Raw genomic sequence first — 55,785 nt, forward strand, 5'->3', positions numbered from 1 at the left:
GGACACCATCGCCTTTGGCGGTGGGGTCAGAAAGGTGTGTTTGCTGGCCGGTTACCCTGCTCAGGCCAAGCGCCGCACCCGCGTGGAAACAATTGTACGGTCCGGTCGCAATGGAAGCGGCCCAGAAATCGGATTCGCAGCCCGGGAGCTCATCAGAGCCACCTATCTTCGTCCTCTGCGTGATGCCGAAGCTGAGTTGAAACCGGGACGCATGTCTCGACTCTCACAGATTTTGGCTGCGCATACGCAAATGGATGGCCAGGACGAGAATGATTTCGACGCGATGGATCCGTCCTGTGTTCCAGAGAGCCTGGTGGGATTGATGGCTCAGGCGCAGCATCACATTGGTGAGCACTCAGTCGTCAAGGCTGTTCAAAAAGATATCAACGAAAACTATCTTGGTCGTATGAGTTTCGCCGGCGATGAGCTTGCCGCCGAAATCCGTCTGGCAAGTGACTTGGCCCTGACGCCGATTCTGGAACGGTTTGAACTCGCCTTGCTGCCTCCGGGCGATCCAACGTCTGTCGGGCGGCATCGCCGTGGGCTGGGCTACAACAACGCTCTGTTCATGGCCACCGAGTTGGTTCTACTGCGCGATGGCGAAGAGCTTGCCTTGTTGTTGGTCGAGGAGCCGGAAGCTCACCTGCATCCGCAGTTGCAATCGCGGGTCATGGATCTGCTGGAGCAACACGCCAACAGCAGCGAAAGGCCTGTTCAGGTCATCATGACCACGCATAGCCCGTCGCTTGCGGCTGGATCAGCAATCGATGAAATGATCCTGGTCCATAGAGCTAAGACCTTCCCACTGAGAGTGGGCGAAACCCGCTTGGGTAAATCAGATTATCAATTCCTGCGTAGATTCGTTGATGCGACCAAAGCCAATCTCTTTTTCTCTCGAGGGGTAGCTATCGTCGAAGGGCCCGCGGAGGCTTTATTGCTGCCTGCGATTGCCGCCGCCGCAGGTTTGTCATTTTCCAAGTTTGGAGTTTCTGTGGTCAACGTTGGCAGTGTTGGTCTCTATCACTATGCTCGGATTTTTCAGCGCGCTGTTCCCAGCGAGGAAATACCGATTCCGGTCGCCTGTATTACGGACCGGGACATCGTTCCTGATCTTGCCACCTATGTGGCCAAACCAGCGACCGGTAAGAGATTTGAAGCTGATTATACTGAGGCGGAGGCTAAAGCCCTGGTCGCTCGCAAGGTCGCGCGCGTTGAAACACCCACCAGTTCCAATGTGAAAGTCTTTGTAGCTGACCATTGGACTTTGGAGTATGACCTCGCGCATTCGGGCTTAGCTGAAATGATGCACTGCGCGATTGCACTTGCAGTCAAGGCCAAAAGCCGCGATGAGCGGCTCAACGAGGAGGATGAAGCGGATACGCTAGCGACCGCTGTAGCGGCATGGCCGGCGATCAAAGCGACTGCGGCTTCTGATGAGGCACTGGCAGTACAGATCTACCAGCCGCTGCAAGAAAAAAAGGCATCTAAGGCAATAGCTGCTGAGTACGCTGCGGGACTGCTACTCACCGGACGATTTGGTACGGGGATGGTGATCCTGCAAAGCCTCCCAAGTTACTTGCGTGCAGCGCTTGAGCATCTAACCTCGGGACCCATAGTGGCAGAGCCTGCTGCTGAAGGCGCTTCCGTATGACATTATTTTCGATTGATGAGGCTGATCTTCACCAATTAGAAACCTGGTGTCCAGAGTTAGACTTTGCGGATGAGGAGAGACGGGCGGTTCTGCTTGAACTCGCGAGTAGAGACGTGCAGGCCGCGCCTGGAAGTGGAAAAACCACTCTCTTAGCAGCCAAACTACTACTGTTGTCGCAGAAGTGGACGCATCCCCACCAGGGTATTTGTGTCCTGAGTCATACGAACGTTGCTCGTGACGAAATCGTGAACAGACTCAGTCAGTCGGTATTAGGGGCACGACTCCTTAGTTATCCACATTTTTTTGGTACGATTCACGCTTTCGTTAATCACTTTTTAGCACTGCCCTACCTGCGGAGCAATGACATTGCGATTGAGAGTGTCGACAATGATTTATTTGCAATTAAAGCTAGTTCACTGCTTCAGGGTGACCGCTCGTTCAGCACCTTAAAAGCTTGGGTAAATAGAAATCCCAATCAAGGGCAGGGTGCCGTAGCTACGCTTCATTATAAAGGATCATTGTTGGAGTTAGGGTGGGAGTCTGGGAGTTCTCTTCCAAGTCCTGGTACTGCTTCGTATCAACAGGCTGAGAAGCTAAAGGCTCGCCTTACTTTACGTGGCATTTTTCGTCATGATGATATGTTCGCTTTTGCTGCTAAGCTACTAGCCATCCATCCGAGAATTACAAATCGCATTTCTTCGCGATTCCCTTTAGTTCTGATTGATGAAATGCAGGATACTAGCTGGGGGCAAGAAGAGCTTTTAAGCAGTGTTTTTAATGACGAGGTTGTCGTACAGCGATATGGCGATCGTAATCAACGTATTATGACGTCCGTGGAGGGCGGTGATAATTTAACTTTTCCCAATAGTCAATGCCTTTATGTAACCACGACTAAGCGTTTTCCTGATCATATTGCAGCTGCGGTTCGTGCGGTTCAGGAACACGGAGAGGCAGTTACTGCTACGCCTAGTGAAGTGATTTATGGTCCGGTTCTGTTACTATATGAGACTAGTCAGGCGACCAAAGTTATCGAACGGTTCGGCGAGATAGTGCTTGAATTGTTGCCGGATCATATCCTGAATTCAGGTCCTGTTAAGGCTGTATGTACCCGGAAGACGGGTGATGGTGATAAAGCTGCTGGTCGGCACTTAGGTGACTATTGGCCTCCATATTTAGCTTCAGGTGCGGGAAAAAATAGCCAAGATAATCTATATAATATTTTACTTTCACATCCTCGCGGTGCTCCGATGTCGGTCAATCTTGAGGAGCGAGCGCGTAAAGTAAAACGAGTGATGTTTTTAGCTCTACGGCAGTGCGCTTGTGAAATAACCCGTGATTTACGTGACGCATCGGGGCTTATGAAATGTTTAAGCATGGCTGGAGTGGATGTCAAGCCGGTTCGCGAAGTGTGCCGCAACCTTGTTGTTGGTGTGGTGCCCGTAATGGATGACGCTGCGTGGGAAGCTGCTGTCGATTCTATATACAATGTGTTTGTTTTGTTACTTCCCGTTGGGCTCACAAGGGAAGAATTTCGTGCGTTTAAAGTTTTTGAGCGCGCGCCGTTAGAAAACGACGTTGATTGTTCATATAATAGGTGTGTTGTGAGTGTTGGAGGGCGAGTTCTTAGTGTTGATATTGGAACGGTAGCATCGGTCAAAGGAGAGACGCACGCTGCGACCCTGGTACTTGAGTCATATGGAGGCCAATCAAGACGGTTTGATTTGGAAGAGGCGCTTCTCAATCTTGGTGGTGTCCCCATAAAAAAGAATATGTCCAAGCTACTGCGTGGCCAATATCGAAATCTATACGTGGCCATGTCTAGGCCTCGCCACCTGCTTTGTCTAGCCATGAATAAGGAGCGCTCAACAGCCGAAAGTGTAGAAAAACTAAGCAATAGTGGATGGACGGTTATGGAGATATGATGTGGTTTATATATCGTAATCGATTTTGTGTTTAAAGATCTAACGGTTTTCTTACGGTCGTCGAAGCAACAGAGGAGCAATTGCTTTGTTGGGAGATAATCTGTACGACAGTTTAAGGGCTTCTGCAGTGGTTTTCATTAATTAGAAAGTGTTGGTGATGAATGTATATTTTACTTTGATGAGATTAATGGCATTGGGCGGTTTCTGACGTCCCATGAATGTGGTCTAACTCAAATCTCGTACGTTATAGTTGATCTGCTCGGAAAATTTTTTTGTTTGAATAGAATTCATATTGCACAGATACCTGACATCAAGAATTCTATGAACACACATCAGATTCAGAATTTGAAAAGGCTGAGCCGAATTCTGGATAAAGCTAATTTTCAATCTTGGGCGCTGGCGCACTCCGTGCAGAGTGTTAACTCCGGGATGAAATATGAATATATTTTGGATTTTTCCTGATTGTCCATGGGCCGTTGGTGTTAACCGAAGTGCGACCGGTTTTAACTGTTAAAAGTCTGGTTTTATTACAGCAGTGAAGGCTTCTGCGCCTTTGAGCTATGCAGTTTTCAGGGTGAGAAATGGGTTGTCTGGCGGTAAGTCTTCAAATAGCGGAGAAGAGGTGATGAGTAGATACCCCTGAATTTTAGAGTGCTTACGGGGGCCTTTGACTTGGCAGGTCCAAATATTCAGGTCGTCGTCACGCTTTCTGTGGACCTTCAATTTCTCGAATTGCCTCTGCACCCAACGCCATTGCTCACTGCTTTCGTTGGCACCGTTGGTGATACCAGGAAACTCTTGAACATAGCGTTGGAAGATGCCAGGCGTCACCAGAAACATGGCACCGTTCACGGTATGAATTTTGGCCTTGCTGTCATTGATGATCAGCTTGTGGCTTTGGATGCCTTCCTTGACCCAATTCAGGAATGCCTGGCCAGGGCAATCCGAAGGGGGATTTGAGATTTCGAGAGCGCTTTCTGACGGTGCTTCACTGATCCCGGGCTCGACCAATTCGAACATGTCCAGTAACGTTTCGAGGTAATCGGCATCTTCAATCGCCAGTGATTCGGGTTGCGATGTGGTTTGAGTTGATCTTGTACTGACTACCTTGGAGGCCGGCAGTGACACCGGAGCGTCAATCGAGTGGCCATCGGCTGCCATGCTCACCGTTCCACTGAAAGCCTCGGGCCGGTCTTCGTTCCCCCAAATCAGTGCGGGTTGAAGGCGCAGAAAGGTAAAGCTCTGCTGCCAGTCTGCCTGTGCCACAAGCGCAGTCCAGATGGCTTTGCCTTCCGGCGTGGACTCAACCAATCCATGCGATTGGAGTTCATCGAACACCGCGAGGTTGGAGGAGGGAATGCCCTCTATCGCTTGTGACAGCAGGTAGGCTCGTAGCTTGTCTGTGACCGTCTTGCTGACCAGCCAGAGTGCGTCCTGGGTCAGCCATCCCGCGGCACCCGGCTGGTTGAGTTTCAGCTCGTGCTGAACCAGATGACGTAGTCCGCTGATCAAGTGATGTTGCAGCGAATGAATCGGCGCTTGCAGCGCCTTGCTCGGGTTACCACCGATGTTCTGTGCGGTGGAAACACGGTCGGCCTGCATCACCAACTCACCGAGCACGCCGGCACGTTCGTACTGGCCCGCCAGGACATACAGCAGACTGGCCCACAGCGACGGAAATCCACTAAGCCAATCGAAGATCGGACGGTCGAGAATCTGGGTGTAGAGCAAACCTGCAGCGGCGCCGTGCAGGTGATAGTCGCGACCTTTGACATAGCGAAAGCGGTAGGGCTGATCCAGGGGACCGTGCCAAGGATGCCAAATACGGCCATCCCGACGCTCGACCTGCAGGTCCACGGCGATCTTGCCGATGTCATGCAGCAGGGCGCCATAGGCGATGCCAGCCGACCAGGCATCGGTCTGGGCGGCTTGGTCTTCGGGCGCGGCGCCGGTGGGCAGCAGATACGACTGACGCAGTTTCAAACTGCAAGCGACCAGCTCCAGGCCATGGTCGAGCATGCCGCCGAGATACGCATGGTGGTGTGTCTCGCTGGCCGGGAGTTGCTGGACCTGTTCGGCGTAGCGATGGATCGGATTTAAGTAGAGCTGGGTGAATTGGGCGTGGGAGAGGGCGGTGTATTGCCAGATGCGATCGAGTAACTGACGACGGTGCTCCGCGGCTAACAAATTTTGGGCCGACTCGATGGGCAGGTAACCTTCGGCGACGCTCACGGTCGGCGACGGGGGATTCTGCCTTTTGGGGCGAAACAGACTGAGCATCGTGACCTCCGGGAAGTGGTGGGGTCAGTGGCCTTTTAGCCTTTTCGGATAGGGCTCTTACCCTTGAGTTCCCATTCCCCTTCCACCCCTTTCCGGTCCTTTTGCCATGTGTCCCTTTTGTGCGGCAATCGGAATATCGATTTATCCTGGTGCCGGTTTATTGGATGCGCGTGCTGGCGCGAAAAAGGAAAGTGTCGGTACACTGCAGTGCGAATTTTATTGGGTATGCCCATGAACCTCACTGGTGCCACGTTGGTGCTGCTGCTCGCGGCACGTATCCATGGGACCGACGACGCCGTCAGGGCCTCGGCGAAGAGCGTGGTCAAGAAGCTGCCGCGCAGCAAACGCGATCTGATCTACAAGGTGATCGACAGCCGAAGTCCGCTCGATCTGGTGGATTTTCTGGCGCAGAACCTGGATGAGTGATAACTCGACGTTGGCGTCTGGCCGTCTATTTTTTGCGTGAGGCGCCCGCGGCGTGATGCCGTCTGTTTTCTGAAAACAGAAAAAAGGGCTCAACTCACGTTGGGCCCTGTGATGCGATTGCAGCGGTGAGGTAACGATCAAACTCCATCGTCCATGCATCATGAATCATCCATTACCATCTGCTTCAGTTGCTGCTCCAGGTTGAGTACATACTCCGAGGCACTTCGGGCGTGACCACTGGCGCGAAAGATCGCACGTTTGTCAGCCTTGAGCAGGCCGAGCCAGGAGTCGATGTAGCTCTCGTGGCGCAGCTCTCCCTGTATACCGGTGTAGGCGCATAAAAACGCGGCGCCCATTTCGGCGATCAACTCCTCAAATGCGTAGCCTGGCGAGCCGAAAGGACAGGGTGACGTCATGCCTTCGCGCTGCAACCGAGCGTGATGCCCGGTCCAGTGCGTCAGCTCGTGCAGTGCGGTGGCGTAGTACCCACCTTCATCGTTAAATTGCACTTTTGTCGGCAGTTGGATGAGATCCCTGATCGGGTGGTAAAAGGCTTCGTCGGCAGATCGATGAAGTATTTTTGCGCCCGAACTTAACAGCAGATTTTCCGCAGCGCTGTTGGGCTGGAAGGGATCACTCTGTTCCGTCTCGAGCAGGGTTTCATTGAGCATTTCGAGCCCTTCCGTTTGCTCAATGTTGAACAGAAAATGCGTTCTGAGAATGCCGAAGTGAGCGACCTTGGGCTGACCGTTTTCATCGAGTACGGGTTGGCCTGACTCGGTCTGCTCCTCGCGCTCTATCGGCTTGTAGAGCACTGCCAGGGTGCTGTGCTCACCCTTACGGATGTGCCCGCCGGCTTTTTTGGCTTGATTGAAGGTCAGCCAACGATCTTGGGTGAACCCCTGCAACCTGGCCTCGGCCCAGATCAACGGTAAATTAATCCCCGAATAGGGACGCCGCGTGATGGCGTTAATGGGGAAGGGTTGATGATGACCGACGTCAACTGAGCCACTTGAGGACCAGGGTTTGATCCAGGGGGCAATGCCTTGGTCTAACGCATTAACGATCTTGTCAGTCACGTCTTGGTAGATATCGCGCATGGCAATTTCCTCGAGAGAAAAACGGAGGAACGCCTTGCCCGTCGGGGGAGGGTTCCCCGGTTGGGTGATGGGTTGGATTGATGCAGGTCTTGCATGCCGTCCGAGTATGGTGCCGGGTGCCGCCCATTGCGCTTAGCGCTGGTGTTCACCTGCAAGCGCTATCAGCAAGGCGTCCGGCTGACCCGGCTCTTGGAGCAGGCTGAGACTCAATTGCAGCAACGGGTCGTGGCCTACCTGAGCGGTTGGTTGAATGGGGGCTACCTCGAATACCACGTATGGCTTGTGTGGAGAGGCCAGGTGGGCTTCGAGGGCCGTGCGCAGTACGTGGCTCAACCGATCGATCTGCAGCGGCTCAGCGTGATCGGAGTGTTCGAGCAGTACTGCGCGTTGCCACGCGCCAGGGGTGAACACGATAGGCAACCGAATGGTGTTCAGTGTTTCCGGTGTAAGTGAGTCGGACATGGTATGTCTCCGTTGAAAACGCGAAGAAACCTGTCCCATACGGGGAAAGATTTCCCCGTAGCGGGTTGAAGAAAAACAAGAGGATTTGCCTGGCGAGCAGCGCTCGAAAGGCGCTCAAGAGAGCAGTAGGCGTTCATCACCGTAGAAACGGTGACCGTGAGAGCTACCGAACGCTAATCGCACTTGGGGAGAACCGTCACCGAGGTGACATAGTCTTGAAGGTCCTGACTATCTGGGCAGGGTGCTGTCGATAACAGCGATCCGTACCTACTATTTAGCCGGACGATATATATGGGTCAATCACTGTAGAGACGCCGTTTCATGGGGCTTGTCTTCTGGCTTCCAACGAAGTTTTTTTGGCCGGAAAAACTGATAAGCGGTCAGGCACGGGCCGTTTTCAGTAGTAGGCTATTACTCTTGTCTCAACCATGAAAACGCTCAGAAGAGGGCGAGACCATGCCGACTCAGCAGCTTGTTCAGAGTTCACGTGCCCATCGCTGGGCGTACGCCTGTGGTATGTCGATGAAGCGTGGTTACCGTAGGTTGAAAACGTTTGAATCCCGCGTGATCGAGCGTGCGGAGACGGCAGGAATGCCCGCAGGTAAACTTCTTGTTCGCGGGAGTTTTCTGACTACCAAGTTGGCTCTGCTCGGAGTATTTCTTTTTGTTAGCTTCTGGTTGTTTGTGCTGATGTGCACATTCGTTGTATTAGCAGCTATCCCAATTAAAGATTCAGACACTCCAGGTATTGACGATCTCGATGATCCAATGCATAGAGCATCTTGGCCTGAGCGGTACGATAAATGGGGTTCTCTGAAGTAGTCTCTCGGTTACTTTGAGTTCGATTTACCCGAAACAATTTTTGCACCGCTCATCAACTGAGAGGTTCCGTTAGAGCTCGCTGTCTGTGCTGCGTGGGTTCCCCTGCTGAGCATTCCTTCTACGCCTGAACCTACGCTATATCCGGCCCAACTCATGGTGGCTAGAAAAACCATCGGCAGCACGATGAACATCGCCCCCATCACATACTCAATCACCTGCGCCGTGACGGTTCCATCCATAAACCCGGATGTGGGCAGCGATAACAGTACCTGATTGGACGCCGACACTTGGTTGTATAAGGTGTCGAGCATGCTGGAGTCGACCCAGCGGGCCAGTTCCCACCAGAAGCTCAGCATGTGCAGCGTGAACAGCGCGAACGTCACCGTCATGATGGTCTTCAACTGGTAGGTACTGACTAGCAGAATCAGCGGCAAGCTGATGATGACGCCCATGATCAGGAAGGCCTGCACCATCGGCAGCGCTGCGCGTAGCGCATTCATCGCCGGGAAGTTGCTGAAGGAACCGAGGGCCAACCCGGTGTTGGTGGCCAGGTTATTGAGCCCCTGATTGATCGACCCGCCGCGAGCACTGGAGCCATAGTCCTGGTACACCTGTCCGGGCGACATGGACATCGATTGCTGGCGCGGGCTGACCAGTTCGCGCAGGGTGGCATCCTCGATCTCGTTGCTCGAACGGCCAGTCAACCAACCTTTCAGCTGAGTCAGCAGCGAAGGATCGACTTGCTGGATCAGGCGCTCGCGCAAGCCGACATCGCTGTCGATCCACCATTGCTTACAGGTGGGGTAGCCCGCACCATTCTCCAGTCGCGGCAAGGACACATCGCGGTTGTCGTCATACGGCCAACTGACTCGCGGTGTGCGTGAGCGATCCGTATCGTAGTAGCCGGGTGTGTCGAGAAAGTAGCTTGAGCCGATCCAGGACGCGTCGTGACTTTGTGCCTTGTCCAGCTGCGGACGGTTGGTGAATAGCCGAGAACGGGAATAGCCATAGCAATCGCGAGTGAAGTCGGCGACTTCCTGCAGCAGCACCTGACTGTCGATGCGCGAGCTGTCGATCTCCATGCGCATCTGCCGGATATCCGGTGCGCAGGGGATGGACGCGGTGGCCGCCGCGGTTACCCCTTTGCTCAAGGCATGCACCAGAAACCACCAGATCGGCACGTTGGCGGAGCGTTCGCCGATGGTATTGAAGGTCGCCCCCCAGGCGGTTTCCGCGGGCTTCGCCACACTCACGCCGCAGCGCTGGCTCGCCGCATCATCGAACGTCATTGAGGCGAGGCTCAACGGCAAGACCGGCGCGCAGCCGAACAACACGACGATGTAGGCCAGCCACAACCGGTTCTCGATCCGCGGTACCGAGAGCAATCCCTTGTTGCCTTCATCTGCGCCTTGCTGACGGGCCGACAACCATTCTTGCAAAATGATTGCGCCAAAGGGTGCGGCGAACAGCCCGGTGTCGGACAGGACGCTCCAGAGGCCGTTGTTGATGATCCAGGCCAGCAGGGAGAGGTAAAACTCGAGGTAGCTGTTGGTGCTCATGAGCATGGTGACAACCTCACAGTCGGGTGAACTCGACGCAGATGAAGAGTGCGAACCCCATTGCCCCGATGCGTTGTACGCGCAGTCGATCCTGTGGTTGATGGCGGTAGCGCCGAAGCAGGTCCCACCAGAGCGCAAAGAGGGCGCCGTAGAGCAGGGCACGCCACCACCGCAGATAAGGTCGTACGAATTCGAATGCCTGCTGCCAGGCCTCGAAACTACCTAACGCAGCACGGCCGATCCAGGCGACCGACGCGGCGGTCAGGATCATCACCGCGGCAATCCCTAGACCTGAAAGCAGAGTGAATAGCGGTGAGCGTTTCATGGCTCACTTGTGCCTGGCGTCAGCGTCATTGAGTCGACCAGGCTCGGGGTCGCCTTGCTCGACGGTGCGCGAAGCATCGGCACCACCGGCATGTCGATCAAGCACCAGGCTGGCTGTATTGGTGGCGAGCATCTGCCGGACCTGCAGTTCGGTCTGCAGCAGGCGTATTTCGCGCTCCAGAGCATCGATGTTTTTCATCAAGGCGGTCTGGGCAGGCTCGGCGGAGGCGACGTTCGGTTCGTGACTGCCCGCCAGCAGCGTGCGCAGTAATAGCAGTGCCTTGTCGAGCACGCTGGACAGGGCCGTCTCGCTGGCCAGGCGCCGTGCCAAAACATCCTGGTCAGGATCGTCGCGCAGGGCTTCAACCACACCACGGGTCACCGGCAGCATTGAGCTGGAGGCTTTCGCCAAGTTGTCAGGGGTAGACGGCAGAGAGCCAGACAGCAACCCTTGCAGGGCTTTGAGGCGTTCGCTGTAGGCCTCCTGGATCAGCGGCGTCAATCCGCTGCCCGCGGTCGCACGCAGGGTTTCGCAGGTGTCGCAGATTGCGACTTCGCTCTCGCCCAACACGCGAACGGCCCAATCGGATTCCTCTAGGGGCGAGGCCCAGGTCTGGCAAATGGCCCCGCCTAAGCAGTCGCTGCTACTGATCGAGGTGCTGTCATCCACCGACCGGTTATGCAGCAGGTTATAGCCGGCGCGCACCACGTCGGCGGTCACCCGGATGGGCGTCTGCCCGCTACCTCCAGCCTTCTGTCCGCCGACCCAGGACACCCCATTGTTGCCATTATGGGCCTCGGTGTTTTTCACCGCGGCCACCGCATCACCGCCGGTTTGCTCCAGATTGCCCTGCATCTCCTGGTTCTTGGCCAGCGCACCCCAGCCGGCCTGACCGACCTTGTCCGCCATCTTCTCGGCCATGGCCTGGCAGGTCAGTTTGGAACGATCGAAGTCGATACGCCCCTGCATCACCCCGTTACTGAGCAACTCATAGAGGCCAGGGTTGGCGCGCTGAATGATCAACGCCGGCAACGACATCACCGCCTGGGTCGCATTCTGCACGACGCTGCCCATGATCTGCTGGAAACCTTCGGTGGCGCCGTTCAGCTGGTTTTGTAAGGTATTGGTGAGGCTCATGTTTCCGCACATCATGTTCGCTCGCCAGGACCCACCAACACCGAGACCACTGGGTCGGTAGAGCGAACTCGGTGAGCCGACTGCCGAGCCGCCACCGATGGTGTACATCACCCGGTCGTCGAGCACCTCGCCTTGAGTGCCCAGGCGGTAATCGCCCTCGGCGGCGTGGGCATGCGTGGCCATGGCGAGCAGTCCGTAAAACACCAGACTCATCGTGCCCAACCAGGGGCGCGCGAGAAGCCGGTTCATGATGCACCGCCTTCGAAGTCGATGCTGAATAGAAAGGTCTGTCCTTCACGTTTGCAGCAGCTATAGGGGCGCCACAGCGACCAGGCGTAGCCGCCATCCGCGCTTTGTAACGGATCGCCGGGGAAGATGGCGCACGTCGGCTGAACCTGGGGGTAGAGCAATTGCCATTTGTGGGTCGAAGCGTCGTTTTCAACGATCGGACCAGGCGGCCAGTAGCCGTCGCGGGTGGTGGGCGTGAGTGGTAAGTACACATGCGGCTGCCAGTTGCGGGTAATCACATCACCCGCCCGTTGCGCCATGACCGCGGCCGCCTTGAAGTCGTCGGGCTGTACCAGAAAACCCTGCCGCGGATAAACATTGCCCCACATGTTTCCCGAGGCATGACGACCGATTTCACGGATCCCCGGCGTGAGCGACTCGGGGTAGACACTTTCTGGGATGCCATGACGCCAGGCCAGTGAGTCCAGGGTACTCAGGTAGTAGGGCATGAATGCAATTGCACCACTGGCGCAGGCGTAGCCGGATTGAGAAGCCAATTGCGTGGCGACCCAGCCACCGGGGTGGCCGATGCCATCAACGTTTTTGAAGCGGGGCAGGTTGTCGCGGTGGGTGTTCGGGGTGATCAGGTTGCCGCCACCTTCCGCACCGCTGATGGGAGTGGAGAGGATGGCCATCTCGGTCCAGGGGTTGTTGCCGGTGGTGGTGTAGCTCGAGACCACCAGCTCTGGAATGAAATGACGAACCTTGGTTGAGGTTTTGACCTTGCAGCCGAAGGGCGTGCAGAGCAGCCAGAAACAAATACCGACGACCCTGTAGGCGAGGCAATTATGCGAAAGAACAGAGGCGGTGATGCTGCTGGTATCCAGCGCCATGCTTGGGCCGCACGCCAGCAGGATGCTCAGCGCCAAGGGCCGAAGCGTTGGGGGCGTGATTGACGAGCAGGCAGCAGGCATGATCCAGGCTCAATTAGGTAAATAGCCAGGTCAGGTTCGGTTTCGGGCGGGAGACTGTCAGTAGAAAAAATGAAGGTGGGTGTATCGACTTTGTGAGGCGTGAGACTATTATTTGACGTGAAGGAAGCTGCGCAAAATATCGGGTTCCGTAAGTAACTGATCCGTGGTGATTTCGAGAATATTGGCGAGTTTGCACAGGACCAACAGCGACGGATTGCCCGTGCATCGTTCGATCTGACTGACGTAGGTGCGATCCACCTCGGCCATGAGCGCCAGTTGCTCTTGGGTCAGGTTTTTCACGCGTCTCATCCAGCGGATGTTTTCCGACAGATGCAGACGAAGCTGTTCGTAGTCTTGAGTCATGCGCGCAAATTGCGCCTTGAGGGACTCTCAATCCACGGGATATAGTCTACATTGGCATTGATCTAGGCCATTTGATGCTCATGCCTATTATCGAGCGTTCATTTGGTTTCGTTAAGATTTTCGAAGCAGGGCCCAGCGTCTAACAATAAATCAGAAATCCAGGGTGCGTATGAACGAAAACTACCTTTCAATTCCCGCTGCGGATGGTTGTCCAAGTCTTTTGACACCTTGGGGCCGCGAGTTTGCCCCGATGATCGAACGTGGCGTGCAATGCGCTCAGGCTTGGCTTGATACGCCCGGCGAGATTCCACTGTGGTGGGCGTTGGCGCAAACCCGCAAGACCTTTCCAGTCGGTGACTGCCAAGATGCTTTTGAAGCTGGATTCCTGTTGAGGATTCAGCAGCGGCTGAGCAGTGCCCCCCAGCCCAATCAAAGCTGAGAAAAACGACGTTTAAGACGCGTTCATACACATGGCTTGAACGGCTCCCGATGTTCAGCAAGCGTTTCGGCTGCTGACGCCCCAATACCAGTGCTCGGAGAGTTGGTATTGGGTAATCGCTACCAGCGTCTAGTTCACCGCATCTTTCAGCGATTTACCGGCCTTGAAGCTGGGCGTCTTGGCCGCTGCGATCTTGATGGTGGCCCCAGTTTGAGGGTTACGGCCGTCGCGTGCCGCACGTGCTTTTACCGCGAAGGTGCCAAAACCAACCAAGGTGACGTTCTCACCGCTTTGCAACGAAGTGGATATGATGGTTGTGAGGGCTTCCAGTGCGCGCCCGGCAGTGGACTTCGGGAGGTCAGCGGAGCTCGCTATGGCCTCGATCAGATCGTTTTTATTCATGTGTGACTCCTTCCGCTGGCTGGGTGTTGACGAGTAATCTACTCAGATAATTCTTCGATATCCACTACAAAACCGCTCTCCAGCCCTCTACGGATGTAACGCTATTTGGGCTTAAAATCGGGTAGCTATGCCCCGATTCCACGGGCTTGGTCAATGCGCGCAGCTACCCGAAAAGCTGCCTCTAGCTCTGAACACTGGTATTCCTGCATTAAGGTCCAGCGTTCGGCTTTTTCCTCGGGCTCCGTCATCGCCAGAGCGAGATAGAGGCTGGGTGGCACGGCTCGAAACAGCGTTTCGAGTTTCTTCGACAGCACGACCCCCTCGGTGTATTTGCCCGGTTCCTTGCTGGCGGAGAGCAACAAGGCTTTCTGTGCCGGCGTGAGTTTCTTGAAGCGTGCGATTTCTTCGATTTCCGCGGGCGGTATGTTCAAACAAATCCACCATTCGATCATGTTGAGCATGGTCTGCGCGGTCGTGGGGAAGTCGGCAAGGTTTTGCGTCGCCAGCCAGAACCAGGCACCGAGCTTGCGCCACATCTTCGTGCCCTTGACCACGAATGGCGCCAGCAGCGGGTTCTTGGTGATGATATGGCCCTCGTCGGTGACCATGATGATCGGTCGGCCCAGGTACTGGTCGCGCTCGGCAAGGTTGTTCACGGTATTCATCAGGCTGATGTAGCTGATGGACATCTGCGCTTCATAGCCTTCGCGAGCGTAAGTGGCGAGATCGACAATGGTCACATCGCTCTCGGGCCAAGGCGTGCCCTCGCGATCGAACAGTTCACCCTCGAAACCTTGGCAAAACAGGTCGATGGATTCGCCCATTTCCTGGGCGCGCTCACGACGCTTCTCGGGCAGATATTGGTCAGCGGCGACGCGCAGCAAGGCGTCGCGCACGTCGCGGGTCAGTACCTGGCGACCCGCCGCGACACACGTCTGCGCCGCATCGAGAATGCACTCGCGGATCAAGCTGCGATCGGCTCGACTCAGGCGCGCCTCTTCCTTGGCCTCGCCGCCGGTGATCATCAGCCGTGCGGTGATTTCCAGTTCGCCGAGAACATCGCGCTGGTCTTCGCGATTGGTAACCACCTCATCGTCCAGCTCATCGATCGACAGACTCGCCACCTGATCCGGCTGCTCGACCAGGCGCCAGGTATCGGCGAACGGGGCGAGACTGACCGAGGCGCCAGGTTTCAATTGGACCTTGTTGACCGACAGGCCCTGTGTCGCGAAGTAGTCGCCCTGCAAACCGAATGAGTTGCCGGCCTCGACGATAAACAGGCGAGGGCGGTACACGGCCATGACCTGCATCAGCAGGGTGACCAGGGTGGCCGACTTGCCGGCACCGGTGGGACCGAACAACAGCAGATGACCGTTCATGGCCCGGTCCAGACGTGACAACGGATCAAAACTCAACGGCGAGCCGCCACGATTGAACAGGGTGATCCCCGGGTGGCCGGTGCCCGTGCTGCGGCCCCACACGGGAACCAGATTCGCCAGGTGCTGGGCGAACATCAGGCGGGTGTACCAGTTGCGCGTGTCGCAGGCCGGGTTGTACGCCATTGGCAACCAGCGCAGGTAGCTGTTGCAGGCGGCGACCTCGTCGCCTTCACGTACTGGTTGCAGCCCCGCACCCAGCAGCGCGCTGGCCAGGCTGACCGAGCGCTGGTGCAACTGCTGTTCATCGTGACCGCGCACGTAGAACGCCAGGGTGCCGCGGTACAGCTTGTGCTGGCGGCCGATGATCGCGCGAGCCTCTTCGACATCCTGGCGGGTCTGGGTCGAGGCCAGGTTTTCACCGATGGCTTTGCGCGCCAGGCGGTTCAACTGATCCTCAAGTACATCCTGCGGTTTGACCACCAAGGTCAGGCTCATCACCGTGCCTTCAGGCAACTGGTCGAACAGCGCATTGACTGCATCACCCTTATAGGTTTCTCCGGTGAGTTGACCAATCGACGGTGCCCGGCGCAGTTTGTCCACCACCATCACCCGATGGGGCTGATCATCGAAGAACCAGAGTCCGCATTGCACATCCGAGCGCGGTTCGTTGAAGAACAGCCGCTCGGCAAAGTCGTGATCGAAGGGCAGTTCCAGCGACTCGCCATCGCCCGGCTCCGGATAGGCTACGCGGCGGTAGAAATCCTCGGGTGCTTCATCGGTGAGCGTGGGGGCCGGATTGAACCAGGGCAGCAGCCAGGCATACAGACCTCGGCCATCGACTCGCGTCGATTGCACCCCGCAGGCCTGCAACGAAGCCGCAATACGTTCGCAAGCCTGATGCAGGGATTGCACCGGGCTGAGTCCCGTCTCCTCATCGCCAGACTCGAGCCAGCGATAGACCACCAGGCGCACCCGACGGTTATTGCCACGCCAGGGCAGGCGCGTCACCACCTTATCCTCAAACAGACCACCGGGCTTGGCGATGGTCTTCAGATGACGGCGGCTGAGCTCCAAATACGCCTCGGTGAAGACCGTGCCTCGCGCGCTGTCCTGGATATAATCGGTGAGCCGGGTCAGGTAGGGGGTGAAGTCGTTGTCGTCCTGGCAGAAAAACTGCGCCACCCACGGCGCTTGATCCAGCTCGTCAAAGCTATCCTGCAGAGCATCCTCGAGGGCATCGCGGGCTGCCATCAGCCAATCGGGTTCGCGCCCTTCGGTGCCAATGGGCAGCAACTCGAACACCGCCCCCACCGAACGATTGTCATCCAGCAGAAAACACTGCTCGGTGTCGAGGTATTCGACCCAAGGCAGGTGATCGGTGAAGCTGGGATTGTGCGCATACAGTGCGGCTTCATCGGTCAAGGTGGCACGAGGGCGCAATGGGTTGCGCCAGGCTGTCCACGCAGAAGTGCGCTTGCCCGCATCGCAGCTACGCACTACAGGTCTTCCTGACGTTCACCCGGCAATGCGTACTGCACCCGTTGGTAGAACGGAAAGACGGTCGAGTAACCCGGGACCGGTGCCTGCTCGGTACCACTCAAATGCGGATACACGTACAGCACCAGATCGGGATTGGGCAAGCGAGGGAACAGGTTGCGGATCTCGTTCGCCGCTGTGCGCGTGTACGGCTCGTGGAGAGCGGCGGAGAACTCTGCTTGGGCCAGCGGGCGGCGTAACTGCTGCCGAGCCTCCAGCAGTTGCTGCTGAGTGCCTTGCGAACCGGCGCCGTTCCAGATGTCCAGCATGGTCTGCTCGCCATGGGGTAGAAGCGTGTCCTTGTCGGTGGAGCACCCCGCCAGTACCCAGCAGAGCAAACTAATCCAGGTCAGGTAGAGAAGCTTGGTCTTTTTCATGGCGAACGCTCCGGCCCTTGGGCTCGTAGTCGATGGTGATCTCATGGTCGAGGTGCAGTGCGACTTGGGCGGCCGGTGGCACGTACACGGCGGCAAAGGCCTCGCCATACAGTTTGTTGACCCACTCGCGGATGTCGCTGACCCCACCACTGAGAATTGAATTCAGTGCGCTATTGCCCGTGCTACTGGTGACCCCGAGCGTACTGCCGCCCGAACTGATCACACTGCTGTTGTTCTGCTCATCCCCAAGCAGAGCAGCGACACCGGCACCGGCCGCCGTGATCAGACTCTGGCTGCCGAGGTACTGCTGGGCGTTCGAGCGGCGCTCGCCGGCAATGCACGGAATGCCATACGGATCGGACAGGTAACCGAGTCCGCCGCGGATCTTGTCGCTGTTCGAGCTCCGGGGGGTGGAGGCATTACGGCTGGCTACCGCCTTCGGCTGAGGCACCGTGCGGATGGTGCCGTCTGTGAATACGAAAGTGATCGACTCGACCTGTCCGCGTACGCAGGACAGGGTCCAGTCACCGGACGCCGTGCCGCTCATCACGGCACCCGCGACGTCTGGTAGGTCGATACCGTTGGCCGTCAGGTTCTCGGGGCCGACCAGTACCTTGAAGGGATAAGGATCATTCACTGTGCCGTCCACCGGGACTCGGCCGATCAGCGCGGTCATGGCGACCGAGCCCATCAATGTCGCGTTTTCGGGGATGGTGTAGACCGGCTTCGCGCCTTCGATACGATCAGCCGAGCGTGTCAGGTCAGGTTCACCCTTGGTGACCTCGCGTAACTGTTTCTGGCTGCGGTCGATGGCATTGTCCTTAACCCCCCCCAGTGAGTTGAAAGCAGTAGGCAGACTCAGGGCGGACGCGGTCTTGGTTTTGCCCTGGGCCTCGGTGGACAGAGCATCGGAGGGCTCAATCCACTGCAGCGCATCATTGGCAGGATGCTGTCCGTCAAACTGAGCAGCGTCGCCAGGCTCGAGCCCCAATCCGATTGGCATATCCTTGCCTTTGCCGGTCAGCTCCGACAACTGGTCCTGCAATTGCGTCAGCAGACCGCGAGCCTGACGACTGTCTTGTTCTGCTTTGAGTCGGGCCTCGTTGGCTTGTCGACGGCCTTCGTCGACCTGCTGGGTCACGCTGCCAAGCGCCGTCTGGATACGCGAATCGACACTGCTCTCCCGTTCGCGCAGGCGGTTGTTCTCCGTCTGCAGCGAATCGTTGTGTTTCTTCAAACCGAGCATGTCGCTGCGCATGGCCTTCACCTGCCCGACCAGGGTGGCGACCGTGTCGCGTGGGGTATCGCCAGCAATGCCGAGCGACTTGGCTTGCTCGGCGGATAACTGAATGTTGCCCTGATCAACTGGGTTCTGTGGAGAGGGCGTGCTACCACCCGCGACCCAAGTTTTCAGGATGATCAACACCACGGCCAGTAGCGCCGCCGGTACCAGCCATTTGAGCAATGCGTTAGCCTTCATCATCAGCACCTCGCGCAACGGGCGGGAGTAGCACGGCTTGTTCGAGGCCGGCACCGCGGGTGACGAGGTAGGCGATCGTGGTGTCTTCAGCACTGCCGACAGGCCCGAGGAAAGCATGTTGGAAGGCCGCAGCGAACAGCTTGGCCTGAAGCCGACGAGGATCGAGTTGCATCGTCTCTGAACCACGATTGCGCAACTTCACCGCCGTTACCCAGTAATCACCGAGTCGCCAGGCGGCGATGGGCGTGCTGGACACGTTTTCGGTCGGCAGCAGGGTTGGCAGTTCGGTGCGTAGCTTGAGCGGTACGCGGCGTACGCCGGGCAGGGACTCCACGGTGCGCAGCGGCGCGTACAGGCTTTGTGCGGCGTAGCGCGTCAACGCGACCGGGATCGGTGTACGTTCTGGAACAGGGACGGTGCTCGATTCAGCCTCGGCAGACTGCGCCTGAGCGTTCTTAAGGATACGCACGGGCTCCAGCGGTTGATCACCAGGCGTGGCCGCGATATCCAGCAGGATGATCTCGCCCGTCGCGACCGATTGCAATTGCAGTCGGGTCGGAGCAATGGCTTCCGACGCGCGCAGGTACAGCGTTCCGCCGGTAGATTGCACGCGCAGCTTGCCTGTCAGGGTTGAGGGCACACCGACTCGAACATCCTCATCGACAAAGACCACCCGCTCTTGATTGATCACCAATGGGACCGCGAGGGGGAGGCGCTCCCAGTGCATCAGTTCGACGGCCTGCGCTGCAGCTCCCCATAGCATCAGTGCGACGGTGAGTCCCAGGGTAGAAATCCGCTTCATGGCTCACCTCCAGGCAGGGAGATTTTTTGCGGCGTGCCCTGATAACAATCCAGTGCCAGCCCCCATTTATTGCGTTCGGGGTCCAGATCAAAACGCACCACGCGCAATGGATAACGCACCACCACCCGTTTCACCGGTTCGGCGGCGTAATATTCATCGGCATTGAGATCGAGCTTGACCAGCCAGCTATCGCGATCGAGTTGCTTGACCCTGAGTTCCGGATCTTCGCTGTATCCTCGGCCCAGAATTTCGTAGACGCCACGCACCCGCTGGTGGAGTTCACCGGCGGCCTTGCGGTATTCGTAGTCGCCGTCGAGGAAGGCCTTGCAGGCGGGTGTCAGGTAGGACTGCAAGCTGTAGATCGCGCGGCGGTAGTCCTGTTCGCCATCTGAAGGCCAGCGGTTGAGTTGGCCAAAGATGTACAGGGCGAAGGCATAGACATTCTCCGAGGGGATATCCCACCACTTGCGCGTACTGCCCGAGCGCAGATCCGGGGGGACATGCACGGTCAAATCGGTCGGCGCTGAGCGCCAGCCGTACCAGAGCCCGGCACAGACCAGGGCAAGGATCACTACCGCCAGACGCAGGCTGAAGATATGGGCCTGTTGGGCATCGACCTTGTTCCGAAATCGGCTCATGGCTGCCACCGGGACAGGGCAGGACGCAGTCGACGCGAACGGCGAACCGTCCAGGCGCCGGAGTGGAGGATCAGACTGCCGCGCCCCAGGCGCCAACGGCTGGCCAGTACCCATTCGAGCTTGCGGTACAGCCAGGTCTCGGGGCGGGCTCGTTTGGCCCGCCGCAGTAGCGTGCCACCGGCCGATAGCACCACCGTCATGCCCGCGATCATGCCGGTCGGCGCCACTGCAATGGAGGCAGTGGTGATCGCCAGAGGAACGCCTGACAGCAGACCAATGACGGCGCCGGTGCCGAGCGCTACCCACATCTCATCATTGGTCAAGCCGCGCAACACGGCGGGATCACGGTTGAGTCGCTCCGGCAGAAAGACCAAGGTGCCGTCGGCAAGACGTTCGATAGTGTCGTTCATGCCAACCTCACAAAATCGCGGCGGCCTTGGTCAGGAACCAGATGATGATCACCACCAGCAGGGCGCCGATGCCAACCACCGCGCCGAGGTCTTTCCAGGTCTTGCGCTGGTTCTGCACGTCGGCATACACGGTCAGGGAATGCCACGCCACGCCCAAAAAAGCGAGCAGGGCGATCAGTAAGCCGAGCAGGATACCGCCGTCGTAGGCGTAGTTTTTGATCGTCTCGATCAATCCGGAACCTTCACCACGTGAAGGAGCTTCCATGGTCGGGAGTTCGGCAAAAGCCAGGCTTGGACCGAGTACCAACAGCAGACCGATCAGGCGCTGACTGGCACGATCACGCAGGTTGTTTTTCAGGGGGACAAGGCACTTGAGCATGACGGCGATCTCCTGGGTTAGGACAGGGTGAAGAACATCAGGACCAACAATGCGAGCAGCACGCGCGCGGCGCTGCCGCCAAACGCGCCGAAGCGCACACTGCCTGTCGCCCATCCCCGGTAAGCCGTCCACATCACCCAGGCGCACCAAAGCAACGCCAGAACGAGCACCAGGGATAGCCAGAGCGTCGAACTGCTCTGCGGTGAGAAACCGGATGCGTTTTGGAACGCTGAGGTTTGGGCGTCAGTCATGCTCATGGCGAGGGCTCCGCGTGCGGAGCGTCAACGCGGTAATCGCCCGCTAGTTCATCGGTATCGCGGGGTTGAGCGCGGGAGGGGGACAGGTACCCCTGTATCCCTTGGCGGATGCGCTGGAGATCCTGAGCCAGGCGGGGGTAGTCGAAGCGATAACGTTCGTTGGGGGCAGATGTGCTGGCTTCCTCGGCACGCGTGGCAAGGTGTTCGATCGTGTCGAGTTGCTGCAGGATCAGACTGAGCTGATCCTGTTCTTGAGCGGAGGCGGCGTAGACGCTGCTATGGACGATGGCCAGTGAGAGCAGTAACCAGCAGCGAAAGGCGGTAGTCGGCATGATTCTGCCCCATGTGAATATGGGGTCAGAATTGAGCTAATAGAGGGGTTGTTCAGTAAGAAAAGCGAGTGACGGTGGATCGCTTTTTCTGGGGGAGCGCTGGAGATGTTTACTTGCAGCTATGTGGCCCTTCAGCCTTTGGTGAAAAATGGTTGGGGATTTTGGGCGACTCCACTCTTCTCAATGAGCTTCGTCGAACGGGTAACGAAAGATGATGATCGCGTGGCTCAGGCTGTGTGAAAACGCATACACCGGTTTGTAGTCTGCGTTGCTACGTGAAATCTGCCAGCGTCTGGTTAATCCGCAGACCTAAAATTTTCGTGGGAACGCGACTTTCGTTCCAGTCCTGACTGTCAAACTTGCCCTTAGAACGTTTTCACACTACCTCGATCGTTTTCCGCCGGTCGCGATAGGCAGAAATCGGCCGATTCTGTTGAAAAACTCGGATTTTCAGCTCGCCTGAGCTCAGGCACGCCAACCACTGGAGAAACTACTCACCACGTTGAGTGGTTTCTCGGCTCTTCGTTGACCTTTGCTGCTCTGTTATTGGGTTGGTTTGAGGTTTTTTGCTTGGTGCAGACGCACCTATCCCGTGACCGGTGGCCATTGAGATGTAAATTTGGCCAGCCGTCGCAGGTTCTGTGCCGCAGCGGCCAGGGAGAATTCATCAGTCGCGCCACTCATGCCACGTAGTTGCAAGCGATTAAGTTTCAGGATGCGCTTGAGGTGGGCAAACAACATTTCGACCTTTTTACGTTCGTGGCGAGAGCGCACGTATTGCGCCGTCGCTGCGATGCGCCGAGCCACATCACGAGCGGCTTCATGGCCGCTGCGAGCGAGCCTGCGAAACGCAGTGTTCGGGCAGCACTTGGATTTCGTCGGACAGGCTACGCAGCGAGGACTTCTTGTTTCCGACCCGGTTGCACAACTCAGACCATCTATCCACCAGGCAATACGCTTGAATAGTCAAAGCATGGGTGACAACCATTGGCCAACAAAACTGCACGCATGGCTTGGGCGATGCTGCACAACGGCACTGATTACCAACTGGATCGGGCAGCGGCCTGACCCATTCATCCGGGAGAAGCCCCACACACCTCGATTGCGAAGCAACTCGAGCAATGGCAAACCGGTCGAACCGGCGTCGGCAAAACCCTTAATGTCCAGGTGCGTAAAGCACGTAAAAGCGATTGGGAGCCGACGCGCGAATAGCCCATCATGGCCCTGCATCAAAACGATGCCGTAGTAAGAGGCCGAATATGTGCAGTCGGCACGGGCGCCAAAGCAAAGGAGGTTTGTAACGAGGAGGAGTCCATATACGAATTTACGAAGATCGTTGTACATGGGATTCTTCATCAAAATAACCACAACCGCCAGCCAGCTCAACTCACTAAAGAGATGATTGCTGATCAGGTCGAGCCAACGCAGATGGGTATATAGGGCTGGGCACTGAAAAATGGCCGAATTGAGGCCAATACTCAAACGGAGGAGCTGATTTATCTGCACCTAGTGCCCCGAGACAATGGTTCAGTTCAGAAAGGCGGATTCAAATTTAAGGGAATGTTCTACGTTTGCGATTTGGCCATTGAACAGAACTAGTTTGCTCGTGCCCGACATAGGGGGCGTCGACGACGTCCGATTGTATTTCCGTGAGTCGCGTACGAATAAAGGACTGAATGGGGTCTATGCGTGGACTAAAAAAAGATTGTAGCGTGAAGACGGTGGCTCGCGTCACGGCGAACAGCACCCGACAGCATTGGCAGGTTACGCTGCTGGCTACCGAATACTTGATGATGAAACCACGCTCCAATCTCAGGTCAGTACAGGGTTGATACTTTCAGCCCCTTGGCGGAGCCGCCCCTTTGACTGCTATGCGTTGTCGGCGCATTAGGTAAGGCTGACCAATCATGAATAAAAGTTTCTAGAGGGCGCCTATGCGTAGGTTGGCAGTTCACATGGCACGCCGCGTAATTAAATTTCTCTGGACCTTGATGCAATCTTCCTGGTCTCGAATGGTACTGTGGTAAGCCCGTGTATTAATAATGTATGGAGTTCGAACAGTTGAATGCGCCGCATTTTGGTTGTGACAGCCATGATGGTATTTCGGCGGGTGTACTGCTCGGGATTCAGTTTGAAACGCCGTTGGGGCTGTATGGTCGCACGCGCGACTGATGGGTTTTCTGGCCGTTTTCGCTTGAGGGGACGACGGCCGAGCGCTTGGCAAAGCAGCCTTTTAGGCTGTTTATCCAAGCACCGGTCGTAATGGCGGTGAGTCCATGCTATGACTTTTGCGAAACTTCCGGGGCACTCAGGCCCCCTAGCGCCACGTACTTGAGCTCCAGGTACTCATCCAGCCCGTAGCGCGAGCCCTCGCGGCCAAGCCCCGATGTCTTGACGCCGCCAAAAGGCGCGACTTCGGTGGAGATCAGCCCTTCGTTGACGCCGACCATGCCCGTTTCCAGCGCTTCCACTACCCGGAACGCCCGCCCGAGGTCGCGGGTATAGACATAGGCCGCGAGGCCGAACGGCGTGTGATTGGCCAGGGCAATGGCCTCGGCTTCGTCTTCGAAGCGGAACAGCGGCGCTACCGGGCCGAATGTTTCCTCGGCGAAGATCTTGGCCTCCAGAGGGACGTCAGCCAGCACCGTCGGCTCGAAGAAGTTGCCGCCCAGTGCATGGCGTTGCCCGCCCGTGAGTATACGGGCGCCTCTCGCACAGGCATCGGCGATGTGCTCTTCGACCTTGGCAACCGCCTGGTCGTCGATCAACGGCCCCTGGGCGACTCCGGGCTCGACGCCGTGGCCCACCACCAAGGCAGCCGAGCGCTCGGCCAGGCGGGCGGCGAAGGTTTCGTAGATTCCAGCTTGAACGAGGAAGCGGTTGGCGGCAATGCAGGCTTGCCCGGTATTGCGGTACTTGGCTGCCATGGCGCCGCTCACCGCAGCTTCAAGGTCGGCATCGTCGAAGACGATGAAAGGCGCATTGCCGCCCAGTTCCATGCTGGTCTTCTTGATGGTGGGAGCGCACTGGGCCAACAGGCGAGCGCCGATCTCGGTTGAGCCGGTGAAGGACAGCTTGCGTACCACCGGGCTGTCAGTCAAGGCCTGGCCAATTGGCTGGGCAGCGCCGGTGACGATGTTGCAGAGCCCCGCCGGCAATCCTGCGCGCTCGGCCAGCACCCCCAGCGCAAGCGCCGACAGCGGCGTTTGACGGGCCGGCTTGATCACGCCGGCGCAGCCGGCGGCCCAGCCTGGTGCCGCCTTGCGGGTGATCATCGCCGCTGGGAAATTCCACGGCGTGATGGCAGCGAACACACCGATGGGCACCTTCTGCACCAGGATGAGCCGCCCCGGGACGTTCGGCGGAATCAGGTCACCGTATGCACGCTTCGCCTCTTCAGCGAACCATTCGATGAAGCCGGCGGCATACTTCAACTCGCCGTAGGCTTCGGTCAGCGGCTTGCCCTGCTCGGAGGTCAGGATCAGCGCCAGGTCGTCAATGTTGTCCAGCAGCAGATGATGAAGCCGCAGCAGGATCCTTGCCCGCTCGGCGGGCAACTCCTCGCGCCAGCGGCGCTGGGCACGTTCGGCGGCGGCAATGGCGCGCTCGGTCTCGGCCGCCCCGGCGTCGGGGACGAGGGCCAGCAGTTGGCCGTTGGCCGGGTTACGCACCTCCAGGGTTTTGCCACTGTCGGCCTGGACCCAGGCGCCGTCTATCAGCATTGATTCGCGCAACAGGCTGGGGTCACGCAGGGGTAGGTTTTGTAAGGTTGTCACGCCAGATATCTCCTTGGTTGAAAAAGGGAGGGTCATGCCGGATTGCGGCCGACGAAGAAGTCAGCGTCCGGGTCGGCGGTAGGGTTGAGGCCAGCGGCTTCCTGCCCGCGTCGCAGGGCCGCCATGTCGCGGGCGTAGACCCGGCCGGTGGGGTGACGCAGAGGGCCGCCGTTGTAGCCCTGCAGCCAGGACTCGTATTTCCACAGCGCGCGGTTGATCAGCCCGCCGCCAGCCTGGGGAACACTGGCGAACGCTTTACGCGCCGGGTCGATGCGGTGGAAGATCGCTGTCGCTTCGTCGAAGCGGCCCTCTTGGATCAGGCGGTGGACTTGCGGCAGCACGGGGCCGTAGTAGGCCGAGAAGTTGGTGCCACAGAACGGAATCGGGATCAGCTGTGCCAGTGGGATATATTCGTGTTCCATGGGCGAGGAGATAACCACTTCCTTGTGGAAGGCGCGGTGAACTTCGATGGCGGCCATAATGTTTGGCGCACCGCCCTCGGCCTTGATCGCAGCCACATTGGGGCAGTCGTCGATCAACCTCCGCAGTAACGACACTGGCAGGTCACTCGGGTCCAGTCGCGAGAAGCCCCAGGTCGGGATAGGGAAGAGCATTACGGCCAGTTTGGTGGCGTCACACATCGCCTTGGTGTAGGTGTAGATCTCTTCCAGCGAACGCGGGTGGAAGTACGGCGGGTAGCCCAGCAGCACCAGTTCGGCCCCGGCCGCCTCGGCCCGGCGCACGGCTTCGATGTTGTCTTCCAGGGTGTTGAACACCGCGTGGTGGACAACGAACAGGCGACCCGCGGCCTCGTCCACGGCAATGCGCACGAACTGCTCGTACTCGTCCATGGTGATGGCGACCTCGGAACAGCTCAAGGTGCCGACGAAGCCGTGGGCGATGCTGGTCTGGATGTCGTGCCGAATGGCTTTTTCATTGAGGTGTTTGAAGTCCGATGTGACGGTGGGGATCGTCACGTTGGCAACGCCAACGAGGTGTTCGCGGGCCCATTCACGGGCTTCATTGCGGCTGTAGCTGGCCATGATTGGCTCCTTTAGCGTTTGGTTTCGAAGTTGATGGGCAGGGGGGTGGCCAAACCGGCCTGAAGCGCCTTTTCCAGGATCAGTTCGGCCACCACAATATCCTGCAGGCCGCTGCCGACAGACTTGTAAAGAAGCGACTGAGCCGAGCGGATGCGCTGCGCGTGATTGCCGTTGAGCAGGTCGCCGAGGGAGATCGCCTTGGCGCGCACGTCGATCCCGGCAGCGCTTGCGGCAATCATGTCGCCGGTTTGTTCCAGCACTTCCTCGAGCATGTCGGCGATGATCAGATCGCTTCTGGCAATCACCGAGACATCCACTTCGCGCTGCTCGGGTACGGTCGAGCCGATGGAGTACACCTGTGCGCCAGCGGCTAGCCATTCGCCGTTCAGGATCGGCTGTTCGCCGCGCGAACGGGCCGCCGCCAGAACCAGTTCGGAGCCCTCCACGGCGGCCTGGGCGGAATCGACCTGGCGTGCACTGACCCCAAGATCTCGGCTGACGGCTTCAGCAAACGCTGCGCGGCGTTCAGGTGTCGGGCTGAAGACGACAACCTCGCTGAGCGGGCGGACACTGGCGAATGCACGCACATGCATGGCGGCTTCCAGGCCACTGCCAAGCACCGCCAGCCGGGCCGGCCCCGCTGGGGCCAGGCGGTCCAGCGCTGCTGCGGTGGCGGCGGCGGTGCGCAGACCAGTGACCAGGTTGCCGTCGACGAAGGCGGCGATGCGGCTGGTCTGTCGATCGAAGAGCACGATCACGTACTCCACGCCCGGCAGGTCGGCGCCCAATGCCATGCCCATCAGCTTGGCACCGTAGTAACGCCCGCCTGGGGGGATGGCTGGAAGGGTGCGCAACCAGGTCCGGTCAGCGCTGGCGATGGTGCGCGGCGGCACGGCACTTGGCACTGGAGGCCGGGCATAGGCGGCCTGCAGGGCAGAGATGGCGTCCGGCCAATTGAACACTTCACGCACGGCCGCGCTGGAAACGAATACCGGCGAGGTCTGCGGCGCGCTCATGACCGACGCTCCGTAGGCCGCGTGCCAGTCAGGCACGAGTGTATGAGGGTGCTGCTGAAGCTGTGATGCATTGGGAAGCCTCCGAAGCTGGGGGGGACTGCTGGAGCGGCGGACTACACCGCCCAATCAAACTAAATCGACTAATTGACATGTGTCAATTAATAAATTGAATGATCTTAATTATTTATTGAGGTGCTGGAGAGTGCGTCTGTCACCTTGCAAGCGCTATTGGCACGGCCTACCATGGCGGCTTTGATATGCAGGAAAGAACTGGCGTAATGAGCGACGACGATGCCTTGCGGCTGAGCGAATACATTGAACAGGCGGCTGCCCGCGGCGACACACGGCTGCCCCCGGAGCCCAAGCTTTGCGAGGAACTGGGTATTTCCCGGGGGCGGTTGCGCACTCTTTTACGGCGCCTGGAGGAGCAGGGGCGGATCTGGCGACACGTTGGCAAGGGCACCTTCATCGGCTCCCGTCAGGCGGTGATGGACGACCACGCCTGGGCTTCGGCCATCAGCATCAGCGACATCATCGGTGCCCGCATCCTGCTGGAGCCGCAGTTGGCCGGGCAGGCGGCCATCCATGCCACTCCTGCTGACCTTGCGGCGATGCGCCAAAGCCTGGTGGACATGGCGGCCGCTGGCAGCTATCTGGAATGGAAGCGCCAGGACGAGACCCTGCACCGGGCGATCGCCGTAGCCACTCACAACACCTTGTTGCTGATGCTCTACGACAGCCTGCGGCTGCAAGCGCAGCTTGGCCTGGATGCAAAGATCGAGAGCGTGTTTGGCCAGGCCGATGCACCCAAGTCAGAGACCCATAGCGAGCACCTGGCAATACTCGAAGCCATCGCCGGGCACGATCCGCTGCTGGCTGAGCAGCGAATGCGCAGCCATCTGCAGTCGGTACGTGCCCGGATGTTCGCGCCACGCTAGATCGGCCGGCGCAACAGCTCGAGGGTCTGATGCATGACCTGGGCATGGGCCTGTGGCCCGCCGCCACTCAGTTCGATGTGGCCAAGGGTGGCCGATGCCTGCACCACCAGGTTTGCACGGTCGAAATGGCGGCCGGCGTAAGCGGTCAGTGCGCCTTCCAGCGAATGGCGGCGACCCAGTTCCTCCGCCAGGATTAGAGCGCCCTCAATGGCGATGCCGGCGCCCGAGGCCAGCTGCGGAGTGGTCGCGTGCACCGTGTCGCCGAGCAGCACCAACCGACCGCGGTGCCAGGGCGCCGGAATCATGTGCCCGGCCAGCGGGCGGTACAACAGGTGCGGGTCTGGCAGGCTGCCGTCGAGCAGCCCCCGGCGGATGTCCGCCAGCTCACCGGTGAAAGGCACCATCAGGTCGGCGAAAATCTCCGGCCAGGCTGTTGGCGGAATGAAATCCAGGCCGTCGCGCTTGTACAGCAGGTAGAGATAGCACTGATCGTCGCTGATGGGGTTGATGCCCGCCTTGATCGTATCGCTCAGGTACATGGTGGAGTTTTCGTGCAGGCGGGGCACGATTGCCCGCCAGCAACCCTGGCCGGTGAACACCGGGCCGGCGAAGTCCGGGAATACTAGGCGGCGTAAGGCAGAGTTGATGCCGTCGGCGCCAACTACAAGGTCGTAGCGACCACCGCTGCCGTCGCTGAATAGAACGTCGACGCCATCGGAGTCCTGGGTGATGCTTTCAAAGTTGAGCCCCAAGCGCACAGTGGCACCGGCAGCGCGGGTGGCGGCGCTGAGAATCTTCGCCAGCACAGGCCGCTGGATACCCGCCGCGCTGGGCAAGTCCTCGGCGCCGAGCGCTGGCGCAATGGGCACGGTACGCAGCAGGTTGCCCTGGGCGTCACGCAGGTCAATGGCGCGCCACCAGCCGCCCAAGCGCAGGACTTCGTCCACTACGCCGACCTCGCGCAAGGCTCGTAGGCTGGGGCCACTGATGGTGATGCCAGCGCCATCCGGCGCCCAGGCGGGATTGAGTTCGACCAATTCGACGGCAATGCCTAGCTTGCGCAGTTGGATCGCGGCGCACATGCCGCCCACGCCGCCGCCGATGATCAGCGCTTTCTGAATAAGAGCCATGGTGCTTCTCCAAATGAATCAGGCGACGCCGCCGCCCAGCCGTTCGGCCAGCCAGTCGGCGATGAGGTTGCCAGCGTTGCTGGGGTTGTCCAGCGAGTTGTGTTCGACGCCGCCCTCGCGCTCGGTGAACACCACCAGTTCGCGGTCCGGGCTGTTCACCAGCTGGTCAAAGGTGCGCTGGGCGTACTGCAGGGGGATTTGCCGGTCCTGCTCGCCGTGGGTGACCAGGAAGGGCACACGGATGCGTTCCAAGATCCCGTCAAGATGCATGTGCTGCGCCTTGGCCATGAAGTCGTCGAAACTACTGGCGCCAAAGACCCACTGCACGTGCTGCCAGTAGTGCGGTACCGGATTCTCGCCTTCGCGGCGCCGCCGTGCCTCCTGCACTGCGCGCCAGTCGTGGTTCGCTCCCCACACCGCGGCACAAGCGAATCGTGGCTCGAAGGCCACCGCCCGTGGGCAGTAATAGCCACCCAGGGAGACGCCGAGGGCAGCGATGCGCGTCGGGTCCACCTCAGGATGTTGCTGCAGCCAATCGACTACCGGAGTGGCCCATGCCTCGCTGTCGTGACGAGCCGGTAGGCCATGCAAGCGCAAGGCTTCGCCGGTACCCGGCTGGTCGACGAACAGCGCAGACAGGCCGCGCTGGGCGAAAAGCCGGCCCATCACGCTTTTCTGCAGCATCTCCTTGGTGCTGTCGAGGCCGTTCATGATCACCACGATCGGCGCCCGTGCCCCTGGAGCAAGGCCGCCGGCGCGCACGTATAGGGCGCTCAGGTGACCTTCGCCGTAGGGGATTTGCACCCGTGCGCAGTTTTCCCGGCTCAGGCGTCGGGCCTGGTCGAACAGCACTAGGGAATGTTGGTAGAGCGCCAGCCGGTGCTTGAAGCCGTGCGCCTGCATACGTTCTGCGAGGCTGTAATAGAGGGCAGCACGCCCCAGCTTCTCGCCTGCGGAAAGGCGCCGATTGCGCGCCAGGTCGTCGTCGGCAAGGGCCACCAGGCGGTCGCCACCGCTTTTCCAGGCAGCGTAGAAAGCTTCGGTGCCAGGATCGTCGCCGGCCAGGGCGGCATCGCGCAGCGGCGCGCACATGGTGTTCACCTCGCCGATGTTGCCGCCGTGGGTAAGGGCGATGATCGCTGACAGGCTCCACACATAGTTGGTTGGGAAGTACTGAAACATGGTGATGACCTCGTTCAGGCTTGGTTCAGGGCTGATGGAGCGGGCAGTTGGTCGGGAATCCAGATATTTCCCGCACCATCTATTCGTGCTGGCACCGGGACCAGATACCGCCCCACGCACGGCCCGGCAAAGCAATGGCCGGTGCGCAGGTCGAAGTGCGCCGAGTGGGCGTAGCAGACGATGTGCTGACCGTCGGCCGAGAGAAACTGGTCGCGCTGGTATTCCAGAGGGCGGTGGTTGTGCGGGCAGTCGTTGAGCCAGACGATCACTTCGGCGCCGCGCCGGATGGCGAACACCCGGTCATGCCGGCCCTCGCGCAGCAGGCCTCGGGCGAGGTGGTCTGGCAGCTCGTCGCGGTGGCAAAGACGGCGCTCCATGGTGGCTGCCTCACTCACCGGGGGCCCATTTATCGACACCCTCGAAAAGGAATATCTGCGAATTGTCTGCACCGGGCTCCAGCGCCCGCGGCACCCAGCTGTCGTCGTGGTGATCCATGTCGGCGTCAAATTCCATGACGGCGCCAAAGGGACTGTTGAAGTACCAGAAGAAGTTGCTGCCCATCAGATGCCGTCCCGGCCCCCAGAAGCTTTGGTAGCCCTTTTGCTGGAAGCGCCAGCCTTGCTGCAGTACCTCGCCCGCCGAGCCGAAGTGGAAGGTGAAGTGGTTGCAGCCGACCATGTGCTCGTTATGGCTGTGCAGCATGAACAGCGTGTGGTGATCATGGGTCCCGGCAGGGCGCATGAACGGCCCCAGTTGGTTGAGACGATCAGTCACCACGAAGCCCAGGCGCCGGTAGAACGCCTCGGCCTTGGCAGCGTCTTCGACGAAGTACACCACATGGGACAGTGAGCGTGGCTTGATCACTGCCGAGGGGTCAGCGCCGCAGTCGTTGGGCGCGCGCCCCGGCGTCTGGCCCGGCACGTTGAAGCCCAGGCGCGGCGCGTGGATCGGCTGGCGCCGAGCGCGCTGAAAGGCAATGCCGAAGCCGGAATCGTCGAGGCAGTGCAGTGTGCCGTCGGCATCTACGCTCACCTCGCGATCGGCGCCCAGCAGGCGGTACAACTGCACCAGGGTGGCGTCGTCGGCGACCCCATAATGGGTTTCGCGCAGGCAGGGAGAGCATGCGCCGGGCGGCAGTGGCGGCAGGCCGGAGTGGTCACTGCGGCGCACGATCACGCCGGTGCTATCCAGGGCAATGTAGGTACCGCCGACCTCGGGGTCGTACTCGCTGACGTCCAGGCCGTAATCCAGCAGATACCGGTGGGCGGCGGCCAGGTCTTCGACGCCGAAGGTCAGGTATTGCAGACCGATGATATTCATGGCTGATGACTCCATATAGCTAGCGACCTGGCGTGGCGGCCAGGTGGACGGGCATGGGATAGCCGCACGGCGGGCGATTGTCGTACCGCAGCGGAATTAGAAGGATGGTGGGGCAGCGAACGCTAGCGTCGGGCTGAGCGATGCAGGCGGGTGACGAATACTGCCACGCAGGCGTAGCGGGCTGCGGAATGTTCGGCGGTGATGAGGTAAGACAGGAGCTGAGGCATGGCGATTTCTCTGGTCGGTTCTTGTTCTGGACACCCCACGTGTGGCGGAGTGTGAGCCATGCTCCCTTGGCTGCATGGCTCGCCTCGATAAGCTACGCAGCGTCCAGTCATACGAGAAATCTTAATTTGGCATACGAAGCATTCGATCGATGGATACCTGTGGACTGGTATGCCGCTGCCGTGGGTTGCTGTTCAGACGTCTGGCATGGCTGCCGCGCTTTCCACGATCAGGCTGCGTAGCCAGCTCAGCCCAGGATCATGCTGCTGGTGACGATTCCACTGGATGGCCATGACCAGCCTGGGTGCATCCCAGGGTACCGGCAGAATCTTCAGCGGAAGCTCGCGCGCACACTGCTGGGCCAGGCGCAGATGCATGGTGGCGATGCGCAGGGTGCCCGGCAGGAACGTGGGCACGTTGCTAAAGGCGTTGGTGATGACCTCGACACGGCGCTCGAAGTTGTAGCGATTGAGAAACCACTCGTCCATCGACGGCACCCGCTGCATACCCCATCGCACCAGGACGTGCCCCATCTGCTTGTACTGCTCGAACGACAGGCTGTCGCCAACCAGGGGGTTGTCCTGGCAGGTCATGCAGACGAAACGGTCCTCGAAAATCGTCAGGCTCGGATGGTCGTCGCCCAGGTGGGTGGCCGGCAACACCAGAAGGTCGACGTTCCCTCGTTCGAGCGTTTCCCGCGGGGTGTCGTTGGGCGGGATCATTTCCAGGCTGGCCATCGGTGCCAGTTCGTTCAGGCGCCTGCTGACCTGAGGCAACAGCACGGTGCAGACGTAGTCCGAGGCCATCAGCACAAATTTGCGCTGCGACTGAGCCGGCTCGAACTCGGCTCGGTTTTCCAGCGTGGAGCGCATCTGGATCAGCAAGTCGCGAACGGGCTGGATGAGTGCTTCGCCTTTGGGCGTGCGGACCATCTTGCGTCCGTTGGGTACCAGCAATTGGTCCTGGAAGTATTCCCGCAGGCGGGCGAGTGCGGCGCTGGTGGCCGGCTGGCTGAGAAACAGCCGTTCCCCGGCACGGGTGATGTTCTGCTCGACCAGCAGAGCGTCGAGCACCACCAGAAGGTTGAGATCAAGGCCATGAAAGCGCATTGGACGTCTCCTTGCCCGGTGCGGTCCGGGATTGTTTTTGTTGGCGGAGGGTGCGTGCGAGCCATCCAACGTGTTTATGCCTCGTATGTCAATAAACGATTTCACAGATGCCTGACGGGTGCATACCATCAAGTCACACCCGCCATCCAGGTCGAAGAACCTGGTGTCAGCCTGGCACCGATGTCTGGCCTATAACAACAAAAAAACCGGAGCACATCATGCAGCCGTCCCGCCCTCTTCGTGCCAGCGTTTCGCCGCCCATCTACTGCTTGGATTCGTCCGCCCGCCTGGCATCAAGCGGGCGCTAGACGCGCATCGTAACGCCATTCATACCACGGCCCGGGCGCCCATGCGCTGCCGAGCCCGGCATTGCACGAGGCACCACTATGGCAAGCAACCCTCTCAAAGGCTGGCAGGTAGACCGCGCCAGCATCCAGTTCATCGGCCACGACCTGCAGCGCCCCGAGTGCATCGTCGCCCAGCCTGACGGCACGCTGTGGAGCGCGGATGCCCGCGGCGGGGTGATGCGCATCGCTCCGGACGGCAGCCAGCAACTCCTGGCTCCGATCGCCCCAGTCAGCGAACCGGCAGATTTCCAGCAGCGCTACGTGCAGTCCCAGGGGGCCTCGCTGCCCAATGGCCTGGCACTGACCGCCGAAGGCGACTTCATCATCTGCAACTGGGGTCTGGACCGTATCGAGCGACTTGATCGCCAAGGTCACGTCCATGTGCTGCACGACCACCTGGAAGGCAAGGCACTGGGCAAGACCAACTTCCCGCTGATCGATTCCAAGGGCCGCATCTGGTTCACCGTGACGACCACGATGCAACCCTGGACCGACTCGATCAATTCGGCGGTGCTCGACGGCTACATCGGGGTAATCGATGAAAAGGGCATCCGCGTGGTGGCCGAAGGCTTCGGCGGCACCAACGAGATCCGCTTCGATGACAACGAGCAGTTTCTGTACGTGGTCGAGAGCAATGTCCGGCGAATCTCGCGTTTGCGCGTAGGCCCCGACGCCACGTTGGGCGAGCGCGACGTGTATGGCCCTGCGCAGCTCGAAGGCTTCCCCGACGGCTTTGCCTTCGACAGTTTCGGCAACCTCTGGGTGACACTGGTGATGAGCGACAAGCTGATCGCCATCACCCCCGAAGGCGAGGTGCTGACGCTGCTCGACGACGGGGATCCGCAAGCCACCGCGCGCCTCGACCGGCATTTCGCGGACAAGACCCTGACGCCCGAGATCATGCAGGCCGCCCGCGGCACCTTGGCGCCGTGGATGGCCAGCCTCACCTTCGGCGGCCCCGACCTTCGCACCGTCTACTTGGGCAGCCTGCAAGGCACCCGCATTCCCTTCTTCAGAGCACCGGTGGCCGGCCAGCCGCTGATCCACTGGCGCTAGTTTTCCATACCTCGTTGCAACAGGAGTCCCGCATGATCCGTCAACTCAAACAAGGCCGGCCCGCAGAAGCGAAAGCCGAGCTCAATGCCCAGGTGCGTACCACCGTCGAAGAGATCCTCGCTGCCATTGAGCACCGCGGCGAGGCAGCGTTGCGCGAGTATTCCAGCCACTTCGACAACTGGGCCCCGGATGATTTCCGGCTGACATCCGAACAGATCCAGGCATGCATCGACAGCCTCAGCCCGGAGGCACTGGACGACATCCGTTTCGCCCAGGCGCAGATCCGTCGTTTTGCCCAGATCCAGCTGCATTCGCTGCGCGACGTCGAGGTCGAGACCATGCCCGGCGTGGTGCTGGGGCACCGCAACATCCCGGTTAACTCGGTGGGTTGCTATATCCCGGGCGGCAAGTATCCCCTGTTGGCATCGGCGCACATGAGCGTGCTGACCGCCAAGGTCGCTGGCGTCAAGCGGGTGATCGCCTGCGCACCGCCTTTCGGGGGCAAGCCGTCCAACGAAATCGTTGCTGCCATGGCCCTGGCTGGCGCCGACGAAATCTACGTGATGGGCGGGGTACAGGGCGTAGCTGCCATGGCCTTGGGTACCGAGAAGATTGCGCCGGTGGACATGATCGTTGGTCCGGGTAATGCCTATGTGGCCGAGGCCAAGCGCCAGCTGTTCGGCCGGGTGGGTATCGACCTGTTCGCCGGTCCCACCGAGACCATGGTGATCTGCGATGACAGTGTCGACGCCGAACTGGTGGCTGTGGACCTGCTCGGCCAGGCCGAGCATGGCCCGACCTCGCCGGCCTACTGCTTGACCACCAGCACACGTATCGCCGAAGAGTTGCCGGCGGCCATCGAACAGGTGCTCAGCCGCCTGGACACCGCACCGGTGGCCAGCGTCGCCTGGCGTGACTATGGCGAGATCATCTTGTGTGACAGCGATGAGGAGATGCTCGCCGAGTCCGAGCGCCTATGCTCCGAGCATGTCCAGGTCATGACCCGCGATCCGGACTGGTTCCTCGAGCGCATGACTTGCTATGGCGGGTTGTTCCTGGGCCACCGTACCAATGTGTCCTACGGTGACAAGGTGATCGGCACCAACCACACCCTGCCGACTCAGGGCGCTGGCCGCTATACCGGCGGCCTGTGGGTGGGCAAGTTCATCAAGACCCACACCTACCAGCGCATTCTCACTGATGAGGCGAGCGTGGCCATGGGTGAGGTGTGCTCGCGGTTGTGCGCCCTGGAGCACTTCTCCGGGCACAAGGAGCAGGCTGACATCCGCGTGCGTCGCCTGAAGAAAACCGTGTGAGGGGCCGGGCCATGCAAGCACTCGAAGGCAAGGTGGCGGTGGTCACCGGCGCTACCGGAGGTCTGGGCGAGGCGATTGCCCGCGCCCTGGCCGGCGCCGGCGCCGCACTAGTGCTGGGCTACAACCGCGGACGCGAAGCTGCCGAGCGTTTGGCCCTGGCCTTGCCGGCCTGTGCCGAAGGCCACAGGCCGATGCAGGCCACGGTCACCGACAGCGAGAGTTTGGCCAGCCTGGCCCGGGAGGTGAAGGCGGCCTATGGGCGGTGCGACATTCTGGTCAACTGCGCGGGCACCACGCGCTATGTTGCCCACGCCGACCTGGCCGCGCTGGATGACACGCTGATCGACCAGATCCTGGCGACCAACGTGCGCGGGCCCATCGCTTGCGTACGGGCACTGCAGCCGCTACTGGCGGCAGGCGAGGGCGGCCTGGTGGTCAATATCAGTTCAATTGCCGCGCGCACGGCCATGGGCAGCAACATCGCCTATTGCGCCTCCAAGGCCGCGCTGGACAACCTGACCTGCTCGCTGGCCCGTGCCCTGGCTCCGGCTATCCGTGTGGTCTCGGTAGCACCGGGCCTGGCTGACACCGAGTTTGTCCAGGGCCTGGATGCCGCATGGCGTGACCGCCAGGCGGCGGCCACGCCGCTGGGGCGCCTGGCGTTGCCGGAGGAGGTGGCCAACGCGGTGTTGGCGGTGGCCAGCCAGTTGACCTTCACCACCGGCGCGGTGATCCCCGTCGATGGCGGCCGGTCGTTGAATTAGGAGCGCGCGGCTTTCTGCGCGACAACGCCGGCAACCTGCTCGAACTCATCGAATTACCGGTCCTCTGGGCCGGACAAGGAGCACAACCATGAAACTGGCAACCCTCAGGAACGGTAACCGCGACGGCCAACTGGTCATCGTTTCCCGCGATCTGCGTCGTGCGACCCTGGCCGGCGGCATCGCCGGCACGCTACAAGCGGCCATCGAGCAATGGGATCGCTGCGAGCCCTTGCTTCAGGCAATTTACCAGCGATTGAATGATGGCCTGGAGGCAGACGCCTTCGACTTCGATTCGCGCCTGGCCATGGCGCCGTTGCCTCGGGCCTACCAGTGGGCCGATGCGTCGGCGTTTCTCAACCACGGCAACCTGATGGAGCAGGCCTACAAGTTGGACATCAAGAAAGACCCTGGCGTCCCGATTCTCTACCAGGGCGCAGGTGATGACTTCATGGGCCCTTGCGACGACTATCCGGTGCAGGGCGAGGAGCACCAGATCGACTTCGAAGGGGAGGTTGCAGTGATTCTCGACGATGTCCCCATGGGCGTGCAGCCAGCGGCAGCCGCCGGGCACATCAAGCTGCTGATGTTGCTCAACGACGTCAGCCTGCGAGCCCACCTGTTCAAGGAGGTGAGCATTGGCTTCGGCCCGTTGCGGTCCAAACCGAGCACGGTGTTTGCCCCGGTGGCGGTCACCCCGGATGAACTGGGCCGGGACTGGTGCGACGGCCGCGTGCACCTGGACTTGCATGTGCATTGCAATGGCGAACTGTTCGGCCACCCTAATGGGGCTGAGATGGACTTCAGCTTCCCGGAACTGGTCATGCACTTGGCCCGCACCCGCAAGCTGGGCGCTGGCACGGTATTGGGTTCGGGTACCTTCTCCAACCGTGGCTGGCGCGAGGTAGGTTCGGCGTGCCTGGCGGAACGCAGGGCAGTGGAAATGATTGAGTTCGGCGAGGCGCGCACGCAGTTCTTGCGCTTTGGTGATCGGCTGCGTTTCGAGATCCTGGGGCGTGATGGGCACAGCGTGTTCGGCGCCATCGACCACCGTTTCGTGGCTGCGGAGTGACGCCAATGCATGTCGTGATTACCGGGGCCAACGGTTTTGTCGGCCAGAACCTGGTCAGCCGCCTGCTTGCAGACCCCCGTGCCTTGCCAGGCTGGAGCCGCCTCACGCTGCTGGATCTTGCCTTCGAGCAGCCGCTGCGCGACCCTCGGGTTCGCTGCCTGGAGGGCGACCTGAACGATCCAGCGCTGATCGCCGATACGCTGGATGAGCCGGTGGCAGTACTTTTCCATCTGGGCAGCGTGCCCGGAGGGCTCGCCGAGCGTGAATATGAGCTGGGCCGACGGGTCAACCTTGATGCCACCCTGGCGCTGTTCGAGGCCTTGCGTTCACAGGAACACCCCGCACGCGTGGTTTTTGCCAGCACCATCGCCGTTTATGGCGCGCTGCCGGAGGGCCCCATGGATGAGTCGGCGCCGCTGCTCCCCCAACTGAGCTACGGCACCCAGAAGCTCATTGGTGAATTGTTGCTGGAGGACTTTTCCCGTCGAGGCGAGCTGGATGGCATCGCGTTGCGCCTGCCTGGCATCGTGGCCAGGCCACCCCAGCCGTCCGGACTCCTGTCGGCATTCATGAGCGACCTGTTCTGGAGCCTGCGCGACGGCCAGCCGTTCGTTTGCCCGGTAAGCCCGCAGGGCACCGCCTGGTGGATGTCGGTGGCCTGCTGCGTGGACAACCTCCTGCATGCTGCGCGTCAGCCTGCCGTGTCGCTGGCCGGACACCGCACGATCACCTTGCCCGTGCTGCACCTGAGCGTTGAGGCGGTGGTGGAGGGCCTGTGCCAGAGATATGGCGAGGACCGCCAGCAACTGGTCAGCTATCGCCCCGATCCCGCCCTGGCGCAGGCTTTTGCAAAGTATCCGGCGCTGGCGACCCCTGTGGCCGAGCGCCTTGGCTTTGCACATGACGGGGACCTTGCCGGGCTGATCGCCCGAACCCTCGACGGATAACCCGTAATCCGCGTGCTCGACAAAAAAGAACAATAACAAGAACACTGGAGAACACCATGAACACCTCTGTCACTGCTGGTCGTCCGGTAGCGCGCATTGCGACCTACCTGCTATTGCTCATTAACTGTCTTGCGCCTCTGGCAGCCATTATCGTCGCGCCGAGCCTGCCACAGATGCAGGCCCATTTTGCCCACGTTCCCAATGTCGAGTTCCTGGTCCCTGTGTCATTGGCCATCCCTGGTCTGATGGTGGCCTTGCTTAGCCCGCTGGTGGGTTTTTTCGCTGATCGGGTTGGTCGCAAACGGCTGCTGATCATCGCCATGGTCGGCTATGGCGTCATGGGCGTGCTACCGCTCGTACTGCCTTCGCTGCACGCCATCATTGTCAGCCGGATCCTGCTCGGCTGTATGGAGGCAGGTGTCGTGACGATCAGTACGACACTGATCGGTGACTACTACAACGGGGCGCTGCGCCAACGTTACCTGGCGCTGCAGACTACATTCGCTGCCAGTTCGGCCATTCTGTTCTTCATGATCGGCGGGGCGTTGGGCGAATTCGGCTGGCAGGTGCCCTACGTTGTTTACCTGGTAGCGATAGTCATGGCCGTGTTCGCCTACTTCCTGCTGAGGGAGCCCATGGCCGAGGGCGGTGCCGGCCAGTCCCAGGAAGGCTCTGTACGCTTGCGTCCTTCTCTGCTGGCTGTGATTTGCGCACTCACCCTTGCAGGCGGCGCCGCGTTCATGGTGATGCAGATCCAGCTGGCTTACCTGCTGGGTGATATCGGCCACGGTTCGCCAAGCACCGCGGGCATGATCGCATCGGCGGGAAGCGTCATGATCGTGCTCGGTACCCTGAGCGTGCACCTGCTGCTGCGCCTGAAACTGCGGATCCCGCACTGCCTGGCCGTCGCGTTTGCCTTGATCGGTCTCAGCTTCCTGATGGTGCCCTGGGCGAAAGATGTGCAACTGATGCTGCTGATTGCGTTAATTAATGGCCTGGGTTGCGGCCTGATGCTACCCAGCCTCGCGATTTGGAACATGCGCGAATTGCCGTCACATCGGCGCGGGTTAGGAACCGGCATCTGGTATGGCAGCTACTGCCTGGGCGCTTTCCTGAGCCCGCTGCTGATCGTTGCGGCCACGCCATACACCGGCGGGGTGGCTGCGACCGTGGGACTGGCTGCCTGGATCCTGTTGTCGATGGCGGTGGTCGCGCTGCTCTGCGCCATGCTTAGCCGTCCCCGCTCTGCCTTTCTATCGAACGCTTGCAACATTGAGGAAGCTTGAACATGAGCACCATGAATGGACAGCGCCTGGCTGGCAAGACTGCATTGATCACCGGCATCGGAAATGGCATCGGCCAGGCCTGCGCTTTGTTGTTTGCCCGCCAGGGTGCCAGGGTTCTTGGCTGTGATTGGGACCCTGAGGCGGCGGCCGAAACCTTGGCCCTTGCCCAGGCAGAGGGGCACGAATCCTTTGCCGTGCACTGCTGCGACCTGACTCAGCCACAAGCGGTTGAAGAGTGGGTGAAATGGGCCTGTGCACAGGGTGATGGCGGTTTCGATTGCCTGGTCAATGCGGCGGCGTTCGGCGCCTTCGCCTGGATCGAGGAGATGGACTACGAGAGCCAGTGGCGGCGCACATTGACCGGAGAGCTGGACATCGTCTTCCTCGCCTGCAAGGCGGCCTGGCCAGTGCTCAAGACCAGGGGCGGCGGCTCGGTGATCAATTTCGCCTCGGCCAACGCTCGCATGGCGCTTGAAGGCTCGCCGGCCCTGGCTCACTGCGCCGGTAAGGGCGGGGTACTTGCCATGACCCGGCAACTGGCGATGGAGGGCGGGCCACACCGCATCAGGGTCAATAGCCTGTCACCAGGACTCATCGAAACCGCCGCTACCCGGGCACACATGGCACGGGATCCAGGGCTGCGTCAGACGGCGCTGGGGCGACAATTTTTGCGCCAGCGTCTCGGTCAACCAGACGACGTCGCCTGGGCCGCGGTTTACCTGGCTTCGGATGAAGCCGCCTGGGTCACCGGGGCGGATCTTGCCATAGACGCCGGCGCAACAGCCGGCTGAATCGTCGTTCAGTCTCCCCCCGCGCCGTACTCAGGCGGCGCGGACGGGCAACATCTGTCTTAAAAAAACAACAATAAGGTCAGTCCACATGAACTACGTACATGCAAAGGTCCTTGCTGCATCCCTGCTGCTCACCGCCGCAAGCGGGGGGCAGGCGATCGAGTTGGCGCGAGAGCAGGGAGAGCGGCTGCAACTGCCGTCCAGTATCGACAACAGCCTTCCCAACGAGCGGCAGGGCCCTCGGGTACTGAGCCCCGAGCCTCGCAAGCCTGCCACCCCCGGGCGACCTTTTGAAGAGCAGGGCCGTGGGCTGGCTGATCACGGCATCAGTCCGAAGCTGGACATGACCCAGATCTATCTGCGCAACCCGAGCACTGGCCTGGACACCGGCAATCATGAATCGCTGACGTTGTTTGGCATTGGCGCGGATTTCGACATGCAGAAGCTGGCCGGCATCGACGGCGGCGTGGTCCATTTCCAGCAACTGTATGTTCCCTGGACCTCGAATATCGCCTATGGCGGTCAAGTAGGGGGTGTCACTGTGGGCAAACCCGCTCCCTACATTCCCAAAGTAAGTCACCTGACATTGTTCACCTACGAACAGCGCCTGCTCGAGGATCGTCTGACACTCGAAGCAGGCAAGAGCAATGCTGGCAACTATTTCGCATTGCCCATGTGCAACTTGCCCTTCGGCTGCGTCAGCCCTGCCATCCTGCAGGACACTGCGGGGATCAATCCACCGCCGTATGCCAACTGGGGTCTCCGTGGCGCCTATGACTTCAGCCCGCGGTGGCGCGCTCAGCTCGGCGCCTGGCGCAGTAACAACGCCTACCCCTTCACCAACGGCTGGGAGCGGCGTGAAGGCGACAGCGGCGGCACGCTCAGTACGGCTTACCTCGCCAATCTTGCCTACCGCACCGACTTCTCGATATCGACCTACCCGACATCCTTCGAGCTGATGGGCTTCTACAACAACCGTCGGCAGAAAGATCCTTACTACACCGTCGACGGCACGTCGCGCGCCACCAGCCAGGCAGAAGCCGCGACCCATGATGGCGTCAGGGGCTTCTACCTGGGTGCGAAGCAGACTTTCTGGCGCCTTGACGGTGGGCGAGCAGGGGAACGCAACCCCACGGCCCTGAGCGTTCACGGCAGCCTGTCCCACGTCTTCGAGGACACCACCGAGACCGGCGTGCGCAACCAGGGCGACCTTGGCCTGATCTTGTCGGGACCCTTCCGTAGTCGGCCTTTCGACAGCTACTCCGTCAAGGCCAGTTGGGCGCAGCTCACCGATCGCCAGCAGGGCTTCCTCGAGGAAACCCATGCGGTGAGCAGTGGCGGTGGCGACTATCGGCCAGGGCGGGACGAATACGCCATCAGCCTTGACGCCAACTTCGTACTGAACGACAGCATCGTCCTCAGCCCCTTCGTGACCCGTACGTTTGGCGCCAGCAGCTGGCTCAATCCTCGCACCGGCGAAAACCCGCGAGACGGCTACGCATTCGGTGTGCTGTTGCATGTACAGCTTGATCAATTGCTGGGCCTGAGCGGCCTGAGATAAACAGGAATAACCCTTTGATGTTCCCATCCAACTCTCGAATAGCCGTCGTCAACGGTGTTGCCAGTGGCCTGGGCAAGGTGTTCGCGCTGCTGCTGGCTGCCGCCGGCTTCAACCTGGCGCTGACGGACCCCGAGCCAGCCGACGGCACCGTCGCCGAGATCATCGAACACGGCGGCACGGCTTGGGCGCAATGCTGTGACCTGGTCGATCTGCCGCTGTCTCGGGTTTCGCGTAGGCGGTACTGGCGCGATTCGGGCGCTGCGATGCTGGTCAACAACGCCGCCTTCACCCCATTTTTGCGCAGCCTGGCGGAAACCGACGTGGACACCTGGTAACGTACCTTGGCCAGGCGTTCACCCCCGGCATGGCCGAACGCCGCTGGGGGCGGATCGTCAATATGGCGTCGAGCAATACCGGGCGACCGCAGAAAGGCTTCTTCGCCTACATCGCCAGCAAGTGCGGAGTCATCGGCCTGACCCGGGCACTGGCTGCGGAGCTGGGTGATTGCGGCATCACCGTGAATGCCATCTCCCCTGGCCTGATCCGTCATCGTGGCACTGAAGCCGCTTTGCCGGGTGACCTGTTCATGCGCGAGGCGCAGTTGATAACGCGCACGGGCGTGCCAGAGGACCTCTGCGGGCTGCTGGCCTTCCTGACTTCGGAGAAGTCCGGTTACATTACCGGCCAGGTCTTCAACGTTGATGGTGGTTTTTTGCTCGGTTGATAGCTGCTGTCTCATGCACTCCGGCCCAGTGGCTAGGCTTCCTGCAGGTCTGGCCGCTTGGGGTATCATGGTGGTTGGTTCTGAAGGAGGTATAGTGGGCATTACCGAGCAGCGGATACTGGCACAGCCAAAATGCAAACCGCGAAGCTTGACTCAGCAAGTGGTTATGGTGCTGACCGAGCGCATTCGCAGTGGCCAGCTCAAGCGCGGCGACCAGTTGCCGACCGAATCGCAGCTCATGGCCGAGCAGGGCGTCAGCCGCACTGTGGTACGTGAAGTGATGTCGCGGCTGCAGGCGGCCGGACAGGTTGAGACCCGCCATGGCATCGGTTCCTTTGTCCTGAGTCCGCCATGTACCGATTCATTTCGACTAGACCCTTCCACTATGGTCACCATCCGCGAAGTGCTAGCGATTCTGGAACTGCGTATCGCCTTGGAGATAGAGTCGGCTGGGCTGGCTGCGCAGCGGCGTAGTGATGCGCAGCTGGCTGACATGCGGGCCGCGTTGGATGAGCTCAACGAGGGAGCTGCTCACTCCACCGATAAGGCGTCTGCGGACTATCGTTTCCACCAGTGCATCGCTCAGGCCAGTGGCAATCGGTATTTCACTGATATCATCAACCACCTTGGCACAGGCATCATTCCGCGTACCTGGCTCGATTCCGCGCGCTTGGGACACCACGATCAAGCCAGTTACATGCTTCGTTTGAAGCACGAGCATGAAGCAATTTATGACGCTGTCGCCCGTCGTGACAGTGAAGGAGCGAGAATGGCCATGCGCATGCACTTAAGCCGGAGTAAAGAGCAGTTTGGCCAAGCGCACGAGGAGGAAGAGATACGCCTCCGGTAGCAGCCTGAATTGTGTTGAATGGCCCACGACTCCCTACAAAGCTGAGTCAGGAAAGCAGCGGCAGCTACCGCTTCCAACTCTTACCCGCTTCGTACAAAACCGCCCTCCGTGCGGTTCTTTCTTCTCCAGGTGGAAGTCTCCCAGGCCGCCTCAACCACACAGTCATGCAAGTGTTGCCAGAATTATGCGATGAAGGAGCGATTCGAACTCTCAGCGTCCGCCAGTCTGTAGGTTGCAAATACACGCTGACGCGACGGCTGCTTAGGGCCCAGAGTGTGTAAAAACGCCTCCCAGAACCCTTGCTATGATTTCTGATGATTTCATCGCAGGGATCGCCCATGAAACGCTTTATTCAAGGCGAACACCGAGGTCAAAGCAGCTTGCTTCCCGAAAGCCTCGACTACTATGTCAGCGATACCAACCCGGTGCGTATAGTCGACGTCTTTGTCGACGAACTCGACCAGGGCAAGCTGGGTTTTGAAGGCATCATTCCCGCAGATACAGGGAGGCCCCCGTACCACCCCGCGATCCTGCTGAAGATCTACATATACGGCTACCTCAACCGTATTCAATCAAGCCGGCGCCTGGAGCGAAAAGCCCAGCGCAACATCGAGTTGATGTGGTTGACTGGTCGCTTGATGCCGGACTTCAAAACCATCGCCAATTTCCACAAAAACAATGGCAAGGCAATTCGCGGGATCTGTCGTCAATTTGTGGTGTTGTGCCAGCAACTGGGATTGTTCTCGGAAGCGCTCGTTGCCATCGACGGCAGCAAGTTCAAGGCGGTCAATGATCGGGATCGGAACTTCACCAGTGCCAAACTTCGACGGCGAATGGAGGAAGTTGAGTCCAGTATCAATCGCTATCTGACCGCACTTGATATCGCAGACCGTCAGGAGCCTTCCGTTGCCTAGGCCAAAGCCGAATGCCTCCATGACAAGATCGCGGCCTTGAAAGCCAAGATGCAGGAGCTCAAGCAAATCGAGGTACAGCTAAACGAAGCGCCGGATAAACAGATCTCGCTAACCGATCCTGATGCTCGCTCGATGAAGACGCGCGGAACAGGAATGGTCGGCTACAAACGTCCAGACTGCAGCTGATGCGAAGCACCACCTGATGGTGGCGCACGAGGTAACGAATGATGGCGTGGATCAAAACCAGCTGAGTTCGATGGCCAAGCATGCACGAGCGGCCATGGGTGTCGAAGAACTGTCGGCAGTCGCAGACAGAGGGTATTTCAAAGGCGAAGAAATCCTGGCGTGCCATGAAGCTGGAATTACTGTTTTCGTGCCCGAGACGCTGACCTCGGGAACGACAGCGGCTGGCCGCTTCGGCAAAGATGATTTCATCTATGACGCATCAACGAACGAGTATCGATGCCCTGCTGGGCAAAGCTTGATCTGGCGTTTCTCAAGTGTTGAGAAAGGGCTGAAGCTGCATTGTTACTGGAGTTCGCACTGTCAGAGTTGAGCACAAAAGTAGCGCTGCACGCCAGCTCTGAGCGGCAAGTTAGTCGCTGGGAGCTTGAGTCGATACTTGAGATGATGCAGAGTCGCCTTGATCAAGCACCAGAAATGATGCGGATCCGCCGCCAAACGGTTCAACATCCCTTCGGCACACTGAAGTCCTGGATGGGGGCCACGCACTTCCTCACCAAAAACCCTTGCCCGGGTGAGCACCGAGATGAGCCTGCATGTACTCGCCTATAACCTCAAATGCGTGCTACGGCTGTTGGGCAGTGAAGCCTTGATGGCGGCGATGAAGGCCTGCGGCCTTTTTAACATTGCAATAACCGCATCTAACGGGCCCCGCTCGGCAAGTGCCAATCAATACCAGCAACACTGATTTGGCTTGGTCGAGGCCCCTAGAGACATCCTGCGCAGCGAAAAAAAACACCGATTACCCAACTCTCTGCACCCATAGCGTTTCTACACACTCTGGGCCGTTCTCTGCCGGTTATCGCCACGAAGCGAGGTGGTCAAATCTGATGCAAATGGCTAGTCGGGTCGAATGCAAACGGGTGGGCAAGACTATGTAACTACTCATACCCCTAACTGGAAGCATTGGGCCAGGGGGCCGAGAATAGAACTGTGGATCGGAAAAAAAGTGCTGTTATCAGGAGCAAGGCCCTGCCAGCTGTAAGGGATGTCCACTAACGCGGAACTGACGGCTACTTACGCCCGCGAGCATGGGCATCTCATTAGCTCCGGTGCTGAACATTCCAACAGAGAGTATTCGTGTCGCACTCAGAGATATTTTTTGAACGTCGCCGTCGTGATGGCCATGGCCACCCCGAGCATCACGGCGCATGGCAGAAATACCGCCATGGGATTGAGCGAAAAGGGCAGCGACAGATAAAGGATCCAGGGTACGCTCAGCAGTGGCATGACCGCTCGCTTGGCCCGGTGATAAACAAAGCTGCTTTCTCGTCCCGCACCGAATTTGCGCAGGTCGCGGCGCATCAGACCGTCAATGAAACCGGTGAACATGGCCAGCAGAAACAAGGGGGTCGCCAGGGCCAGAATGCTCAGACGCACCACGAAGGTGAAGCTGACATACACCGCCGCCAGGACAAAATCCTCAATGCTCACATACAGCTGATTAATCCCTCCCCACGAACCGTTGTCCTGGCTCGACATCCGCGCCTGCTGGGCGAAATCCGCAAAACCGGTGTTGACCAACAACCATTGATGGAGGAAGTCCAGCCACTGGACAACCGTCTGTCCAGGTCTCTGGAGGATCAGTGAGGATTTGAAGTGCTCACTGAGCCAGCCCAGTTCACTGCTCAGCATCGCCTGACTGTGTCGCCAGCCTTGATCGCCCCAGAACAGCAGCAGACCGACGAACTCGACCAGGATTGAGAACAGCAACGAGGCGATCAGCAAACCGATAATGCGCAAGACCAGGCTAATCGCCGAGACGATCAGCCCAGGGCGCTGGATGGGTTGCGGTGGAGGGCGCTGAGCTGAAGTCATCCTCCTTGACTCCGCGAGGCGCGCTGGGCCGACATCGTCATGGGACCTCCTGAGTAGGCCCACTTGTGTCCACCGCTACAGAGGGGCGGGCTGGCGTGACTCGGTCCGGATCGAAGTCGAGCGTGGGACCGCCCCCGCTGGCACTCCACCAGTGTCCCGCCTGCTCGTTGTAGCTGGCGCGCATCCGCTGAGTCAGCTCCTGCAGATTCTTGGGCATGGCATCGTCCGGCGAAGGCTTGGGCAGTGGCATGCGGACTTTCCAGAGCTGCCCTCCCACCTGGAAGGAGAACATCTGCCCTTTGGGCAAACTGACGATGTGAGCCGGCTCGATCAGGGGCACGCTGGTGCTGCTGACCCGGTCTTGGGAGGACGAGGTGAAGTCCGTGTTGGCCTCGGGGTCGGAGGTGTCTGTGGCACCCGAGACCAAGGTTTTGGTCAGCACGTTGATCTTAGGCAACTGTTGGGTGAGCAGCTCCGCAGTGGCGGTTTCGCGCACTCGGAGCATCTGCAGGGTGTTGAAATTACCGATGACCTGGCCGGCTTTCGCGCGGTTGCCGATGCGCGCCTCGATATCGCTGAGGGTCTGGGTGTACGCCGTCACCTGGATGCCCGCTCCGCCGCCCTTGTTGATCAGCGGAATGAACTCATCACCCATCAACTCGTTGAACTCATCGGCATGCAGGTTAATCGGTAGCTTGTCGGCGCTGCTGCCTGCGGAAGGCAAGCCATGGTCGATGCCATGCTTGTAGATGTGCCCAGACACCGAGACCAGATCGGCGAACATGGAGTTGCCTACGGCGGCAGCCACTTCCGCGTCGGTCAGCGCATCCAGACCGACATAGACGATGCCGCGTTTGCGGATGATCTGCATCCAGTCGAAGATTGGCCGTGGATCCTCCAGATCAGTGTAATTGGGGGCCAGCAACTGCGCGGTCTTGCCGGTGGTGAGTTTTTCCAGCAGCGGCAGCAGCGAGGCGACGATTTTGTCGAAGTAGGTGCGGTCATAGCGCACTGCCGATCGCAGCCCGTCCAGCACCGGATCAAAGACTCGTTTCACTGCCAGGTATTGTTCGATGGCCACCACGCGCTTTTCGCGGCCGACCATATGCCGGGGAATGTTCTTCTCGGTGAGCTTACCTTCAAGCTGGACGATCACTTCCCAGGCCTTCGGATCGGTCTTGGCGAAAAACTGCTGGGCGTATTCGATGAACAGTGCGTCGATGTTGACCACATGTCGCTGGATCTGCAGGTAGTCCGGGCGTCGGCCCAGCTCGATCAGTGCGCGGGCGATGATGTTGACGAAACGCCAGGCGAACTCACGAAAGGCTGCGGAGTTGCCTTCACCACTGAGCTGCCCAGCAATGCGCGACGCCACTTCCGAGATGCGCCCGAAACGTCCCACGGCGTTGTAGCGCGCGGAGATCTCCGGCCAGCCTAGATGAAACACATAAAACTCCTTCTCCCGACCGGCGCGTTTGGCTTCGACGTACATGCGCTTGAGCAGGTCGGCATCGCCCTTCGGGTCGAAGACAATCACTACCTCGTGTTCGACTCGGTGTATGTCCTGGGTGATGTACACCTCAGCCAGCCGCGTCTTGCCGACGCGGGTAGTGCCCAGCACCAGGGTGTGTCCGACCCGTTCACCCAGCGGCAGACTGACTTCCGTTTCGTCGGGCTCGACCCCATGTAGCAGCGACGAGCCGCCTACCGGGGGCAAAGGGCGCACCGGATTGAAGGCGTTGTCCCAGGCCGTGACACGCGCCAGGGTCGAGAGCGGAAATGGCGCATGTTCCAGGCGCCGTTCGAGTTCACGGGCCAGACGATAGCAGGTCGGTTGGTCGACATAATGAGCAACCGCCGGATCCTGGGCCTCCGCCAAGCGCTGGGTGTGCAGGCGTGTCCAGCGAAAGCCGCGGCCCATGAACAAACGCTTACGACTGACCGGAATCTGTCGGCTGGTCAGTTCGTAGCGAGGCAGCCGGCGGATATTGCGCCGATAGCGCAGCACCTCCCAGGCTTGTTGCAGCCGGATCAGGCCGAACAGGGCATAGGCCAGCGCTGCAACCACACCGATCTCGGGTGACAGGGCCACAGCCCAGGGCGAGTACAGGCACAACACTCCGGCAGCGACGCAGATCGCTACCGTGTACAGCTCCACTGCCGGCCGGAGCTTGGACTCCATCGCATGCTCGGCCATGACCTGGACTCACTGTTCCAGTGAGGTGGCAGTGATCAAGACGGGGTAGTGCTCAATCTGCAGGCGAATGGCAATGTCGTTGCCGTTGACCGGCAGGATGGTGATGCCCGGAGCGGCTGCGCGAATTCGGGCCAGGGCTTCAGTGTCGGCCACTTCGACGGCGAGGCCAGCCGCGCCCATTTCCTGCAGTTCCGTCGCACGTTGATGCAACCAAGCCAGTGATTGGGGATCGTCACCGACCAGGAAAAATGGCCGCAAACCCGGCATGTCCAGCGTGCGAGACGTGATATGGCCGGGGCTCAAGTGAGAGCTGCGGATCGGCAGTATCCAGGCTTCATCGGCAAACGCGGACAGGTCCGCATGCATAGCCCGATCAGGCTGGGCCCCGTTGCTTATTGACGGCCTGGCAGCTGGTCGGGTGTAGTCGCTAGGCTGATCCCCGGCTATGGTCAATTCCGGTTGGGCGAAGGGTGCCAAGAGCAAGGTGAAATAACAGGCGATTGGGATTCGCTTCATGGTGGTGTGCCCTGTTTGAAGGAAACCAGCAACCGTTCGAATTGCCGGGTAAATTCGGCGCGGTAACGCGCGGCAGGTATACCTCCCGCTGGGCGGTGATAGCGCCCGGCAGCCAATACCCAATCACCGGTGGCGGCGTGATGCTCCTGCAACAGCGCGGCGGTCACCGCGAGATTTCGGTAGGGGTCGAGGGCTTCACAAGGGCTGGAAAAACGTTGCCCGTGATAACCCAGGTTGGTTTGCCCGAGTCCGGCATCGACCCGCTTGGCGTTTTGTCGGGCTAGCGCCTGAAGCAAGGCGTGACAGGCGGCCTGGCGAGTGGCGAAGCGGTAAGGGGTACCGGCAATATTCAGCGTCCACGGCCAGGGCAGCAGCCGACCTCGGACGCGAATGCCACTCTCCTGCAGGGCAATCGCAAACAGCACCGTAGAAGGGATGTCGGCGTCATGCGCCGCCAATTGGTAGGCAGGCGGCGGGAGTTCATCCGCCTGGACGGCAAGCATCGTCAGCAGGAGCGCAATACCACTCAATCGAGGCGTTGCCATTGTCCATTCACCTGTTGAAATGTGGCAGGCAATGACCCCAAGGCACCCAGGCTGAGCCAGCGACCACGGTCATGGTTTAGGGTGATCTGCCGGCGTTGAACCTTGGCCGGATCGATGTCGGCTTGCCGAGCCCAGCTACGGACGCGTTCATCCTCGCCTTGGCTGCCGACCAGGTAGATATCGAACGCCGTATCACTGCTTTGCAGGCGTTGCGCTTCGGCGGTGCATGCTGGGCAGTGGTCCTCGACAAACAGGGCCTGGCGCGGCGCGGCCGATGAGCTGGCAGGGGGCGGGGATGCCATGCCCTGGATCGGCAGCAGCCCGGGAAACAGCTTGGCCCAGGCCGTGGTGTAAGCGTTTTGATAGGCTAACTCGCGCTCGGCGCGTTTGGCTTCCAGCGCTACCTGTAATTCGGCATAGCGCTGGCGTTCTTGGTCGGTCTCGGCCTCGACTCCGAGTGCGGTCAACGGATCGAGGTTCGGGCTCCAGAAACCGCGTGGGCCGGCTTGGATCTGTTCGAAGCGCGTCCACTCCTGCTCCGTCAGACCCCAGCTCGCCGCCTGTTCAGAGTCAGAGCGCCCCAGCGGAGCAGACTGCGTGTCCTGGGTCCGTGACTGTGTCGTGACGGGGTTGCCCATCGCAGCGCCCGTGGCCAGTAGCGAAACGAGACAGACGACGGCGGGGAGTAGCGCTCTGTTCATGATCGCTTCTCAAGGGAGGTGCACGGTCTGGTCTGGCTGAGCGACCACTGCGAAGATGGCTGAGTTCGGCTCCAGTATTTTCAGGCGCCAAGCCCCTTGCTGCTCTCCGCTATGCAGCAGCCGAACATCCCTGAGCGAGCGGCTGTCATGAGGTGCGACCGCCAGAAAACGCTCACCCCCGCGGGACTCGACACTCAACACTGAAAACGGCGGCGAGAGCGAGATGGGTTTGGGGTGAGCGGTCTGTTTCGGCTTGGCCGTGGAAGACGTCGATGGTGGAGTTGATGGCTGGGTCTTGAGCTCCAGGAGCTGTTGCTCGACTTGCTCAAGGCGTGCGCGTAGCGCGGTCATGTCCGCTGCGGTGGCGCGGGCTGTCAGACCGTCGCGCAGTTCCTGTATTTCTTGCGCCCATTGATCCAGCATGGGATCGAGGGTATTGGCCTGTTGCTCACCGGTATCGACCATCTGCTTCAGGTCTTTCAGCGCGTACTGCAGTTTTTCCTGTGTATCCTTGAGGGCGTTTGAATCACGTTGCAGGGTGTCCAGGGTTTGTTGGGATTGGGTGTTCGTGCTCTGTAGCTCGGCCAGGTGTTGATATTGGTTATACAAACCACCGCTCAGACCGGCGACCGCGAGGCAAAGCAGCCCAATGATGAGGGTTTGAAACGTCGAGGCTTTCATGGGCGTGCCTCCGGCTGACGGGGCGAGGCCGGGCTGATCAGCGCGACACCGGCATCCGTTTTCTGCTGTTCGAAGCAGACGGAACGGCTGACTTCATCGGTCGTGAGTTGCCAGGCGGGGCCAGCCAGCACTTGTAGCGCGTTGCGCAACGGGATTGGGCCAAGCCGGTAATGAGCTGCGGGCAGAGGCCGGGTAAACAGCACCTTCACCGACGCGGAAACTGGACAGAGCGAATAGCCCGAGCGCTGCAATACGTACTGCAATGCATCCTGCACTAAAGGGCTCAGGCTGGACGGGATGTTCACGTCAATGATTTGGGCCAGAAGATCGCGTTGTTCCGCGGTGGGCTCGGTGCTGACCAGTGTGTAGCGGCCATAACGAAGTTCTGCCGGATGGCTTTCTTCGGCTGTGCCCCTCGAGTGCTGGGCCCGATTGGAGCCACCGTCGATTTCTGGATGGGTCGGCAATGTATTGGGGATTTGCGCGGTGCAGGCGCTCAGCAAACCCAGCAGGCAGACAGGCGTGAAAAAACGCTCCATGGAAAAAACCTCATGTCAGATTCAGTGCAGAACCTGACATGAGGTGAAGGAGCGATTCAGTGAGAAAGTCGATTCAAGGCGGGTCGTGTTAAAACTGAACGCATTGTTACTCATCAAAAACGGCGAGCCCATCCAAGACGGCAGCGTCGGGGTCGAAGATCAACAATCGCACATCCGCCAATGCCGCCAGATACAGTACGTTGACCAAAGTTTCCGGCGTGCCGGCGTCGAGCTGCTCTTGTCTCAGGGTTGAATAAGGTTGGCTCTCAATGTTCAGCAGGTTGTCGTCCGTCCATGGCGTGCCGATCAGTTTGCATCCGATACCGCAGCAATCCGGCAACGCGAACAGTTCGAACAAGAGGCCAGTTTGCCTCGGAACGAAGTGACTGACCCATTCTTCCAGATAAAGCATCGCTTCTTCGGGAAGGTGTGCGGTACTGATCTCCCAGGCTCGACTGTAGTGCCCCGTTTCGAAGCTCAAGCGATGGAACACGGCTTGGGCTTCTTCCAGGGAGTACAGGTCGCCGACGTGATGCCGCTCGTTGAGCACTTCTCCCATCACGGCGTAGATCACTTGGCGCACCAGCCCGGAGGACTGACAGCGTTCATCCAACTCAACCGGAATGGATTGGCCTTCGCTGATCAAGGCGAAATCGTCATTGAACAGACAGGGGAACAGCTGCAGCTCATCGTCGGGCAGATGGGCTTGTTAGTCGTGTACGGGTCGAAAGCAGGGAGGGCAGTCGTCTTCGTAGGTGATCTGCAGCAGCCGTTCGATATGAAGGTTGTCGTAGCCGCGAGCAAATGGGTTTGAAGCTGCCAGCAGGGTTGGGGCTTGGGGTGTGGGGGGCATGAGAGTTCTCCTGGATGAAAATGAACAAGGCGCCCGAAGGCGCCTGTGAGGGTTAAAGCCAGCCATATTCGGCAAGGGAGAGAGGACGACCTTCACCCACGATGAAGTGATCCATTACGCGCACTTCGATCAAGGCCAAGGCCTCCTTCAGCCGTGCGGTCAAGACGCGATCCGCCTGGCTGGGTTCCGTACAACCAGAGGGGTGGTTGTGCACAAAGATGGCGGCCGCTGCGTTATGTGCGAGGGAGCGCTTAACGACTTGGCGGGGGTAAACGCTGGCACCATCAATGCTGCCGTGAAAGAGGACTTCGAACGCCAGCACGCGGTGCTGGGCATCGAGAAAAATCACACCGAAGACTTCATGCTCTTGTTGCACAAGATGCAGTTTTAGGTATGAGGCCACGGCACCAGGTGACGTCAGGTTAGGGCCGCGGGCGAACAGCCGACGATCTAGAATATGCAGTGCCTTGTCGATCACCTGGTTTTCTTGGCTGATTCGATCAGTCTCGAAATCCGAGGTTTCAATTAGTGTGAATTGGGTGTTCATGGTGGTACCTCCGAAGGGAACAATCAGGGGTACACGCCCGAGGGGAGTGGCGTCCCCTAGATGGAAATAGAGTCGCGGGCATTAGCCGATGACGCGCTGTTTACAGCCGGGTGAATCGGTGACGTTGACCGTGTAGGGGTGAGCCACAACCGTCGCAGGGCAATGGGGAAAAGGCTTTTGTTCCCCAGCCGGTTTCGGGATCGAAGTCGGCACTGATGGGTATTAAGCGAACCAGTCCACGATGGATACCGGCGATGCGTTTCTCGATTTCATCCGTCGTGTAGTAGAGCGATAACGTGCTGTAGTCCTCGTACGCCACAGCGAACAGGCAGTCGTCGCAAAGCCAGAAGGATTCCATGTCGGTTCTCCTGTGCGGATTGAAGAAAAGGCGCTCGGGGGAGCGCCTTGATGAGGAACATCGTGGACTGTTCAGGCGGACTGAACGGTACGGGTGGCATCACGGCGGGCCGCCGTGCGGGGAGTGGGAGGAGAGTCAGGCTCGACCTGAGTCTCTGTTGGGTTGTCGATCTCCTCAGCTTCGGCGTCAGCCGATGGTGGGGATGGTTCACTGGTGGGTGCTTGCTCAGCAGGTGCTGTTGCTTCCTGCCTGGCGGGCGCTTTGTACTCGAACGTGCCGTTGACCTTGATCCAGTCAATGAACAGCAAGCGACCTTTCAGGCTGGCGCCTGGTTGACCTTGTTTATCGCCTTTCTCGTAGAGAAACGGATCGATCCACAGGTCGCCAATACGGAACGACAGCAAGACTTTTTTCTCGGCCTTGACGGCGTCCATATAAAGACGAATCAAGCGTTCAGCTTCACCCCCCGCGACTTTGCAGTCGAAGCGGGTGTACTCGACCGCATCGGTGGCGCCGTGCAGGGCTGCGATATCGCAGGCCATGAATGGCTGGCCGCGGCGGACTTGGACTTCTCGAACACGGTTGAGGTAACCGATACCGACGGTGTGCAGGTTGAAGTAAGTGGTCGCTTCTTGGGATTGGTTGGCGTGGGCCATGGTGGTTCTCCTGTTTCAAGGGGAACGGCGACGCACAGGCCCTGACGGGGAAGTGAGCCCCCGTCAGGGTGGGTAAGGTGAAGGCGAGCGATGAAGGACTTGGCACCGGCAAGCCGATGACGAGCAGAACTTTGCGTCTGGGGGAATAGCGATGCAGCAGAGGAACGTCTGCGGTAGTGGTCCGCAATCCTGGGGTAGTGGGCATTCATCACCGCTGAAGCGGTAACCGTGCGAGCTTCCGAACGCTGATCACACTTGGGTAAACCACCACGAACGTGGCGTAGCCTTGAAGGTTCTGGCTACCTGGGCTGGGCTGTCAACGACAGCGAACCACGCCCTTTGTATAAGCCCGTTACAGGGGAGCGTCAAGACGCTGCAACCCAGTTTTTTATCGCCGGAACTCAGTGGCAGTCACTGGAATGAAGAAAATGAAGAGTGAGCCTGACGGGTCGCCAGGCGAGGAAGAGAAAAGCCACCTTTGACGGTCTTGTGCAGTCGACAAGCTCCTCGCAAAGCTTGGTTTAACTGCATCATGATTCGCCAACCGACCCTTGTCGTGGCCTGGGTCGGAACATGCTGGCACGCATCCGCGCACAAAGGGTGCCCAGTGTTTCCCCGGTGGGCTCCGGGGCTGAATACTATCGCCGAGGCGGATGACCGCTATTGCCTGGCAGAGGCAACAGTGGTCATCCGCCACCACGATCAGGTCGAGCACAAAACGGGAATGTAATTCCGCAGAAGAGAAGGCTCCGAACTCTAAGAGTTCGACCGAGCTACCCGGAGCGAATCGGTCTTGGGTCGCCGTTGGCGATGATCCTGAGGCACTACAGCAGAGAGGGTGGGATGACGTCAAGGCAGAGTGCGTTGCCTTAAAGGTCGCCCCAATATTCAAGTTGATCTTCAATGGTGAGTCATGGGCGCCGTATATCTTTGCTGATCGGCACAGTGCCCTTGCAGTCGGGGTAGTGGGAGCACGACCAGAACGCCCCTGATTTTCCCGTACGTCTGAGCATAGAGGCGTTGCAAATGGGGCAAGCCGGTCCGGTTTCGACCGGTAACGCCAAGGTGAGCGCTCGGCAGTGTTCGA

General features: G+C 59.6%; 55 protein-coding genes and 4 pseudogenes (1 of these 59 only partly in view). 19 read left to right on the forward strand and 40 right to left on the reverse strand.

Annotated features, from left to right (window positions below; genetic code table 11):
* Both ACODSK_RS10180 and ACODSK_RS10185 read left to right on the forward strand, forming a co-directional pair.
* A partial coding sequence (locus ACODSK_RS10180; RefSeq protein ID WP_489015816.1) for an ATP-dependent nuclease occupies positions 1-1,651 on the forward strand: 1,651 nt, incomplete at its 5' end.
* Entirely contained in the window at positions 1,648-3,573 is a 1,926-nt protein-coding gene (locus tag ACODSK_RS10185) for a UvrD-helicase domain-containing protein (RefSeq protein WP_489015818.1), read from the forward strand. The genes ACODSK_RS10180 and ACODSK_RS10185, both read left to right, overlap by 4 nt.
* A gap of 558 nt (positions 3,574-4,131) precedes the next feature.
* Here the strand turns inward: ACODSK_RS10185 and mobH are convergent.
* Positions 4,132-5,853 (reverse strand): MobH family relaxase, encoded by a 1,722-nt coding sequence (mobH, locus tag ACODSK_RS10190; RefSeq protein WP_489015820.1) that lies wholly within the window; start codon positions 5,851-5,853, stop codon positions 4,132-4,134.
* Positions 5,854-6,084: 231 nt separating this feature from the next.
* Here mobH and ACODSK_RS10195 point away from each other — a divergent pair, with 231 nt between their 5' ends.
* Entirely contained in the window at positions 6,085-6,279 is a 195-nt protein-coding gene (locus tag ACODSK_RS10195) for a DUF7740 domain-containing protein (protein WP_489015822.1), read from the forward strand.
* A gap of 158 nt (positions 6,280-6,437) precedes the next feature.
* Here the strand turns inward: ACODSK_RS10195 and ACODSK_RS10200 are convergent, their stop codons facing one another.
* Positions 6,438-7,379, reverse strand: a complete 942-nt coding sequence (locus ACODSK_RS10200; protein ID WP_489015824.1) for an ArdC family protein — start codon at positions 7,377-7,379, stop codon at positions 6,438-6,440.
* 132 nt (positions 7,380-7,511) lie between these two features.
* On the reverse strand, positions 7,512-7,841 hold the full coding sequence (locus tag ACODSK_RS10205) for a hypothetical protein (RefSeq protein WP_489015825.1): 330 nt from the start codon (positions 7,839-7,841) through the stop codon (positions 7,512-7,514).
* 456 nt (positions 7,842-8,297) lie between these two features.
* Between ACODSK_RS10205 and ACODSK_RS10210 the strand changes: the two genes are divergently transcribed.
* Positions 8,298-8,663: a DUF3742 family protein gene (locus tag ACODSK_RS10210; protein WP_489015827.1), complete on the forward strand. Its 366-nt coding sequence runs from the start codon at positions 8,298-8,300 to the stop codon at positions 8,661-8,663.
* Positions 8,664-8,671: 8 nt separating this feature from the next.
* On the opposite strand, the gene ACODSK_RS10215 is transcribed toward ACODSK_RS10210, so the two are convergent.
* From ACODSK_RS10215 to ACODSK_RS10235, 5 genes are all read right to left on the reverse strand, one after another.
* Positions 8,672-10,228, reverse strand: coding sequence for a conjugal transfer protein TraG N-terminal domain-containing protein (locus ACODSK_RS10215; protein ID WP_489015829.1), 1,557 nt, complete (start codon positions 10,226-10,228; stop codon positions 8,672-8,674).
* A 10-nt stretch (positions 10,229-10,238) separates the two neighbouring features.
* A complete protein-coding gene (locus ACODSK_RS10220) occupies positions 10,239-10,547 on the reverse strand; it encodes a hypothetical protein (protein WP_489015831.1) in 309 nt (102 codons plus the stop codon).
* Positions 10,548-10,550: 3 nt separating this feature from the next.
* Positions 10,551-11,933, reverse strand: a complete 1,383-nt coding sequence (locus tag ACODSK_RS10225; protein ID WP_489015833.1) for an integrating conjugative element protein — start codon at positions 11,931-11,933, stop codon at positions 10,551-10,553.
* A complete protein-coding gene (locus tag ACODSK_RS10230) occupies positions 11,930-12,886 on the reverse strand; it encodes a TIGR03756 family integrating conjugative element protein (protein WP_489015835.1) in 957 nt (318 codons plus the stop codon). Before ACODSK_RS10230 ends, ACODSK_RS10225 begins: the two co-directional genes overlap by 4 nt.
* A gap of 108 nt (positions 12,887-12,994) precedes the next feature.
* Positions 12,995-13,249: a helix-turn-helix domain-containing protein gene (locus ACODSK_RS10235; RefSeq protein ID WP_154847241.1), complete on the reverse strand. Its 255-nt coding sequence runs from the start codon at positions 13,247-13,249 to the stop codon at positions 12,995-12,997.
* A 169-nt stretch (positions 13,250-13,418) separates the two neighbouring features.
* Here ACODSK_RS10235 and ACODSK_RS10240 point away from each other — a divergent pair, with 169 nt between their 5' ends.
* A complete protein-coding gene (locus ACODSK_RS10240) occupies positions 13,419-13,688 on the forward strand; it encodes a LasR-specific antiactivator QslA (RefSeq protein ID WP_154847242.1) in 270 nt (89 codons plus the stop codon).
* A gap of 129 nt (positions 13,689-13,817) precedes the next feature.
* Here the strand turns inward: ACODSK_RS10240 and ACODSK_RS10245 are convergent, their stop codons facing one another.
* The 11 genes and pseudogenes from ACODSK_RS10245 to ACODSK_RS10295 all read right to left on the reverse strand — a co-directional run.
* Entirely contained in the window at positions 13,818-14,090 is a 273-nt protein-coding gene (locus tag ACODSK_RS10245; RefSeq protein WP_154847243.1) for an HU family DNA-binding protein, read from the reverse strand.
* Positions 14,091-14,215: 125 nt separating this feature from the next.
* Positions 14,216-16,966: a conjugative transfer ATPase gene (locus ACODSK_RS10250; RefSeq protein WP_489015837.1), complete on the reverse strand. Its 2,751-nt coding sequence runs from the start codon at positions 16,964-16,966 to the stop codon at positions 14,216-14,218.
* Entirely contained in the window at positions 16,966-17,382 is a 417-nt protein-coding gene (locus ACODSK_RS10255; protein WP_489015839.1) for a TIGR03751 family conjugal transfer lipoprotein, read from the reverse strand. Before ACODSK_RS10255 ends, ACODSK_RS10250 begins: the two co-directional genes overlap by 1 nt.
* Complete coding sequence (locus ACODSK_RS10260; RefSeq protein WP_489015858.1) at positions 17,345-18,862, reverse strand: TIGR03752 family integrating conjugative element protein; 1,518 nt, start codon at positions 18,860-18,862, stop codon at positions 17,345-17,347. Before ACODSK_RS10260 ends, ACODSK_RS10255 begins: the two co-directional genes overlap by 38 nt.
* Positions 18,852-19,664, reverse strand: a complete 813-nt coding sequence (locus ACODSK_RS10265) for a TIGR03749 family integrating conjugative element protein (protein ID WP_489015840.1) — start codon at positions 19,662-19,664, stop codon at positions 18,852-18,854. Before ACODSK_RS10265 ends, ACODSK_RS10260 begins: the two co-directional genes overlap by 11 nt.
* On the reverse strand, positions 19,661-20,302 hold the full coding sequence (locus ACODSK_RS10270) for a PFL_4703 family integrating conjugative element protein (RefSeq protein ID WP_489015842.1): 642 nt from the start codon (positions 20,300-20,302) through the stop codon (positions 19,661-19,663). The genes ACODSK_RS10265 and ACODSK_RS10270 overlap by 4 nt, the downstream gene beginning before the upstream one ends.
* Positions 20,299-20,712: a TIGR03750 family conjugal transfer protein gene (locus tag ACODSK_RS10275; RefSeq protein ID WP_154859934.1), complete on the reverse strand. Its 414-nt coding sequence runs from the start codon at positions 20,710-20,712 to the stop codon at positions 20,299-20,301. Before ACODSK_RS10275 ends, ACODSK_RS10270 begins: the two co-directional genes overlap by 4 nt.
* Positions 20,713-20,719: 7 nt before the next feature.
* Positions 20,720-21,091: a TIGR03745 family integrating conjugative element membrane protein gene (locus tag ACODSK_RS10280; protein WP_003174125.1), complete on the reverse strand. Its 372-nt coding sequence runs from the start codon at positions 21,089-21,091 to the stop codon at positions 20,720-20,722.
* A 17-nt stretch (positions 21,092-21,108) separates the two neighbouring features.
* Positions 21,109-21,348: a TIGR03758 family integrating conjugative element protein gene (locus ACODSK_RS10285; RefSeq protein WP_012723194.1), complete on the reverse strand. Its 240-nt coding sequence runs from the start codon at positions 21,346-21,348 to the stop codon at positions 21,109-21,111.
* On the reverse strand, positions 21,345-21,680 hold the full coding sequence (locus ACODSK_RS10290) for an integrative conjugative element protein, RAQPRD family (protein WP_012723195.1): 336 nt from the start codon (positions 21,678-21,680) through the stop codon (positions 21,345-21,347). Before ACODSK_RS10290 ends, ACODSK_RS10285 begins: the two co-directional genes overlap by 4 nt.
* Positions 21,681-22,265: 585 nt before the next feature.
* A pseudogene (locus ACODSK_RS10295) lies at positions 22,266-22,574 on the reverse strand (transposase); the annotation flags it as partial.
* Here ACODSK_RS10295 and ACODSK_RS10300 point away from each other — a divergent pair.
* Positions 22,565-22,639 (forward strand): annotated as a pseudogene (locus ACODSK_RS10300) (integrase); the annotation flags it as partial. The pseudogenes ACODSK_RS10295 and ACODSK_RS10300 sit on opposite strands and share 10 nt — an antisense overlap.
* Before the next feature lie 7 nt (positions 22,640-22,646).
* Here the strand turns inward: ACODSK_RS10300 and ACODSK_RS10305 are convergent.
* The 4 genes from ACODSK_RS10305 to ACODSK_RS10320 form a co-directional block, all read right to left on the reverse strand.
* Positions 22,647-23,162 (reverse strand): hypothetical protein, encoded by a 516-nt coding sequence (locus ACODSK_RS10305; protein ID WP_148270903.1) that lies wholly within the window; start codon positions 23,160-23,162, stop codon positions 22,647-22,649.
* Between the two features lie 797 nt (positions 23,163-23,959).
* The gene (locus ACODSK_RS10310) at positions 23,960-25,402 is read right to left on the reverse strand and encodes an NAD-dependent succinate-semialdehyde dehydrogenase (protein ID WP_224265912.1); all 1,443 of its coding nucleotides are present in this window, start codon (positions 25,400-25,402) and stop codon (positions 23,960-23,962) included.
* Positions 25,403-25,488: 86 nt separating this feature from the next.
* A complete protein-coding gene (locus tag ACODSK_RS10315; RefSeq protein WP_043205071.1) occupies positions 25,489-26,499 on the reverse strand; it encodes a dihydrodipicolinate synthase family protein in 1,011 nt (336 codons plus the stop codon).
* An 11-nt stretch (positions 26,500-26,510) separates the two neighbouring features.
* A complete protein-coding gene (locus ACODSK_RS10320; RefSeq protein ID WP_012723199.1) occupies positions 26,511-27,515 on the reverse strand; it encodes an ornithine cyclodeaminase family protein in 1,005 nt (334 codons plus the stop codon).
* A gap of 278 nt (positions 27,516-27,793) precedes the next feature.
* Here ACODSK_RS10320 and ACODSK_RS10325 point away from each other — a divergent pair, with 278 nt between their 5' ends.
* On the forward strand, positions 27,794-28,453 hold the full coding sequence (locus ACODSK_RS10325; protein WP_043205073.1) for a FadR/GntR family transcriptional regulator: 660 nt from the start codon (positions 27,794-27,796) through the stop codon (positions 28,451-28,453).
* Here ACODSK_RS10325 and ACODSK_RS10330 read toward each other — a convergent pair.
* From ACODSK_RS10330 to ACODSK_RS10350, 5 genes are all read right to left on the reverse strand, one after another.
* A complete protein-coding gene (locus ACODSK_RS10330) occupies positions 28,450-29,583 on the reverse strand; it encodes an FAD-dependent oxidoreductase (RefSeq protein ID WP_012723201.1) in 1,134 nt (377 codons plus the stop codon). The genes ACODSK_RS10325 and ACODSK_RS10330 overlap by 4 nt on opposite strands.
* Before the next feature lie 18 nt (positions 29,584-29,601).
* Entirely contained in the window at positions 29,602-30,765 is a 1,164-nt protein-coding gene (locus tag ACODSK_RS10335) for an alpha/beta hydrolase family protein (protein WP_012723202.1), read from the reverse strand.
* A 14-nt stretch (positions 30,766-30,779) separates the two neighbouring features.
* On the reverse strand, positions 30,780-31,142 hold the full coding sequence (locus tag ACODSK_RS10340; RefSeq protein WP_012723203.1) for a Rieske (2Fe-2S) protein: 363 nt from the start codon (positions 31,140-31,142) through the stop codon (positions 30,780-30,782).
* Positions 31,143-31,152: 10 nt separating this feature from the next.
* Positions 31,153-32,085, reverse strand: a complete 933-nt coding sequence (locus ACODSK_RS10345) for a VOC family protein (protein WP_012723204.1) — start codon at positions 32,083-32,085, stop codon at positions 31,153-31,155.
* Positions 32,086-32,504: 419 nt separating this feature from the next.
* Positions 32,505-33,419 carry a LysR family transcriptional regulator gene (locus tag ACODSK_RS10350; RefSeq protein ID WP_122318596.1) on the reverse strand — a complete coding sequence of 305 codons (915 nt, stop codon included), beginning with the start codon at positions 33,417-33,419 and terminating at the stop codon, positions 32,505-32,507.
* A 386-nt stretch (positions 33,420-33,805) separates the two neighbouring features.
* On the opposite strand from ACODSK_RS10350, the gene ACODSK_RS10355 reads away from it, so the two are divergent.
* The 12 genes and pseudogenes from ACODSK_RS10355 to ACODSK_RS10410 form a co-directional block, all read left to right on the forward strand.
* On the forward strand, positions 33,806-34,822 hold the full coding sequence (locus ACODSK_RS10355) for an SMP-30/gluconolactonase/LRE family protein (RefSeq protein ID WP_012723206.1): 1,017 nt from the start codon (positions 33,806-33,808) through the stop codon (positions 34,820-34,822).
* Between the two features lie 32 nt (positions 34,823-34,854).
* Positions 34,855-36,138, forward strand: coding sequence for a histidinol dehydrogenase (hisD, locus tag ACODSK_RS10360; protein WP_122318597.1), 1,284 nt, complete (start codon positions 34,855-34,857; stop codon positions 36,136-36,138).
* Positions 36,139-36,149: 11 nt separating this feature from the next.
* A complete protein-coding gene (locus ACODSK_RS10365) occupies positions 36,150-36,902 on the forward strand; it encodes an SDR family NAD(P)-dependent oxidoreductase (protein ID WP_043205075.1) in 753 nt (250 codons plus the stop codon).
* Between the two features lie 88 nt (positions 36,903-36,990).
* A complete protein-coding gene (locus ACODSK_RS10370; RefSeq protein ID WP_012723209.1) occupies positions 36,991-37,971 on the forward strand; it encodes a fumarylacetoacetate hydrolase family protein in 981 nt (326 codons plus the stop codon).
* Positions 37,972-37,976: 5 nt separating this feature from the next.
* Positions 37,977-38,918 carry an NAD-dependent epimerase/dehydratase family protein gene (locus tag ACODSK_RS10375; RefSeq protein ID WP_012723210.1) on the forward strand — a complete coding sequence of 314 codons (942 nt, stop codon included), beginning with the start codon at positions 37,977-37,979 and terminating at the stop codon, positions 38,916-38,918.
* Positions 38,919-38,974: 56 nt separating this feature from the next.
* A complete protein-coding gene (locus tag ACODSK_RS10380; RefSeq protein ID WP_012723211.1) occupies positions 38,975-40,204 on the forward strand; it encodes an MFS transporter in 1,230 nt (409 codons plus the stop codon).
* Positions 40,205-40,206: 2 nt separating this feature from the next.
* On the forward strand, positions 40,207-40,995 hold the full coding sequence (locus ACODSK_RS10385) for an SDR family NAD(P)-dependent oxidoreductase (RefSeq protein WP_043205078.1): 789 nt from the start codon (positions 40,207-40,209) through the stop codon (positions 40,993-40,995).
* Positions 40,996-41,083: 88 nt separating this feature from the next.
* Positions 41,084-42,556, forward strand: coding sequence for a carbohydrate porin (locus ACODSK_RS10390; protein WP_012723213.1), 1,473 nt, complete (start codon positions 41,084-41,086; stop codon positions 42,554-42,556).
* A gap of 17 nt (positions 42,557-42,573) precedes the next feature.
* Positions 42,574-42,891: an SDR family NAD(P)-dependent oxidoreductase gene (locus ACODSK_RS10395; RefSeq protein WP_052308640.1), complete on the forward strand. Its 318-nt coding sequence runs from the start codon at positions 42,574-42,576 to the stop codon at positions 42,889-42,891.
* 29 nt (positions 42,892-42,920) lie between these two features.
* Complete coding sequence (locus ACODSK_RS10400; protein ID WP_052308642.1) at positions 42,921-43,280, forward strand: SDR family NAD(P)-dependent oxidoreductase; 360 nt, start codon at positions 42,921-42,923, stop codon at positions 43,278-43,280.
* Positions 43,281-43,380: 100 nt separating this feature from the next.
* Positions 43,381-44,130 carry a FadR/GntR family transcriptional regulator gene (locus ACODSK_RS10405; RefSeq protein WP_043206170.1) on the forward strand — a complete coding sequence of 250 codons (750 nt, stop codon included), beginning with the start codon at positions 43,381-43,383 and terminating at the stop codon, positions 44,128-44,130.
* Between the two features lie 338 nt (positions 44,131-44,468).
* Positions 44,469-45,897 (forward strand): annotated as a pseudogene (locus ACODSK_RS10410) (IS1182 family transposase); the annotation flags it as partial.
* 479 nt (positions 45,898-46,376) lie between these two features.
* On the opposite strand, the gene ACODSK_RS10415 reads toward ACODSK_RS10410, so the two are convergent.
* From ACODSK_RS10415 to ACODSK_RS10470, 12 genes and pseudogenes are all read right to left on the reverse strand, one after another.
* A complete protein-coding gene (locus ACODSK_RS10415) occupies positions 46,377-47,105 on the reverse strand; it encodes a TIGR03747 family integrating conjugative element membrane protein (protein WP_012723215.1) in 729 nt (242 codons plus the stop codon).
* A gap of 37 nt (positions 47,106-47,142) precedes the next feature.
* A complete protein-coding gene (traD, locus tag ACODSK_RS10420; protein ID WP_489015844.1) occupies positions 47,143-49,302 on the reverse strand; it encodes a type IV conjugative transfer system coupling protein TraD in 2,160 nt (719 codons plus the stop codon).
* A 9-nt stretch (positions 49,303-49,311) separates the two neighbouring features.
* Entirely contained in the window at positions 49,312-49,818 is a 507-nt protein-coding gene (locus tag ACODSK_RS10425; protein WP_012723217.1) for an integrating conjugative element protein, read from the reverse strand.
* On the reverse strand, positions 49,815-50,363 hold the full coding sequence (locus ACODSK_RS10430) for a lysozyme family protein (protein ID WP_012723218.1): 549 nt from the start codon (positions 50,361-50,363) through the stop codon (positions 49,815-49,817). Before ACODSK_RS10430 ends, ACODSK_RS10425 begins: the two co-directional genes overlap by 4 nt.
* On the reverse strand, positions 50,345-51,064 hold the full coding sequence (locus tag ACODSK_RS10435; RefSeq protein ID WP_012723219.1) for a TIGR03759 family integrating conjugative element protein: 720 nt from the start codon (positions 51,062-51,064) through the stop codon (positions 50,345-50,347). The genes ACODSK_RS10430 and ACODSK_RS10435 overlap by 19 nt, the downstream gene beginning before the upstream one ends.
* A gap of 9 nt (positions 51,065-51,073) precedes the next feature.
* Positions 51,074-51,745 (reverse strand): hypothetical protein, encoded by a 672-nt coding sequence (locus ACODSK_RS10440; RefSeq protein ID WP_012723220.1) that lies wholly within the window; start codon positions 51,743-51,745, stop codon positions 51,074-51,076.
* A complete protein-coding gene (gene pilL2, locus ACODSK_RS10445; RefSeq protein ID WP_043205080.1) occupies positions 51,742-52,284 on the reverse strand; it encodes a PFGI-1 class ICE element type IV pilus protein PilL2 in 543 nt (180 codons plus the stop codon). Before pilL2 ends, ACODSK_RS10440 begins: the two co-directional genes overlap by 4 nt.
* A 106-nt stretch (positions 52,285-52,390) precedes the next feature.
* Positions 52,391-53,137, reverse strand: a pseudogene (locus tag ACODSK_RS10450) (DUF5983 family protein).
* 52 nt (positions 53,138-53,189) lie between these two features.
* Entirely contained in the window at positions 53,190-53,684 is a 495-nt protein-coding gene (gene radC / locus ACODSK_RS10455) for a RadC family protein (protein ID WP_012723221.1), read from the reverse strand.
* A 100-nt stretch (positions 53,685-53,784) separates the two neighbouring features.
* Complete coding sequence (locus tag ACODSK_RS10460) at positions 53,785-54,042, reverse strand: hypothetical protein (RefSeq protein ID WP_043205083.1); 258 nt, start codon at positions 54,040-54,042, stop codon at positions 53,785-53,787.
* Between the two features lie 71 nt (positions 54,043-54,113).
* Positions 54,114-54,698 (reverse strand): STY4534 family ICE replication protein, encoded by a 585-nt coding sequence (locus ACODSK_RS10465; RefSeq protein WP_012723223.1) that lies wholly within the window; start codon positions 54,696-54,698, stop codon positions 54,114-54,116.
* 911 nt (positions 54,699-55,609) lie between these two features.
* Positions 55,610-55,785, reverse strand: the final stretch of a protein-coding gene (locus ACODSK_RS10470; protein ID WP_012723224.1) for a DNA topoisomerase III. Its footprint extends 1,792 nt past the window's final position; only the last 176 of its 1,968 coding nucleotides appear in the window; the start codon falls outside the window, past its right edge — the gene reads right to left on this strand; the stop codon is at positions 55,610-55,612.

The organism is Pseudomonas sp. FG98, assembly GCF_057808595.1.

What these genes read in the sequence shown, in the direction of transcription:
- ACODSK_RS10395 (WP_052308640.1), top strand. Translation starts at nt 42,574, where the DNA reads ATGTTCCCATCCAACTCTCGAATAGCCGTCGTCAACGGTGTTGCCAGT.
- ACODSK_RS10285 (WP_012723194.1), bottom strand. Translation starts at nt 21,348, where the DNA reads ATGAGCATGACTGACGCCCAAACCTCAGCGTTCCAAAACGCATCCGGT.
- ACODSK_RS10240 (WP_154847242.1), top strand. Translation starts at nt 13,419, where the DNA reads ATGAACGAAAACTACCTTTCAATTCCCGCTGCGGATGGTTGTCCAAGT.
- ACODSK_RS10195 (WP_489015822.1), top strand. Translation starts at nt 6,085, where the DNA reads ATGAACCTCACTGGTGCCACGTTGGTGCTGCTGCTCGCGGCACGTATC.
- ACODSK_RS10365 (WP_043205075.1), top strand. Translation starts at nt 36,150, where the DNA reads ATGCAAGCACTCGAAGGCAAGGTGGCGGTGGTCACCGGCGCTACCGGA.
- ACODSK_RS10260 (WP_489015858.1), bottom strand. Translation starts at nt 18,862, where the DNA reads ATGAAGGCTAACGCATTGCTCAAATGGCTGGTACCGGCGGCGCTACTG.
- ACODSK_RS10380 (WP_012723211.1), top strand. Translation starts at nt 38,975, where the DNA reads ATGAACACCTCTGTCACTGCTGGTCGTCCGGTAGCGCGCATTGCGACC.
- ACODSK_RS10385 (WP_043205078.1), top strand. Translation starts at nt 40,207, where the DNA reads ATGAGCACCATGAATGGACAGCGCCTGGCTGGCAAGACTGCATTGATC.
- ACODSK_RS10375 (WP_012723210.1), top strand. Translation starts at nt 37,977, where the DNA reads ATGCATGTCGTGATTACCGGGGCCAACGGTTTTGTCGGCCAGAACCTG.
- ACODSK_RS10210 (WP_489015827.1), top strand. Translation starts at nt 8,298, where the DNA reads ATGCCGACTCAGCAGCTTGTTCAGAGTTCACGTGCCCATCGCTGGGCG.
- radC (WP_012723221.1), bottom strand. Translation starts at nt 53,684, where the DNA reads ATGAACACCCAATTCACACTAATTGAAACCTCGGATTTCGAGACTGAT.
- ACODSK_RS10320 (WP_012723199.1), bottom strand. Translation starts at nt 27,515, where the DNA reads ATGAGCGCGCCGCAGACCTCGCCGGTATTCGTTTCCAGCGCGGCCGTG.
- mobH (WP_489015820.1), bottom strand. Translation starts at nt 5,853, where the DNA reads ATGCTCAGTCTGTTTCGCCCCAAAAGGCAGAATCCCCCGTCGCCGACC.
- ACODSK_RS10325 (WP_043205073.1), top strand. Translation starts at nt 27,794, where the DNA reads ATGAGCGACGACGATGCCTTGCGGCTGAGCGAATACATTGAACAGGCG.
- ACODSK_RS10425 (WP_012723217.1), bottom strand. Translation starts at nt 49,818, where the DNA reads ATGAAGCGAATCCCAATCGCCTGTTATTTCACCTTGCTCTTGGCACCC.
- ACODSK_RS10345 (WP_012723204.1), bottom strand. Translation starts at nt 32,085, where the DNA reads ATGAATATCATCGGTCTGCAATACCTGACCTTCGGCGTCGAAGACCTG.
- ACODSK_RS10290 (WP_012723195.1), bottom strand. Translation starts at nt 21,680, where the DNA reads ATGCCGACTACCGCCTTTCGCTGCTGGTTACTGCTCTCACTGGCCATC.
- ACODSK_RS10280 (WP_003174125.1), bottom strand. Translation starts at nt 21,091, where the DNA reads ATGCTCAAGTGCCTTGTCCCCCTGAAAAACAACCTGCGTGATCGTGCC.
- traD (WP_489015844.1), bottom strand. Translation starts at nt 49,302, where the DNA reads ATGGCCGAGCATGCGATGGAGTCCAAGCTCCGGCCGGCAGTGGAGCTG.
- ACODSK_RS10245 (WP_154847243.1), bottom strand. Translation starts at nt 14,090, where the DNA reads ATGAATAAAAACGATCTGATCGAGGCCATAGCGAGCTCCGCTGACCTC.
- ACODSK_RS10275 (WP_154859934.1), bottom strand. Translation starts at nt 20,712, where the DNA reads ATGAACGACACTATCGAACGTCTTGCCGACGGCACCTTGGTCTTTCTG.
- ACODSK_RS10430 (WP_012723218.1), bottom strand. Translation starts at nt 50,363, where the DNA reads ATGGCAACGCCTCGATTGAGTGGTATTGCGCTCCTGCTGACGATGCTT.
- ACODSK_RS10225 (WP_489015833.1), bottom strand. Translation starts at nt 11,933, where the DNA reads ATGAACCGGCTTCTCGCGCGCCCCTGGTTGGGCACGATGAGTCTGGTG.
- ACODSK_RS10400 (WP_052308642.1), top strand. Translation starts at nt 42,921, where the DNA reads ATGGCCGAACGCCGCTGGGGGCGGATCGTCAATATGGCGTCGAGCAAT.
- ACODSK_RS10205 (WP_489015825.1), bottom strand. Translation starts at nt 7,841, where the DNA reads ATGTCCGACTCACTTACACCGGAAACACTGAACACCATTCGGTTGCCT.
- ACODSK_RS10335 (WP_012723202.1), bottom strand. Translation starts at nt 30,765, where the DNA reads ATGTTTCAGTACTTCCCAACCAACTATGTGTGGAGCCTGTCAGCGATC.
- ACODSK_RS10440 (WP_012723220.1), bottom strand. Translation starts at nt 51,745, where the DNA reads ATGAAAGCCTCGACGTTTCAAACCCTCATCATTGGGCTGCTTTGCCTC.
- ACODSK_RS10200 (WP_489015824.1), bottom strand. Translation starts at nt 7,379, where the DNA reads ATGCGCGATATCTACCAAGACGTGACTGACAAGATCGTTAATGCGTTA.
- ACODSK_RS10235 (WP_154847241.1), bottom strand. Translation starts at nt 13,249, where the DNA reads ATGACTCAAGACTACGAACAGCTTCGTCTGCATCTGTCGGAAAACATC.
- ACODSK_RS10415 (WP_012723215.1), bottom strand. Translation starts at nt 47,105, where the DNA reads ATGACTTCAGCTCAGCGCCCTCCACCGCAACCCATCCAGCGCCCTGGG.
- ACODSK_RS10355 (WP_012723206.1), top strand. Translation starts at nt 33,806, where the DNA reads ATGGCAAGCAACCCTCTCAAAGGCTGGCAGGTAGACCGCGCCAGCATC.
- ACODSK_RS10435 (WP_012723219.1), bottom strand. Translation starts at nt 51,064, where the DNA reads ATGAACAGAGCGCTACTCCCCGCCGTCGTCTGTCTCGTTTCGCTACTG.
- ACODSK_RS10265 (WP_489015840.1), bottom strand. Translation starts at nt 19,664, where the DNA reads ATGAAGCGGATTTCTACCCTGGGACTCACCGTCGCACTGATGCTATGG.
- ACODSK_RS10255 (WP_489015839.1), bottom strand. Translation starts at nt 17,382, where the DNA reads ATGAAAAAGACCAAGCTTCTCTACCTGACCTGGATTAGTTTGCTCTGC.
- ACODSK_RS10185 (WP_489015818.1), top strand. Translation starts at nt 1,648, where the DNA reads ATGACATTATTTTCGATTGATGAGGCTGATCTTCACCAATTAGAAACC.
- ACODSK_RS10330 (WP_012723201.1), bottom strand. Translation starts at nt 29,583, where the DNA reads ATGGCTCTTATTCAGAAAGCGCTGATCATCGGCGGCGGCGTGGGCGGC.
- ACODSK_RS10230 (WP_489015835.1), bottom strand. Translation starts at nt 12,886, where the DNA reads ATGCCTGCTGCCTGCTCGTCAATCACGCCCCCAACGCTTCGGCCCTTG.
- ACODSK_RS10215 (WP_489015829.1), bottom strand. Translation starts at nt 10,228, where the DNA reads ATGCTCATGAGCACCAACAGCTACCTCGAGTTTTACCTCTCCCTGCTG.
- ACODSK_RS10310 (WP_224265912.1), bottom strand. Translation starts at nt 25,402, where the DNA reads ATGCTGATAGACGGCGCCTGGGTCCAGGCCGACAGTGGCAAAACCCTG.
- ACODSK_RS10270 (WP_489015842.1), bottom strand. Translation starts at nt 20,302, where the DNA reads ATGAGCCGATTTCGGAACAAGGTCGATGCCCAACAGGCCCATATCTTC.
- ACODSK_RS10315 (WP_043205071.1), bottom strand. Translation starts at nt 26,499, where the DNA reads ATGGCCAGCTACAGCCGCAATGAAGCCCGTGAATGGGCCCGCGAACAC.
- hisD (WP_122318597.1), top strand. Translation starts at nt 34,855, where the DNA reads ATGATCCGTCAACTCAAACAAGGCCGGCCCGCAGAAGCGAAAGCCGAG.
- ACODSK_RS10460 (WP_043205083.1), bottom strand. Translation starts at nt 54,042, where the DNA reads ATGGAATCCTTCTGGCTTTGCGACGACTGCCTGTTCGCTGTGGCGTAC.
- ACODSK_RS10390 (WP_012723213.1), top strand. Translation starts at nt 41,084, where the DNA reads ATGAACTACGTACATGCAAAGGTCCTTGCTGCATCCCTGCTGCTCACC.
- ACODSK_RS10370 (WP_012723209.1), top strand. Translation starts at nt 36,991, where the DNA reads ATGAAACTGGCAACCCTCAGGAACGGTAACCGCGACGGCCAACTGGTC.
- ACODSK_RS10350 (WP_122318596.1), bottom strand. Translation starts at nt 33,419, where the DNA reads ATGCGCTTTCATGGCCTTGATCTCAACCTTCTGGTGGTGCTCGACGCT.
- ACODSK_RS10465 (WP_012723223.1), bottom strand. Translation starts at nt 54,698, where the DNA reads ATGGCCCACGCCAACCAATCCCAAGAAGCGACCACTTACTTCAACCTG.
- ACODSK_RS10220 (WP_489015831.1), bottom strand. Translation starts at nt 10,547, where the DNA reads ATGAAACGCTCACCGCTATTCACTCTGCTTTCAGGTCTAGGGATTGCC.
- ACODSK_RS10340 (WP_012723203.1), bottom strand. Translation starts at nt 31,142, where the DNA reads ATGGAGCGCCGTCTTTGCCACCGCGACGAGCTGCCAGACCACCTCGCC.
- pilL2 (WP_043205080.1), bottom strand. Translation starts at nt 52,284, where the DNA reads ATGGAGCGTTTTTTCACGCCTGTCTGCCTGCTGGGTTTGCTGAGCGCC.